General features: G+C 65.0%; 59 protein-coding genes (2 of these 59 cut by a window edge). 29 read left to right on the top strand and 30 right to left on the bottom strand.

Going from position 1 to position 56,398, the window contains the following annotated elements; translation table 11 throughout:
- Both ACZYZF_RS27400 and ACZYZF_RS27405 read left to right on the top strand, forming a co-directional pair.
- On the top strand, positions 1–432 hold the 3' portion of the coding sequence (locus ACZYZF_RS27400; protein WP_166905631.1) for an enoyl-CoA hydratase. 351 nt of this gene lie to the left of the window's left edge; only the last 432 of its 783 coding nucleotides appear in the window; its start codon lies off the left edge, out of view; its stop codon occupies positions 430–432.
- Between the two features lie 16 nt (positions 433–448).
- On the top strand, positions 449–1,933 hold the full coding sequence (locus ACZYZF_RS27405) for an adenylate/guanylate cyclase domain-containing protein (protein ID WP_463747393.1): 1,485 nt from the start codon (positions 449–451) through the stop codon (positions 1,931–1,933).
- A gap of 70 nt (positions 1,934–2,003) precedes the next feature.
- Here the strand turns inward: ACZYZF_RS27405 and ACZYZF_RS27410 are convergent, their stop codons facing one another.
- From ACZYZF_RS27410 to ACZYZF_RS27440, 7 genes are all read right to left on the bottom strand, one after another.
- Positions 2,004–2,753 carry an acyl-CoA dehydrogenase family protein gene (locus tag ACZYZF_RS27410; protein ID WP_463837460.1) on the bottom strand — a complete coding sequence of 250 codons (750 nt, stop codon included), beginning with the start codon at positions 2,751–2,753 and terminating at the stop codon, positions 2,004–2,006.
- 61 nt (positions 2,754–2,814) lie between these two features.
- Complete coding sequence (locus tag ACZYZF_RS27415) at positions 2,815–3,939, bottom strand: acyl-CoA dehydrogenase family protein (RefSeq protein ID WP_463837393.1); 1,125 nt, start codon at positions 3,937–3,939, stop codon at positions 2,815–2,817.
- A gap of 52 nt (positions 3,940–3,991) precedes the next feature.
- The gene (locus tag ACZYZF_RS27420; protein ID WP_463747391.1) at positions 3,992–4,438 is read right to left on the bottom strand and encodes a nuclear transport factor 2 family protein; all 447 of its coding nucleotides are present in this window, start codon (positions 4,436–4,438) and stop codon (positions 3,992–3,994) included.
- Positions 4,422–5,648, bottom strand: coding sequence for a metal-dependent hydrolase family protein (locus tag ACZYZF_RS27425; RefSeq protein ID WP_463837394.1), 1,227 nt, complete (start codon positions 5,646–5,648; stop codon positions 4,422–4,424). The genes ACZYZF_RS27420 and ACZYZF_RS27425 overlap by 17 nt, the downstream gene beginning before the upstream one ends.
- Before the next feature lie 2 nt (positions 5,649–5,650).
- Positions 5,651–5,995, bottom strand: a complete 345-nt coding sequence (locus tag ACZYZF_RS27430; protein ID WP_463747389.1) for a hypothetical protein — start codon at positions 5,993–5,995, stop codon at positions 5,651–5,653.
- On the bottom strand, positions 5,988–7,307 hold the full coding sequence (locus ACZYZF_RS27435; RefSeq protein ID WP_463747388.1) for an aromatic ring-hydroxylating oxygenase subunit alpha: 1,320 nt from the start codon (positions 7,305–7,307) through the stop codon (positions 5,988–5,990). Before ACZYZF_RS27435 ends, ACZYZF_RS27430 begins: the two co-directional genes overlap by 8 nt.
- A 20-nt stretch (positions 7,308–7,327) precedes the next feature.
- A complete protein-coding gene (locus ACZYZF_RS27440) occupies positions 7,328–7,858 on the bottom strand; it encodes a carboxymuconolactone decarboxylase family protein (protein ID WP_463837395.1) in 531 nt (176 codons plus the stop codon).
- A gap of 237 nt (positions 7,859–8,095) precedes the next feature.
- Here ACZYZF_RS27440 and ACZYZF_RS27445 point away from each other — a divergent pair, with 237 nt between their 5' ends.
- From ACZYZF_RS27445 to ACZYZF_RS27480, 8 genes are all read left to right on the top strand, one after another.
- Entirely contained in the window at positions 8,096–9,394 is a 1,299-nt protein-coding gene (locus ACZYZF_RS27445) for an amidohydrolase family protein (RefSeq protein WP_463747386.1), read from the top strand.
- A gap of 40 nt (positions 9,395–9,434) precedes the next feature.
- Positions 9,435–10,613: an acyl-CoA dehydrogenase family protein gene (locus ACZYZF_RS27450; protein ID WP_463747385.1), complete on the top strand. Its 1,179-nt coding sequence runs from the start codon at positions 9,435–9,437 to the stop codon at positions 10,611–10,613.
- A 16-nt stretch (positions 10,614–10,629) separates the two neighbouring features.
- The gene (locus ACZYZF_RS27455) at positions 10,630–11,388 is read left to right on the top strand and encodes an SDR family NAD(P)-dependent oxidoreductase (protein WP_463837397.1); all 759 of its coding nucleotides are present in this window, start codon (positions 10,630–10,632) and stop codon (positions 11,386–11,388) included.
- Between the two features lie 4 nt (positions 11,389–11,392).
- A complete protein-coding gene (locus ACZYZF_RS27460; RefSeq protein WP_463747383.1) occupies positions 11,393–12,643 on the top strand; it encodes a CaiB/BaiF CoA transferase family protein in 1,251 nt (416 codons plus the stop codon).
- A 21-nt stretch (positions 12,644–12,664) separates the two neighbouring features.
- Positions 12,665–13,822, top strand: a complete 1,158-nt coding sequence (locus tag ACZYZF_RS27465; RefSeq protein ID WP_463747382.1) for a thiolase family protein — start codon at positions 12,665–12,667, stop codon at positions 13,820–13,822.
- 15 nt (positions 13,823–13,837) lie between these two features.
- Positions 13,838–14,986, top strand: a complete 1,149-nt coding sequence (locus tag ACZYZF_RS27470) for an acyl-CoA dehydrogenase family protein (RefSeq protein WP_463747381.1) — start codon at positions 13,838–13,840, stop codon at positions 14,984–14,986.
- Between the two features lie 117 nt (positions 14,987–15,103).
- Positions 15,104–15,757, top strand: coding sequence for a TetR/AcrR family transcriptional regulator (locus ACZYZF_RS27475; protein WP_463837399.1), 654 nt, complete (start codon positions 15,104–15,106; stop codon positions 15,755–15,757).
- A 14-nt stretch (positions 15,758–15,771) separates the two neighbouring features.
- Positions 15,772–16,275: a hypothetical protein gene (locus tag ACZYZF_RS27480; protein WP_463747379.1), complete on the top strand. Its 504-nt coding sequence runs from the start codon at positions 15,772–15,774 to the stop codon at positions 16,273–16,275.
- A gap of 175 nt (positions 16,276–16,450) precedes the next feature.
- On the opposite strand, the gene ACZYZF_RS27485 is transcribed toward ACZYZF_RS27480, so the two are convergent.
- On the bottom strand, positions 16,451–17,173 hold the full coding sequence (locus tag ACZYZF_RS27485) for an IclR family transcriptional regulator (RefSeq protein WP_463747378.1): 723 nt from the start codon (positions 17,171–17,173) through the stop codon (positions 16,451–16,453).
- Between the two features lie 93 nt (positions 17,174–17,266).
- Between ACZYZF_RS27485 and ACZYZF_RS27490 the strand changes: the two genes are divergently transcribed.
- Positions 17,267–18,223, top strand: coding sequence for a TauD/TfdA dioxygenase family protein (locus ACZYZF_RS27490; RefSeq protein ID WP_463747377.1), 957 nt, complete (start codon positions 17,267–17,269; stop codon positions 18,221–18,223).
- Positions 18,224–18,274: 51 nt separating this feature from the next.
- Here the strand turns inward: ACZYZF_RS27490 and ACZYZF_RS27495 are convergent, their stop codons facing one another.
- Positions 18,275–19,102 (bottom strand): SDR family oxidoreductase, encoded by an 828-nt coding sequence (locus tag ACZYZF_RS27495; protein WP_463747376.1) that lies wholly within the window; start codon positions 19,100–19,102, stop codon positions 18,275–18,277.
- Positions 19,103–19,224: 122 nt separating this feature from the next.
- Here ACZYZF_RS27495 and ACZYZF_RS27500 point away from each other — a divergent pair, with 122 nt between their 5' ends.
- Positions 19,225–20,289, top strand: coding sequence for a phosphotransferase family protein (locus ACZYZF_RS27500; protein WP_463747375.1), 1,065 nt, complete (start codon positions 19,225–19,227; stop codon positions 20,287–20,289).
- Positions 20,286–21,272 (top strand): DUF7065 domain-containing protein, encoded by a 987-nt coding sequence (locus ACZYZF_RS27505; protein WP_463747374.1) that lies wholly within the window; start codon positions 20,286–20,288, stop codon positions 21,270–21,272. The genes ACZYZF_RS27500 and ACZYZF_RS27505 overlap by 4 nt, the downstream gene beginning before the upstream one ends.
- A gap of 34 nt (positions 21,273–21,306) precedes the next feature.
- Here ACZYZF_RS27505 and ACZYZF_RS27510 read toward each other — a convergent pair whose 3' ends face one another.
- Together ACZYZF_RS27510 and ACZYZF_RS27515 are read right to left on the bottom strand one after the other, a co-directional pair.
- Complete coding sequence (locus ACZYZF_RS27510) at positions 21,307–21,723, bottom strand: VOC family protein (RefSeq protein WP_463747373.1); 417 nt, start codon at positions 21,721–21,723, stop codon at positions 21,307–21,309.
- A gap of 10 nt (positions 21,724–21,733) precedes the next feature.
- The gene (locus ACZYZF_RS27515) at positions 21,734–22,918 is read right to left on the bottom strand and encodes a cytochrome P450 (RefSeq protein ID WP_463747372.1); all 1,185 of its coding nucleotides are present in this window, start codon (positions 22,916–22,918) and stop codon (positions 21,734–21,736) included.
- A gap of 380 nt (positions 22,919–23,298) precedes the next feature.
- Here ACZYZF_RS27515 and ACZYZF_RS27520 point away from each other — a divergent pair, with 380 nt between their 5' ends.
- From ACZYZF_RS27520 to ACZYZF_RS27560, 9 genes are read left to right on the top strand one after another with little or no spacing between them, the layout of a single operon-like run.
- Entirely contained in the window at positions 23,299–24,744 is a 1,446-nt protein-coding gene (locus ACZYZF_RS27520) for an amidohydrolase family protein (protein WP_463747371.1), read from the top strand.
- 53 nt (positions 24,745–24,797) lie between these two features.
- Positions 24,798–25,652 carry a phytanoyl-CoA dioxygenase family protein gene (locus ACZYZF_RS27525; RefSeq protein WP_463747370.1) on the top strand — a complete coding sequence of 285 codons (855 nt, stop codon included), beginning with the start codon at positions 24,798–24,800 and terminating at the stop codon, positions 25,650–25,652.
- An 11-nt stretch (positions 25,653–25,663) separates the two neighbouring features.
- Positions 25,664–26,197 carry a VOC family protein gene (locus ACZYZF_RS27530; RefSeq protein ID WP_463747369.1) on the top strand — a complete coding sequence of 178 codons (534 nt, stop codon included), beginning with the start codon at positions 25,664–25,666 and terminating at the stop codon, positions 26,195–26,197.
- A 14-nt stretch (positions 26,198–26,211) separates the two neighbouring features.
- Positions 26,212–27,900 (top strand): class I adenylate-forming enzyme family protein, encoded by a 1,689-nt coding sequence (locus ACZYZF_RS27535; protein ID WP_463747368.1) that lies wholly within the window; start codon positions 26,212–26,214, stop codon positions 27,898–27,900.
- A gap of 23 nt (positions 27,901–27,923) precedes the next feature.
- The gene (locus ACZYZF_RS27540) at positions 27,924–28,910 is read left to right on the top strand and encodes an enoyl-CoA hydratase/isomerase family protein (RefSeq protein ID WP_463837401.1); all 987 of its coding nucleotides are present in this window, start codon (positions 27,924–27,926) and stop codon (positions 28,908–28,910) included.
- Between the two features lie 11 nt (positions 28,911–28,921).
- A complete protein-coding gene (locus ACZYZF_RS27545; RefSeq protein WP_463747366.1) occupies positions 28,922–30,205 on the top strand; it encodes an amidohydrolase family protein in 1,284 nt (427 codons plus the stop codon).
- Positions 30,206–30,225: 20 nt separating this feature from the next.
- Positions 30,226–30,945, top strand: a complete 720-nt coding sequence (locus ACZYZF_RS27550; protein WP_463747365.1) for an SDR family oxidoreductase — start codon at positions 30,226–30,228, stop codon at positions 30,943–30,945.
- A gap of 41 nt (positions 30,946–30,986) precedes the next feature.
- Positions 30,987–32,207, top strand: coding sequence for a cytochrome P450 (locus ACZYZF_RS27555; protein ID WP_463747364.1), 1,221 nt, complete (start codon positions 30,987–30,989; stop codon positions 32,205–32,207).
- Between the two features lie 38 nt (positions 32,208–32,245).
- A complete protein-coding gene (locus tag ACZYZF_RS27560; RefSeq protein ID WP_463747363.1) occupies positions 32,246–32,632 on the top strand; it encodes a limonene-1,2-epoxide hydrolase family protein in 387 nt (128 codons plus the stop codon).
- On the opposite strand, the gene ACZYZF_RS27565 is transcribed toward ACZYZF_RS27560, so the two are convergent.
- The 4 genes from ACZYZF_RS27565 to ACZYZF_RS27580 are packed head-to-tail and all read right to left on the bottom strand — an operon-like array spanning position 32,589 to position 36,582.
- Positions 32,589–33,590, bottom strand: coding sequence for an NADPH:quinone oxidoreductase family protein (locus ACZYZF_RS27565; protein WP_463747362.1), 1,002 nt, complete (start codon positions 33,588–33,590; stop codon positions 32,589–32,591). The genes ACZYZF_RS27560 and ACZYZF_RS27565 overlap by 44 nt on opposite strands.
- Entirely contained in the window at positions 33,587–34,576 is a 990-nt protein-coding gene (locus tag ACZYZF_RS27570) for a phosphotransferase family protein (RefSeq protein ID WP_463747508.1), read from the bottom strand. The genes ACZYZF_RS27565 and ACZYZF_RS27570 overlap by 4 nt, the downstream gene beginning before the upstream one ends.
- A gap of 32 nt (positions 34,577–34,608) precedes the next feature.
- Positions 34,609–35,910, bottom strand: a complete 1,302-nt coding sequence (locus ACZYZF_RS27575) for an acyl-CoA dehydrogenase family protein (RefSeq protein WP_463747361.1) — start codon at positions 35,908–35,910, stop codon at positions 34,609–34,611.
- A gap of 15 nt (positions 35,911–35,925) precedes the next feature.
- Complete coding sequence (locus ACZYZF_RS27580) at positions 35,926–36,582, bottom strand: TetR/AcrR family transcriptional regulator (RefSeq protein ID WP_463747360.1); 657 nt, start codon at positions 36,580–36,582, stop codon at positions 35,926–35,928.
- 255 nt (positions 36,583–36,837) lie between these two features.
- Between ACZYZF_RS27580 and ACZYZF_RS27585 the strand changes: the two genes are divergently transcribed.
- The 4 genes from ACZYZF_RS27585 to ACZYZF_RS27600 are packed head-to-tail and all read left to right on the top strand — an operon-like array spanning position 36,838 to position 39,562.
- Entirely contained in the window at positions 36,838–38,118 is a 1,281-nt protein-coding gene (locus ACZYZF_RS27585; protein ID WP_463747507.1) for a cytochrome P450, read from the top strand.
- On the top strand, positions 38,118–38,312 hold the full coding sequence (locus ACZYZF_RS27590; RefSeq protein ID WP_463747359.1) for a ferredoxin: 195 nt from the start codon (positions 38,118–38,120) through the stop codon (positions 38,310–38,312). The genes ACZYZF_RS27585 and ACZYZF_RS27590 overlap by 1 nt, the downstream gene beginning before the upstream one ends.
- Before the next feature lie 15 nt (positions 38,313–38,327).
- Positions 38,328–38,630 (top strand): DUF1330 domain-containing protein, encoded by a 303-nt coding sequence (locus tag ACZYZF_RS27595; protein ID WP_463747358.1) that lies wholly within the window; start codon positions 38,328–38,330, stop codon positions 38,628–38,630.
- A 14-nt stretch (positions 38,631–38,644) separates the two neighbouring features.
- Entirely contained in the window at positions 38,645–39,562 is a 918-nt protein-coding gene (locus tag ACZYZF_RS27600) for an LLM class F420-dependent oxidoreductase (RefSeq protein ID WP_463747506.1), read from the top strand.
- A 39-nt stretch (positions 39,563–39,601) separates the two neighbouring features.
- Here the strand turns inward: ACZYZF_RS27600 and ACZYZF_RS27605 are convergent, their stop codons facing one another.
- The 9 genes from ACZYZF_RS27605 to ACZYZF_RS27645 form a co-directional block, all read right to left on the bottom strand.
- Entirely contained in the window at positions 39,602–40,369 is a 768-nt protein-coding gene (locus tag ACZYZF_RS27605; protein ID WP_463747357.1) for an alpha/beta fold hydrolase, read from the bottom strand.
- 3 nt (positions 40,370–40,372) lie between these two features.
- Positions 40,373–40,573, bottom strand: a complete 201-nt coding sequence (locus tag ACZYZF_RS27610) for a ferredoxin (protein ID WP_463747356.1) — start codon at positions 40,571–40,573, stop codon at positions 40,373–40,375.
- Entirely contained in the window at positions 40,573–41,775 is a 1,203-nt protein-coding gene (locus ACZYZF_RS27615; protein WP_463747355.1) for a cytochrome P450, read from the bottom strand. The genes ACZYZF_RS27610 and ACZYZF_RS27615 overlap by 1 nt, the downstream gene beginning before the upstream one ends.
- A gap of 148 nt (positions 41,776–41,923) precedes the next feature.
- Complete coding sequence (locus ACZYZF_RS27620; RefSeq protein WP_463747354.1) at positions 41,924–42,712, bottom strand: NAD(P)-dependent oxidoreductase; 789 nt, start codon at positions 42,710–42,712, stop codon at positions 41,924–41,926.
- Complete coding sequence (locus tag ACZYZF_RS27625; protein ID WP_463747353.1) at positions 42,712–43,530, bottom strand: NAD(P)-dependent oxidoreductase; 819 nt, start codon at positions 43,528–43,530, stop codon at positions 42,712–42,714. Before ACZYZF_RS27625 ends, ACZYZF_RS27620 begins: the two co-directional genes overlap by 1 nt.
- A complete protein-coding gene (locus ACZYZF_RS27630; protein ID WP_463747352.1) occupies positions 43,530–44,411 on the bottom strand; it encodes an alpha/beta fold hydrolase in 882 nt (293 codons plus the stop codon). Before ACZYZF_RS27630 ends, ACZYZF_RS27625 begins: the two co-directional genes overlap by 1 nt.
- A gap of 3 nt (positions 44,412–44,414) precedes the next feature.
- Entirely contained in the window at positions 44,415–46,070 is a 1,656-nt protein-coding gene (locus tag ACZYZF_RS27635) for a thiolase C-terminal domain-containing protein (RefSeq protein WP_463747351.1), read from the bottom strand.
- 82 nt (positions 46,071–46,152) lie between these two features.
- Positions 46,153–46,374 carry a ferredoxin gene (locus ACZYZF_RS27640; RefSeq protein WP_463747350.1) on the bottom strand — a complete coding sequence of 74 codons (222 nt, stop codon included), beginning with the start codon at positions 46,372–46,374 and terminating at the stop codon, positions 46,153–46,155.
- Positions 46,371–47,669, bottom strand: a complete 1,299-nt coding sequence (locus ACZYZF_RS27645) for an NADH-ubiquinone oxidoreductase-F iron-sulfur binding region domain-containing protein (RefSeq protein ID WP_463747349.1) — start codon at positions 47,667–47,669, stop codon at positions 46,371–46,373. Before ACZYZF_RS27645 ends, ACZYZF_RS27640 begins: the two co-directional genes overlap by 4 nt.
- A gap of 33 nt (positions 47,670–47,702) precedes the next feature.
- Between ACZYZF_RS27645 and ACZYZF_RS27650 the strand changes: the two genes are divergently transcribed.
- Positions 47,703–48,176 (top strand): hypothetical protein, encoded by a 474-nt coding sequence (locus tag ACZYZF_RS27650; RefSeq protein WP_463747348.1) that lies wholly within the window; start codon positions 47,703–47,705, stop codon positions 48,174–48,176.
- A gap of 23 nt (positions 48,177–48,199) precedes the next feature.
- Here ACZYZF_RS27650 and ACZYZF_RS27655 read toward each other — a convergent pair whose 3' ends face one another.
- Genes ACZYZF_RS27655 through ACZYZF_RS27670 form a run of 4 tightly spaced genes read right to left on the bottom strand, consistent with a single transcriptional unit; the run spans position 48,200 to position 51,810 of the window.
- Positions 48,200–49,111: an alpha/beta fold hydrolase gene (locus ACZYZF_RS27655; RefSeq protein WP_463747505.1), complete on the bottom strand. Its 912-nt coding sequence runs from the start codon at positions 49,109–49,111 to the stop codon at positions 48,200–48,202.
- Between the two features lie 26 nt (positions 49,112–49,137).
- Positions 49,138–49,530, bottom strand: a complete 393-nt coding sequence (locus ACZYZF_RS27660) for a Rieske (2Fe-2S) protein (RefSeq protein ID WP_463747347.1) — start codon at positions 49,528–49,530, stop codon at positions 49,138–49,140.
- Positions 49,530–50,672, bottom strand: coding sequence for an amidohydrolase family protein (locus ACZYZF_RS27665; RefSeq protein WP_463747346.1), 1,143 nt, complete (start codon positions 50,670–50,672; stop codon positions 49,530–49,532). The genes ACZYZF_RS27660 and ACZYZF_RS27665 overlap by 1 nt, the downstream gene beginning before the upstream one ends.
- 22 nt (positions 50,673–50,694) lie before the next feature.
- Entirely contained in the window at positions 50,695–51,810 is a 1,116-nt protein-coding gene (locus tag ACZYZF_RS27670) for an amidohydrolase family protein (RefSeq protein ID WP_463747345.1), read from the bottom strand.
- A 275-nt stretch (positions 51,811–52,085) separates the two neighbouring features.
- Here ACZYZF_RS27670 and ACZYZF_RS27675 point away from each other — a divergent pair, with 275 nt between their 5' ends.
- Positions 52,086–53,117, top strand: a complete 1,032-nt coding sequence (locus ACZYZF_RS27675) for an acyl-CoA dehydrogenase family protein (RefSeq protein WP_463747344.1) — start codon at positions 52,086–52,088, stop codon at positions 53,115–53,117.
- A 1-nt stretch (position 53,118) separates the two neighbouring features.
- A complete protein-coding gene (locus ACZYZF_RS27680; protein ID WP_463747343.1) occupies positions 53,119–54,306 on the top strand; it encodes an acyl-CoA dehydrogenase family protein in 1,188 nt (395 codons plus the stop codon).
- A 78-nt stretch (positions 54,307–54,384) separates the two neighbouring features.
- Here the strand turns inward: ACZYZF_RS27680 and ACZYZF_RS27685 are convergent, their stop codons facing one another.
- Together ACZYZF_RS27685 and ACZYZF_RS27690 are read right to left on the bottom strand one after the other, a co-directional pair.
- Positions 54,385–55,728 (bottom strand): TetR/AcrR family transcriptional regulator, encoded by a 1,344-nt coding sequence (locus ACZYZF_RS27685; protein WP_463747342.1) that lies wholly within the window; start codon positions 55,726–55,728, stop codon positions 54,385–54,387.
- Positions 55,729–55,769: 41 nt separating this feature from the next.
- Positions 55,770–56,398, bottom strand: the 3' portion of a protein-coding gene (locus tag ACZYZF_RS27690) for an SDR family NAD(P)-dependent oxidoreductase (RefSeq protein WP_463837403.1). 358 nt of this gene lie beyond the right edge of the window; 629 of the gene's 987 nt are visible here — the last part of the coding sequence; the start codon falls outside the window, past its right edge; it ends in the stop codon at positions 55,770–55,772.

Below are 56,398 nucleotides of genomic sequence, written 5' to 3' on the forward strand. Positions count from 1 at the left end.
TGGCCGTGCGATCTGATCCTGGCCGCCGATGACGCGCTGTTCTCCGACCCGGTGGCGCTGATGGGTATCGGCGGCGTCGAATACCACGGTCACACCTGGGAGCTCGGCGCCCGCAAGGCCAAGGAAATCCTGTTCACCGGCCGGGCGCTCACGGCGGAGGAGGCGGAGCGCACCGGCATGGTGAACCGGGTGGTGCCGCGCGCAGAACTCGACGCCCAGGCCGCGGAACTGGCCGCGCAGATCGCTCAGATGCCGGCATTTGCCTTGCGTCAGGCCAAGCGCGCAGTCAACCAGACCCTCGACGTACAGGGGTTCTACGCGGCCATCCAATCTGTGTTCGATATTCACCAGACTGGGCACGGCAATGCGCTTAGCGTCAGCGGATGGCCGGTACTGATGGATATCGACGGAATGAAGCAGAACATCAAGTAGGCCTGGGCCTCTGAAGATGGGGGCGATCCGGCTCAGCGTGAGTTACGCGGCCAGGCAGATCTACGCGCAGACCACCGCGGCGGCCGCCGTGACGCTCGTCGTGCTGGCTCTGAGCCGCAACACCGTGGGCGATGCGCGTGAGTTGCTGACCCAGGCGAATCTCGTCGCGCTGATCTCGCTGATGGTCGCGGCCGCGATCGTCGATACCGTCGTCGGTTGGGTCAACGTCCATCCGACGTTCAAATGGTTTGCAGCCGGGGAGGATCCGACTCCGCAGCAGCAGCGCGCCGCCATGCGCATCGCGCCGCGTCAGACCATCATCCAGTTCACCACGTGGGCGGTGAGCGCGCTTGTCTACACCCTGCTGAACCTCGACGCCGGGGGAGGCGTCGCCTACGTGATGGGCGGTGCGATCCTCTTCGGCGGCATCGCGGCCGCCTGCATGGGATTCCTGGTGACCCAACGCATGTTGCGGCCGATCGTCGCGGCTTCGCTGACCGCCTCTTCCTCCACGATGGTCCGCATGCCCGGCGTCCTGGCCCGGCTCATCACGATCTGGACCCTGTTCAGCGGGCTGCCCATGGTGGGGATCGCCTTGATCGTGTTGGCCCGTTCCAACGGTTGGTTCGTGCAGAAGACGGCGCCGGTCGAAGCCGCGGTGCTCGTGCTGGCCATCGTCTCGCTGGTCTTCGGCCTTCGATCGATGGTTCTGGTGGCGCGATCTGTCTCCGATCCGATCGGGGAGGTCGTGCTGGCCATGAAGGCCGTGGAACGAGGCTGGTCCGGTGTCTCGATCAAGGTGTACGAATCGTCGGAGATAGGCCGACTCCAGTACGGATTCAACCGGATGTTGGCCGGCTTGGCCGAGCGGAATCGGTTGCGTGATCTGTTCGGTCGGTACGTCGGAGTCGACGTGGCCCGTCATGCGCTGGAGCAGGGTGGTGCGGCGGTCAGCGGCGACGTCCGAGAGGCTGCCGTCCTCTACGTCGATCTGGTCGGCTCGACCGCGCTGGGTGCCTCGCGTCCGCCGCAGGAGGTGGCGCAGCTGCTCAACGGGTTCTTCAAGATCGTGGTGGACACAGTCGAGCGCCATCACGGCCTGATCAACAAGTTCGAGGGCGACGCCGTGCTTGCCGTGTTCGGTGCACCGCTGCGGCTGGACAATCCGGCGTCCTCGGCGCTGGCCACCGCGAGAGCGCTGGTGCCGAGGCTCCACGATCTACCGGATGTGGAGTTCGGCGTGGGCATTTCGTGCGGCTCGGTGTTCGCGGGGAACATCGGCGCCGAGAATCGCTACGAGTACACGGTGATCGGTGACGCGGTCAACGAAGCGGCGCGGCTGGCCGACCACGCCAAGGACCGCGAGTCGACGGTGTTGTGTTCGGGCAGTGCCCTGGCCCACGCCGACGCGGACGAGGGCGAACACTGGGTGGTGCGTGGCTCGACCGTGCTGCGTGGCCGCTCGACGGCCACGGTCTTCGCCGAACCGGTCACCCCTTAGGCGCGAGCAGACACAAACCTGCCCCTATTCGCGCGAAAAGGGCAGGTTTACGTCTGCTCGGCGAGGAGATCTAGAGCTGCGCCAGACGCGGCACGGTCCCGCGGGCGCGCAGCCCGGCGCCGGCTTTGCGGGTGAGTTCCCTTGAACTGCCCAGTAATCCGTCGAGCACCAGGACCCGCTTCACGTGGTTGTGCAGCTCGTGTTCCTCGGTGAAACCGATCCCGCTGAGCACCTGTTGGCAGTGCTTGGCCGCGGTCAGAGCGGCCTTGCCTGCGGCGGCCTTGGCCAGCAGCGAATTCAGGTCGACGTTGTCGGCGCCGGGCAGGCTCAGCGTCGCCTCGGCACCCTCGATGGCCACCAGCGTCTCGGCCAGTCGGTGCCGCACCGCCTGGAAAGATGCGATCGGCTTGCCGAACTGGACCCGGTCCAGTGCGTGCTGTCGGGCCAGCGCGAGCATTGCACGGGCGGAGCCCACCAGCCACCAGCCCAGCGCGCGGCGGGCCTCTGATATGCGGAGCAGCTGGCCGTCGGGTACAGGGCGCAGCGGCAGGCCGCCCATTGTCGAGGCGCTGCCGGCTTGGCCGTCCGCACGCTCCCATACCACCCAGGTGCCACCGGCATAGGGCATCGGCGGGGTACCGCCGGGCAGGCCGCCGATGGTCTCCAGCAGTACATCGTTGAGAATTGAGGCGTGCGAACCTGTTTCGCCCAGCAGCCGGAACACCAGCGGCATGGCGACCTCAGGCATGTCCGACAACATCTCGGCCCAACCGAGCTCGGCCAGGGCGGCGTCCAACTCGGCGCCCGAGACCGACAGCATGGTCTTGCGGAGGGCGTCTTCAAGCAGGCCCAGTGATTCGGTATCCAATTCGGTCACCAGATCACTCCTTCCCGAGGTCGAGCAGTCGGCGTGCGATGATGTTGCGCTGCACTTCGGCAGTGCCGCCATAGATCGTCGAGGCCCGCGAATACAGGTACTCCGTGCGCCATTCGGAATCTTCGAGCTCGATCACGCCGGGCAGCAGATTACGGGCGGCATCGTAGAGCAGTTGCTCGGCACCGGCCAACAAGATCTTGTCGATCGAGGTGTCCGGTCCGAGCTTGTGGCCCAGGGCCAGCCGGTGCTGGGTTGCCGCCGACCGGCAGCGCAGCGTGTGCAGGGCCAGATAGACCTCGCCGAGGTCCGGATCTACCACCTGCCCTTGCCGTTTCACCGCTTCCACCAACGCGTCGAACCGTGAGTACAGGTAGGCGATGCGCTGCCAGAAGCAGGTCGAACGTTCGTAGGGCAGTAGGTCCATCGCCAGCTGCCAGCCGTCGCCGGGCTTGCCCAGCATCCGGCTCGGGTCGACCTCGACATCGTCGAAGTACACCTCACAGAACTCATCGACATCGTGCATGGTGCGCAACGGTCGCACGGTGATGCCGGGGGCGTCCGTATCGACGAAGAAGGCCGTGATCGCACGGTGGTTGGGTGTGTCCGCGTCGCCGGTACGGGTCAGCAGGATGCAGCGGCGGGAGTACTGCGCGAAGCTGGTCCAGACCTTCTGGCCGTTGATGACCCACTTGCCGTCCTCGCGCTGGACGGCGCGGGTGGTCAGCGACGCCAGGTCACTGCCCGAGCCGGGTTCGGAGAACCCCTGGCACCACTGCTCTTCGCCGGACAGGAGTTTCGGCACCATCTCGGCCGCCAGTTCCTCGGGCGCATAGTCGATCATCGTCGGCGTCAGCACTTCGAGCATCGAGTAGGGACCGGGTTCGGCCAGTCGGCGCCCCACTACCTCCTCGCCGACGATCGCACGCAGCATCGCCGGTCCTCCCAGACCGCCGGCGTGTTCGGGCCAGCCGTAACGGCTCCAGCCGCCGTCGTACAGCGCCTTCTGCACCCGGGCGTACTGGCGCATGTGACTTTCCAGCGAATCGTCATCCGGCGGTGTCAGATCATTTTCGGCGAGCCAATCCTGCAGCGCCGTACGGAATCTCGCCGGTTCGAACAGGTCGGTCATGCGGTCGCCTCCCATGCTCGGATCCCGCATTTCAGATCTGCGCTACGCTCGCTCATCCCGCTTCCGGCCTGCCGATCGCGTGCGGGCGGCCGTGGTCGTGATCGCCGTTGCGCCGGATGAAGGTCATCGCACGCGTCTTCAGCCGCCAGCCCTCGGCGGTCCGGACGTAGGTGTCGCGGTAGTAGCCGATCCGCATGTCGTGCTTGGAGTGCTCGATGAAGCACAGCGGCTGGGTTCCCGAAGCTGTATCGGCACCTTCCACCAGGTCGATCAGCGCGGTACCGGTCATGAACAGGCCTTTGGGGGCGGCGTCGACCAGGACCGGGAAGCGATTCAGCGTGTAGGTCTCGCCGAATGCGCTGTAGGTGCCGTCGGGGGTGAAAACACTGATGAGTCCGTCGATGTCGCCCTGGGTGATGGTCACCGCGTATTTGGCGAGCACCTGCTGGATCTCGATCAGATCCTCGGTCCGCGTTGGGGAATCAGTTGATGTGCTCATTGCGGAAGACCTTACCGCCTTTCATTACAAAATCCACACGCTGTGTAACGGTGATGTCTTCGAGTGGATTGCCCGGTACGGCGATGATGTCGGCCAGTAGTCCCTCGGCCAGCCGGCCGCGGTCGGTGACGTTGATCAAGTCGGCGGCCACCACGGTCGCGGCGCGCAGTACCGCGGCAGGCGGCATGCCCCACTCGACCAGCGTGACGAGCTCGTCGGCGTTCTTGCCGTGCGGGATGGCGGGCGCATCGGTGCCGACGGCGATCTTCACCCCGGCCTCGTATGCCGCCTTGATGGAGGTTTTGGCTTTCGGGAACATCTCGGCAGCTTTGTCCTGCAGCACCTTCGGGGCTTTCGACACGTCCATGGCCTGGGCCAGTCGGCGGGTGGTGACCAGGAAGCGGTCGTTGTCGACCAGCATCTGGATCGCCTCGTCATCCATCAGGAATCCGTGTTCGATGCAGTCGATGCCGCAGTCCACGGCATGCTTGACGGCTTCGGCGCCGTGGGTGTGGGCGGCGACCCGCAACCCGCGACGGTGCGCCTCGTCGACGATGGCCCGGAGCTCTTCGTCGGAATAGTGCTGTGCGCCGGCCTCGCCGGTGAGGGACATGACCCCGCCGGACACGCACACCTTGATCAGCTGGGCGCCGTGCTTGATCTGGTAGCGCACCGCCTTACGGATTTCGTCGACGCCGTTGGCGATGCCTTCCTCGACCGTCAGCTCGAGGGCGCCCGGCATGAACGCCGCGAACATCGTCGGATCCAGGTGCCCGCCGGTGGGGGTGATGGCGTGGCCGGCGGGGATGATGCGCGGACCGTCGATCCAGCCGGCGTCAATAGCCTTGCCGAGGGCGACGTCGAGCAGGTATCCGCCGGTCTTGACGAACAATCCGAGGTTGCGCACCGTGGTGAATCCGGCGCGCAGGGTGCGGCGAGCGTTGCCCACCGCGCGCAGCACGCGCGTCGGAGGATCGTCCTGCACCTGGGAAAGGCCCGGGTTCTCGCCCCGGCCGCCCATCAGCAGATTGACTTCCATGTCCATCAGGCCGGGCAGCAGGATCGAGTCACCCAGATCGATCACCTCGGAGCCGGTCGGAATCTCGCCTCCGACACCAACGATTCGGTCACCGTCGACACGGACAATGCCGGGGCGGATGATCGCCCCGGCATCGACGTCGAGCAGACCCGCAGCCTTGAGGGTCAGCATCCTCAGACCACCGGCTCCCGGGTGATCTCGACCCAGGCCGCACCGCTGTCGAGCACGCGCGGTTGCTTCCAGGCCTCCACCGGGAAACTCACCATCACGACCGACTGCATCAGATGCATGAGCCGCTTGGCGTCATCGGGCATGTCGTGCAACGGGAAACGGGCGTCCAGGTAGACCATGACCTCCTCGAGTCGAGCCAGGCCGACGTCGTAGAGATCTTGCATCTCCTCCATGGTCGAGGCCAGCCGCTTGGCGTAGCGCTCCGGCTCGGTGGCCAGGATCCAATCGCTGAAGCGCTCGAGGTCGGCGAATTCGGCCGGCAGCAGGGCTTCTTTGGTCTCAGACATGGGCAACGCTCCCGTTGGTCTTGGCGGCGGCCTTCTCGGCTTGGGCTGCTTTGTACTCGTCAACGTACTTGTGCGCGGTGTGGTGCAGGTGGCGCAGCAGGACCTCCTGGTCACACAGCGGGAACTCGGTGACCGCCCGGGTCCCGATCTGGGTCTGGGTGGCCTCCAGAGTGTTGGCGTCCTGCAGCGCGTACTCCTTGAAGGTCACCGCGGCCAGCTCCTGGCTCAGGCGCTGACGGGTGTTCTTCGGCGGTACGAAGTACAGGTTGGCCTCGAAGACGTGGCTGTCCACGCCTGTCGGCCAGTAGTTGTAGGTGAGGTACCAGCCCGGAACCCACAGCAGCAGAGTGAAGTTGGGGAAGAACTCGAAGGAGTCCTGGCCCCAGGTGGGCTGGCGCGCCGGGTTGACGGCCGGCGGGAGCTCGTCGGGCAGGATGCCCTTGATATCGGGGCGGTCCCAAGGGCCGAACAGACCGCTGTGCAGGATCCGCTCGATGGGCTTGACCATGTTGAGGTCCTTGGGCGGGGACATGCCACCCCAGGAGGAGATCATCGAGTGATCGCCCTTGATGTCGTAGTGCAGCGCCTCGAAGCCGACCTTGGCGAGCTTCTCGGCTTCCTCCTTGGTCGCCTGCTTCATGTGCAGGATCGGCGCGTGATAGAACTCGATGAACGCGTCGATGAACAGCTTCCAGTTCGCCTTGATCTCGGACTTGTAGCTGTAGACCTCGGTCATCTCGTGGAACGGGTAGCCCTCGAGACCCTTCCCGAAATCGCCCATCGACTCGACCAGCGGCTTGGCGTCATCGTCGAAGTTGACGAAGATGAAGCCTTCCCACACCTCGCAGCGGACCGGCTTGAGCGGGTAGTCCGCCTTGTCGACGTCGAAGAACTCCTGCTCCTGCTGGATGAAGGTCAGATCACCCTTCAGGTCATAGCGCCACGCGTGGTACTTGCAGGTGAACTGACGGCAGCTGCCCGAGACTTCCTCGCCCGGGTAGTCGTTCCAGACCAGCTTGTTGCCGCGATGCCGGCACAGATTGTAGAAGGCATGGATCACGCCTTCCTTGTCCTTGTTGATGATGATGGACGTGCCCGTACCCACCGACGGCATTTCACGCGTGAAGTAGCTACCGGCCTTGGGCAGCCGTTCGACACGCCCTACGTGCAGCCAGGTCTTGCGGAAGATGGCTTGCTGCTCCAGTTTCCAGTGCTCGGGATCGATCGAATCGGTGTAATCGACCGGGGCGGTGCCCAATTCGGGCCAGTTCTCGGTCCAGCTACCGACAGCCGGCTTCGGGAAGTGCGCCATTGTCTCCTCTTTCTTTCAGGTTAGTGGCCGGATTCCGGCGCGATTCCAAAGGTGTTGTAGGCCATGGCCATCACGCCATAACCGCCGATTGTGAAAACCAGGTCCATGCGCTGACGTTCGGAGAGGTGCTCGCTCAGTGCGGTCCAGGTGACGTCCGATATCTCGGACTGGCCGTCGAGTTCGTCGACAGAGTCGAGCACGAGTTGATCCAGGGGAGTGGAGCCTTGGCCGCTCGTGGAGCTGGCGATCTGTTCATCGGTGAGCCCCTCGGCCTTACCGATGAAGGCGTGGTGCGTCCATTCGTACTCGCATTGCTTACGGTGGGCGATCCGCAGGATGGCCAATTCACGCATCTGCGGTTCCAGGGTCGAGCGGAACAGCAGGTGATTGCTGAACCGCAGGAAAGCCTTGGTCAGCGCCGGATGGCGGGCCAGTGTCGACAGTGCGGTGCCCGCTCCCTCAGGATTCAGCCGCTCTTCCGGAAGCATGACCGACAGTGCTCGTCGCACGTCGTCATCCCACTCCTCGGCGGGCAAGGGGGCCAAGCGCACGGGGTGGTTCTCCTCTCGATTGACCCGTCAGTGACTCTCGGTGACGAGAATCAGGTTCTCATTTCCGACTAACAGGTTTCCACCTTTTGTGCCGATGGTCAACAAGAACGCCTCAGGTTGTGCCGCGACCTGGCCAAATCTCCTTGTCAGCCCCGTCAGACATTGATTCTCTCCAGATGAGAAGCTAGTTTCCTCTCATAGAGAATCAATGTGACCGCGGGTGAACGGAGCGAGGCAGTGAACAAAGACGACATGATCCTGATCAGCGTCGATGACCACATCATCGAACCGCCCAACATGTTCAAGAACCATCTGCCGGCCAAGTACCGAGATGAGGCGCCTCGTCTGGTGCACAACCCGGACGGCAGCGACACCTGGCAGTTCCGTGACACCGTGATCCCGAATGTGGCGCTCAACGCCGTGGCGGGGCGGCCCAAGGAGGAGTACGGCCTTGAGCCTCAGGGGCTGGATGAGATCCGCAAGGGGTGTTATGACCCGAACGAGCGGGTCAAGGACATGAATGCCGGCGGCGTGCTGGCGACGATGAACTTCCCGTCATTCCCGGGTTTCGCCGCGCGGTTGTTCGCCACCGAGGATGCCGAGTTCTCGCTGGCGTTGGTCCAGGCCTACAACGACTGGCACATCGACGAGTGGTGCGGGTCCAACCCGGGGCGCTTCATTCCGATGGCGATTCCCGCGATCTGGGATCCACAGCTGTGTGCCGCCGAGATCCGGCGGGTATCGAAGAAGGGCGTGCACTCGCTGACCTTCACCGAGAACCCGTCGACGCTGGGCTACCCGTCCTTCCACGACCTGGAGTACTGGAAGCCGTTGTGGGAGGCCCTCGTCGACACCGACACCGTGATGAACGTGCATATCGGGTCGTCGGGCAAGCTCGCGATCACCGCCCCGGATGCGCCGATGGACGTGATGATCACGTTGCAGCCGATGAATATCGTGCAGGCCGCCGCGGACCTGTTGTGGTCGGCGCCGATCAAGGCCTACCCGGACCTCAAGATCGCGTTGTCCGAGGGTGGCACGGGCTGGATTCCGTACTTCTTGGACCGGGTGGACCGCACCTATGAAATGCACTCGACGTGGACGCACCAGGACTTCGGTGACAAGCTGCCCTCAGAGGTGTTCCGCGAGCACTTCATGACCTGCTTCATCTCCGACCCCGTCGGGGTGAAGAACCGCCACGAGATCGGCGTGGACAACATCTGCTGGGAGATGGACTACCCGCACAGTGACTCGATGTGGCCGGGCGCCCCCGAGGAATTGAGCGCGGTGTTCGACACCTACGACGTTCCCGACGACGAGATCAACAAGATGACTCACGAGAACGCCATGCGGCTGTACCACTTCGATCCGTTCGTGCACTTCCCCAAGGAGCAGGCGACCGTCGGTGCGCTGCGTAAGCAGGCCGAAGGTCATGATGTGGAGATCCGCGCCCTGAGCCATGAGCGAAGTGGTGACAAAGTCAGCTTCGCCGATTTTCAGGCCAACGCCAAAGTTGTTGCCGGCGCACAGGACTGATCCACCAGAACAGCTAGGAGAGCACACAGTGTCGGGCGGTATGAATTTCGAACTGACCGAGGACCAGCAGCTGATCCGCAAATCCGTTGCGGAGCTGGCGGGCAAGTTCGACGATCACTATTGGATGACCAAGGACCAGGCCCACGAGTTCCCTCAGGAGTTCTACGACGCCGTCGCCGGCGGGGGCTGGCTCGGGATGACGATCCCCGAGGAGTACGGCGGCCACGGGCTGGGAATCACCGAAGCCACCATCCTGGCCGAGGAGGTGGCCCGGTCCGGGGGCGCCATGAACGCGGCCAGCGCGATCCACATGTCCATATTCGGCATGCAGCCGGTGGTGGTGTACGGCTCTGAGGAAATGAAGAAGGAGACGCTGCCGCGCATCGTCAACGGTGATCTGCATGTGTGCTTCGGAGTCACCGAACCCGGTGCGGGCCTGGATACTTCGCGCATCACCACGTTCGCCAAGAAAGACGGCGACAGTTATGTGGTCAACGGCCGTAAGGTGTGGATCTCCAAAGCTCTCGAGTCCGAGAAGATTCTGCTGCTCACGCGCACCGAGTCCCGCGAGGACGTCGAGAAGCGCGGAGGAAAGCCGACCGACGGACTCTCGCTGTTCCTGACCGATCTCGACCGCGAACGCGTCGAGATTCGTCCCATCAACAAGATGGGACGAAACGCGGTGAGCTCCAACGAATTGTTCATCGACGATCTGCGGGTGCCGGCCGAGCACCTGATCGGCGAGGAGGGCAAGGGCTTCAAGTACATCCTGCACGGCCTCAACCCGGAGCGGATGCTGATCGCCGCCGAGGCGCTGGGCATCGGTCGGGTGGCGTTGGACCGTGCGGTCAAGTACGCCAACGAACGGGTGGTATTCGACCGGCCGATCGGCATGAACCAGGGCATCCAGTTCCCGCTGGCAGACTCGCTGGCCCGCCTCGATGCCGCCGAGCTCATCCTGCGCAAGGCCACCTGGCTCTACGACAGCGGCAAGCCGTGCGGTCGGGAGGCCAACATGGCCAAGTACTTGTGCGCCGATGCCGGATTCGGCGCGGCGGACCGCGCGCTGCAGACCCACGGCGGGATGGGTTACTCCGAGGAATACAACATCTCCCGATTCTTCCGGGAGTCCCGACTGATGAAGATCGCACCGGTGAGCCAGGAGATGATCCTGAACTTCCTTGCCGCCAACGTTCTCGGCCTGCCCAAGAGCTACTGAGGAGATATTCAATTCAATGAGGACCTATTTCGACCTGACCGGACGTTCGGCACTGGTCACCGGGGCCGGTGCCGGGATCGGCGCCGCAGTCTCGGAAGCGCTGGCCGCTGCCGGTGCGTCCGTACTGGTGACCGATATCAGCGGTGAGGCGGCCGCCAAGGTCGCGGAGCGCATCAATGGCGCGGGTGGCAAGGCCGATAGTGCCGCGCTGGACGTCAGTGACCGCGACGCCGCGGTGGCTGCCGCCGCCCAGGCTGCCGCACTCACCGAGGGCAACCTGCACATCGTCGTCAACAATGCCGGCGTGACCGCGCCGGCGATGTTCCCCAAACTGACCGACGAGACGTTTCGGCTCACATTCGACATCCACGTGATGGGCACCTTCCATGTCACGCAGGCCGCGTTGCCGCACATCCCGACCGACGGCACCGGGCGCATCATCAACGTCACCTCGGCCGCCGGGATCACCGGCACCTTGGGTCAGGTGAACTACTCGGCGGCCAAGGCCGGCCTGATCGGCATCACCAAATCCCTGGCACGTGAGCTGGCGACCAAGAACATCATGGTCAACGCCCTGGCGCCACTGGCCGCCACACCGATGACGGAAACCATCCGTACCAACGAGAAGTTCGCGGCCAACATGATGAACCGCATCCCGCTCAAACGGTGGGCCGAGGCCGACGAGATCGCCGGCGCGTTCGTCTTCATGGCCTCCGATGCCGCGTCGTACATCACCGGGCAGGTATTGCCCGTCGATGGCGGCATGGTTATGTGACGTTGTGAGCGAGTTTACGAGCGAACCCTCGACGACGGACGGTTCCCACCTTCCGCTGACCGGTATCACCGTCATCGCCATGGAACAGGCGGTCTCGGCGCCCATGTGCACCCGGGTGCTCGCCGACTTCGGCGCCCGGGTGATCAAGATCGAGAACCCCAAGGGGGGCGACTTCGCCCGGGACTACGACGATGTCGTGCTGGGTCAGGCGGCCCACTTCGTCTGGGCGAACCGAGGTAAGGAATCGGTCACGCTCAACCTGAAGTCCCCGGAGGGGATGGAAATGCTGCACCGGTTGCTCGATGGTGCCGACGCGTTCGTGTCCAATCTCGCGCCCGGTGCCACCGCGCGCCTGGGACTCGGGCCCGAGGACCTCAAGGTGCGGCACCCACAGGTGATCCCGGTCGAGATCGACGGCTACGGCCCAGGCGGGCCACTGTCGCACAAGCGCGCCTACGACTTGCTGGTGCAGGCCGAGTCCGGATCATGCGCGTCGACGGGATATGCCGGGATGCCTGCCAAACCCGGTGCGGCGGTTGCTGATATCACCACCGGCCTGTATTCGGCGCTGTCCATCATGGCGCTGCTGCTCGGCCGGGCCCGTAACGGCGACACCGGTGCGGCGCCGGCCGTCGCGGTCAGCCTGTTCGACACGATGACCGACATCATGGGTTACCAGCTGGCCTACACCCAGCACTCGGGGATCGACCAGATTCCGCTGGGGATGAGTTCGCCGGCGGTGGCGCCCTACGGGGCCTTCGATACCCGCGACGGGCAGACGGTGGTGCTGGGGACCACCAACGACCGGGAATGGCAGCGGTTGGCCCGCGAGATCATCGAACGCCCCGATCTCGCCGACGACCCGCGTTTCGCCACGAATTCCGATCGCTGTGCTCACCGGGACGAGCTGAACAAGGCGATCGAATCATGGTGTGCCCAGCATGATCTCGTTGATATTCAACAGACTGCGGACGAGGCCGGGATCGGCAACTCGCGCTACAACCTGCCCAGTGAGGTCATCGACCATCCACACCTGAAGGCGCGGGACCGGTGGCGTCAGGTCGGCACTCCCAACGGGGAGATCTCCGCGCTGCTGCCGCCACCGGTGATCAGCGGCATGGAAATGGGTATGGGCGCGGTGCCGGGCCTCGGCGAGCACACCGATGCCATCCTGGGCGGGATCGGCGTGAGCGCCGAGCAGATCGCCGCGCTGCGTGAGCAGGGCGCGATCGGTCCCGCCTACCGGCAGTCCTAATCAACAGAAGCGGAGAAACCTATGCGCGAAACTGTCATCGTCGAAGCAGTCCGCACTCCGGTCGGCAAGCGCAACGGCGGCCTTTCCGGGTTCCACGCCGCCGACCTGTCAGCGCTGGTGCTCAACGCACTGGTGGAGCGGGCGGGTATCAGCCCCGACATCATCGACGACGTGGTCTGGGGTTGCGTCTCGCAGGTCGGCGATCAGTCCAGCAACATCGGCCGGTACTCGGTGCTGGCCGCGGGATGGCCCGAACACATCCCGGGCACCACGGTCAACCGTGCCTGCGGGTCCAGCCAGCAGGCACTGGATTTCGCGGTCCAGGCCGTGATGTCGGGCCAGCAGGATGTCGTCGTCGCCGGTGGGGTGGAGGTGATGAGCAAGGTCCCACTGGGGGCGGCCCGCTCGACCGGCATGCCGTACGGACCGAAAGCGCTTGACCGGTATAAGGGTTTTGCGTTCAACCAGGGCATCTCCGCCGAAATGATCGCGCAGAAGTGGGGTTTCAGCCGAACCCAGCTGGACGAGTACTCGGTGGCCTCCCACGAGCGGGCCGCGGCCGCCCAGGACCGCGGTGCCTTCGAGAACCAGATGATCACGGTTTTCCCGGATCCGGCCGACCAGGTGGACCCGGTGGTCGCCGACGAGGGCGTGCGTCGCGGCACAACGGTGGAGAAACTGGCCGGCCTCAAGCCTGCCTTCGCCGAGGACGGGGTGATTCACGCCGGCAACTCGTCGCAGATCTCCGACGGCGCCGCCGCGCTGCTGGTGATGACGGCTGAAGCGGCTGTGGCCATGGGCCTTTCGCCCATTGCGCGGTACCGCGCGGGCGCGGTGACCGGAGCGGATCCGGTGTTGATGCTGACCGGGCCCATCCCGGCCACCGAGAAGGTGTTGCACAAGGCCGGCGTGCGTCTCGACGAGGTGGGCGTGTTCGAGGTGAACGAGGCCTTCGCTCCGGTGCCGCTGGCCTGGTTGGCCGACACGGGAGCCGACGAAGCCAAGTTGAACCCGCTCGGCGGCGCCATCGCGCTGGGGCACCCGCTCGGCGCGTCCGGGGCAGTGTTGATGACCCGGATGATCAATCACATGCGCGACAACGGGATTCGTTACGGGTTGCAGACCATGTGTGAGGGCGGCGGTACCGCCAACGCCACGCTGGTCGAGCTCATCGACTGATATCAGGGAGAAGTAGTGCAACGCAATCTGTTCACCGAGGACCACGAGGCATTCCGTGCGCTCGCCCGCGATTTCATCGAAAAGGAAGTCGTCCCCGCCTATCCCGAGTGGGAGAAGGGCGGACGCATGCCCCGTGACGTGTTCAAGCACATGGGTGAACTCGGCATGCTCGGTATGGCGATCCCCGAGGAGTACGGCGGCGCGGGTATCGACGACTACCGGTACAACGTCGTTCTCCAGGAGGAGGCGGCCCGGGCGCTGGTGACGCTGTCCACGGTACGCACGCAGCTCGAGGTCATCCTGCCGTACTTCCTGCACTATGCGAACGACGAGCAGCGGCAGCGCTGGTTCCCCGGGCTGGCCGCGGGAACGCTGCTGACCGCGGTCGCGATGACCGAGCCCGGGACCGGTTCGGACCTGGCCGGCATGCGCACCACAGCGGTTCGTGACGGTGACGAGTACGTGCTCAACGGCGCCAAGACGTTCATCACCGGCGGCATCCAGGCCGACCTGGTGGTCGTGGTGGCGCGGACGTCCACCGACCCGGAGAACCGCCGCAAGGGGCTGACACTGCTGGTCGTCGAAGACGGCATGGCGGGGTTTGAGCGGGGCCGTGAGCTGGAGAAGATGGGCTGCAAGGTGCAGGACACCGCGGAGCTGTCGTTCACCGACGTCCGGGTGCCCGTGGCCAACGTGCTGGGGGAGGAGGGTGAGGCCTTCAGCTACCTCGGCCACAACCTGGCACAGGAGCGCCTGACCGTGGCGGTGGGTTCGGTGGCTCAGGCCCGCTCGGCGATTGCGGCGGCGATCGGCTACACCAAGGATCGCAAGGCGTTCGGCCAGCCGGTGGCCTCATTTCAGAACACCAAATTCGAGCTGGCGGCGTGTTCGACCGAGGTGGAAGCCGCCCAGGCGATGCTGGACCGCGCGGTGGCCCTGCATGTCGACGGAGAGTTGTCCGGTGCCGATGCAGCCCGGGTGAAATTGTTCTGCACCGAGATGCAGGCGCGAGTCATCGATCGTTGCCTGCAGCTCTTCGGTGGGTACGGCTACATGATGGAGTACCCCATCGCCCGGCTCTACACGGACGCCCGGGTGGCCCGTATCTACGCCGGGACCAGCGAGGTCATGAAGGTGATCATCGCGAAGTCGTTGGGACTCTGAGGGGGCAGACCCGGCGGTTGTGACGGCCGCCGGGAAGTTCTTTCTCTGAGACCCTTGTCACAGACCGTCGAACCAACCTACTGTGTGTTCACTAGGTTGGATCGACGAAGGAGTCCGGTGGCGTCAGTGGCAGGGGCAGAGGCGTCTTCTGGGGGCGCACGGCCCTATGAGACGCTCCTGGCCAAGGGGGAAGACCGCAGGCAGCGGATACTTTCCGTGGCTGAGAAGCTGCTGGCCCGCAATGGGTGGCGCAACACGTCGCTGGCACAGATCGCCCGGGAAGCCGGCGTCACACCGGCTGGTCTGCTGCACCATTTCGAGTCCAAGGAGCAACTGCTCAACGCCGTACTCGATGCGCGCGATCACGACGACGACACGCACGCGGACCGTTCCGGGGACCTTGCTCAGGAGATCAAGCGGGTGGCCGAGCGGTTCGTCCGGGCGCCCGAGTTGGTCGGCACCTTCACCGTGCTGCTGGTGGAGAACATTCAGCCCGACGCCCCACTGCACGACCGTTTGCTGAAACGGCAGCAGGCTGCGCGCGACATCGTCACGGACATCATCACCCGCGGCCAGCTCAACGGCCGTTACCGCTCTGACTTCGACGCGGCCACCAAGGCCGTGGAAATCCTGGCATTCATCAATGGAATGGAGACCTCATGGCTACTCGATCCCTCGCTCCCGTTGACGGACGTGTTCAAGGACTACGCAGAGATGCTGGGGCGGGAGATCGAGCAGCCGGGCGGCCGCAACGGGGCGGCCGGCCAGTGAGATTGGAGGACGACATGCGGTATCGGCTTGATGTGGTCGCCCCCTGCGTGGTGGACGCGGTCCGGTTCGCCGGTGGCTGGCTGGTCGATCGGGTGATGGCAGGGTGGGATGTCACGGTGCTGATCGGTGCCGACGAGGATGTCCGTCCGCTGGCGATTCTCGGGGTGGAGACCATTTCCCTGGAGTCGGTCCTGGAGTCCTGGGAGGACCGCCCGCACCCGCAGACCGTTGCAGTGGCCGCCGATCTGTTCAACGCCGATGAGCGTGTGCGCCGCGGCGTCCTCGGCGCGTTGGAGCAGGGACACACTGAAGTGACGTTGTGGGGCGACGAGTGTCCGGCCGACCTGCACGTTGACCCCGTACGTCACGAACTGTCTGCTGCCGCACGCGCTTTCAAGGCGCAGGCGCTGGCGGCGGTCAACGATCCCGAGGCCGCTCTGGTCGGAAGTACCGAGGCATTCCGATGCGGCACGATGGTCAGCCGCTCGGTGCCTGCCGATCTGATTCCGGCCAGCTGACAGCGGTCCATACCGACCACCCCGTGTACCGGTGACTCGGGGCCACGAACGGACCCGGCCCGACCTCACCGGCGACAGGGTTCGGTGACCGACTGGCCGAACTCTACGATCGTGGCGGCCGTCGCGACGCCCTTCTCGCGCGCGTATTGCGCACCGAGTTCAGGAACGGAATCGATTACGCGCGAACGTTGCGCGACACCAAATCTGCTGTCTGGCAGACCAATTCCGCCAAGTGGGGGTGGCTCGCGGGCGGCATGCGCTCGGCCGGCCCGCTGATTGCGATCGCGCCGATCGGACGACCGCCAACGTCGAACACCGGTGCCGCGATGGTCATGGAGGGCCCGTTCACTTCGTTGCTGGCGGCGTAGCCTCGGTCCCGGCACGCGTCGAGCAGGGCCAGAAATTCGGCGTCAGGTGGTTCGCCGAGCAGTTCGACCTGCCGTTCAAAGGTGAGGAATGGCAAAAGAATACGGCCGGTAGCGCTGTCGCGGGTGGGGACATTGGCGCCGATGCGCGGCGCCATCCGCAGTGGCTGTCGACTCTCCGCCACCTGAGACACCACCAGCTGCGGACCGTCCGGTTCGTTGAACATCGCAGTTTCGCCGGTTTGCGCGGCCAGTTGTTCAAGCGCCAGCTGAATCGTCTGGCGCAGGTCGGCCTTCGCGCGGGAGCTGTGGGCGATGCTGAGAATCCGCGGGGTGGTCTCCCATCGGGTCAGCTGCTCTCCGTGCGTCTGGATCCAGCCCTGCTCCGCCAGCGTCACCAGCGCACGCTGCACGGCACTCTTGTCGATCTGCAGCATCCGGGAGAGGTCGGCGACGCCGACCGGTTCATGGGCTGCCACCGCCTCGAACACGGTCAGCACACGCGCAGCGGTGGAACTGCCCTTGACGGCCATCGGCGCACCTCACTAATGTTGGATAGTGATCCACTATATCAAATAATGATACGTCGCATGTGGGTCGAGTGTCCGATGCGGGAGGAATGAGCCATGTCATCCATCCAGGTCCAGCCCCTTCGGGATGATCTGTCGTTCGGTGCGAGGGTCACCGGCATCACGCTCACGGTTCTCGAAGAACACCAAGTACGCGAGCGGCTGCGACAGGTCTTTCAGGAGCGGGGGATGATCCTTTTCGAGGAGGTCGAACCCGACGCACGGTTGCAGGTGGAGATCAGCAAGGTGTTTGGCCCGTTGAAGGACCATCCGGTTCCGACGGTGCCGCGGGCCGGGGGAGCCTTGTACCCGGGGGTCATCGAAATCGGCCAGGAGCCGCGTGAGGGCAATATCGTCGAGATCGATGGCAAGGAAGTGACCTCTTGGCTGCCTTGGCATTTCGATCACTGCTACAACAATGAACTGAACCTGGCCGGGGTGCTCCGCTGCGTGACCGGCGTCAGTGAGGGCGGCGAGACCGGATTCGCCGACGGTATCGGCCTCTACAAGCGGATGTCGCCGGCGTTGCGTCGCCAGATTGAAGAACGCAACATCGTGTACACGCTCAATCTGCGCTTCTCGGAGATGCGGTTCGGCCTGGCCGACGGATTCCGCGAGATCCAGGCGCACGCCGCCCTGCAGCGGACGATCGACTACGGCAAGCAGCTTCCCCGTGCCGTCCATCCCGCGGTATGGACGCGCACTACCGGAGAAAAGGTGCTGCACATCTCGCCGTGGATGGCCGAGGGCATCGAAGGTGATGAGACACCCGAGGGCGACGCGCTCCTCGAATCGGTATGCAAGGAGATGCTCGCCGACATCGCCCCGTACTTCCACAAATGGCGTCCCACCGACATGGTGATCTGGGACAACCTGCGCATGCTGCACGCTGTCAGTGGCCACGACCCAGACGAGCCACGCATCATGCACCGCACCACGATCCGCGGAGACTACGGTCTGGGCTACTTCGAGGGCAACGCCCAGGGCGACAAGATCCTCGAGATGACCGTCTGATCCCGCCGCGAGCGTATTTCGGCGGTGTGAGCCCGTCGCTGATCGGTGGGGTCAGGTTTGCTCGAACTGGTAATTGTCCCGCCCCGGGTCCGACACGGCGGTGACCTCCCGCAGCCATGCCGGGCTCGTCAGCACCGCCAGAACGGCCGCCGCTGCCTGCTCGACCGTCATTGCTCCGCCGGGTCCGTTCGACGGTAAGTACCCGCCGGTGGCCCACTCCTGCGCGAGCTCGGCGAGCAGTTCATGGCTCCAGCTGTCGGTGACGCCGGTCCCCAACACCGACCCGATCCGCACCGTCGTAAAGGCCAGTTCCGGGTGTTCGTGCTGCCAGGCGGTGACCATCGTCTCGAGTGCCGCCTTGCTGGCGGCATACACACCCATGCCGGGCAGCGGGCGCGGCACCGAGGAGGCGCTGAGGTAGACCGCCCGCCCTTTGGATGCCAACAGATGCGGCAGAGCCGCACGGGTCACCGCCGCTGCGCCGTACACGTTGGTGCCGAAAGTGTTGTTCCAGGTGTCATGCGAGGCATCATCGAGCCTCGTGAGCACGTCGATCGCGGTGGCGTACACGAGGTGGTCCAGCCCGCCCCATGCTTTCACGACCGCCTCGACGGCGCGGATGCATTGGGCTTCGTCCCTCACGTCGCATTCGATGGCGAGGTGGCTGTCACCCGGCGCCTCGGCCACCGCCTCCCTGAGTTGATCTACCCGGCGGGCCGCGAATGCCACCGTGGCACCGGCGGCGACCGCCTGCAAACCGACTTGCCGTCCGATGCCGGAGGATGCGCCGACCACGAGGATCCGGGACCCCGCCAGTGGTTTCACAGTCGTCCTTCCCTCGTGTCGGGACGACACGCTCGACAGCACCTTCCGTGCCATCAAACCTGATGTATCGATGACCTGTAGACACATTGCAAAATTTGTATACGCTGACGCTGCGTGTCAGTGGGGACACGTCGGCGCCGGGTTGTCCTCGGTGCCGTCGCCGGACGGGATGGCAGATGGACGACGAGCAACTGGTGCCTCGACTCGAGGCTTGGCTGGAGCAACGACTCGGCGGCCCGGTCACGGTGAGCATGCACGACCGGCCGGGGAGCGGATTTTCCGCCGACAATCTCGTCTTCTCCGCCACCGTCATGGGCCGCGCCAGCAAGCAGGTCCTGCGGCGCGAAAGCGCCGAGGACTCACCGTATCCCGAGCAGGCACCCGGTATCGGCACCGGTGTCGCCCTGCAGTCAACGGTCATGCGCGCGCTTGCGGATGTGCTGCCGGTGGCAGCCGGTGTCGAATTCGAGCCCGACCCAAGCATTCTGGGTGTGCCATTTCTGGTGATGGACTTCGTCGACGGCGTCGTCCCGGTCGAGGTCCCGCCGTGCACGGCGGAGGGTTTCTACGCCGTGGCCGCGCCGGAGTTTCGCCGCACCGTGGTCCGGTCCGGCCTCGACGCGCTGGCCCGGTTGCACACCGCGCCCTGGCGGGAGTCGGGCCTGTCGATGCTCGACGACGGATCGGCTCGGCCGGGGGCGCAGCGGCAGCTGGCCCTGTGGGAGGCGCAGTTGCGGCAGGGCCTGCGAGGGCGCCGCGCCGATGTCTTCGACCGGGCGTCGGAGGTGTTGCACTCGACTCTGCCGTCGGCCCCCGAAGACGTCGTACTGCTCTGGGGTGACGCCAGACCGGGCAACATCATCTGGGACCGCACTGCGGGTACACCGTTGTGCCTCACCGACTTCGAAGGTGTGGCGGTAGGGGAGCGCGAACTGGACCTGGGCTGGTGGTTGATGGCCGACCGGTGGATGCACGAAGGCTCCGATATGACGCGCCTGGACGGCGAGCCCACCCGCGCCGAGCAGGTGGCTCATTACGAGCGTAGAGCCGGGACTTCGGTGCGACAGTTGTCCTGGTACGAGCTGTTCGCGGCCTATCGTTTCGCATCGACGGTGGTTTCTGTGATGAACCGCTGGGAGCAATCCGGCGCTGTGCCGTCCGACCACACCATTTGGCGGGACAATCCGGCGACGGCACTCGTCGCGGCAATACTCGACGAACATGCGCAGGCGCGGGCATGACGACTGGACCGTACGCGGCGACCGACGACGAGTTCCATCCGCCGACGGACCCCGCTGACCCGGAATGGAGCGAAACCTGCTGGTTCACCTTCACTGTGCCGGAGCGCAGGCTGTCCGGACAGCTCTACCCGTTCTTCAAACCCACGCTCGGAGCGATGTCGGCCGGGGCGTACTTCTGGGACGATACCGGAGACCAGGTCTGGAACTGCCTGTACGCGAAGAACTTCTGGCACCTTCCGATGCCTGCAGAACCACTGTCCAACCTGAACGTGGCCAACGGATCGCGCTACGAGGTGCTGGAGCTGGGAAGCCGCTACCGCATCGGCTACGACGATCCCGACGGCGGCGACGAGATCCACGTCGACCTCACCTTCACCGGCACGAGTAGACCGCATCTGCTCGGTGAGAGTCACCTGGACCAGCCCGGGCGCTTCCAAGGCGAGATCGTGTTGCAGGGGGAACGAATCCCCGTGGACGCGTATGGATTCCGCGACCGGTCGTGGGGACCTCGTAGTCAGCACGGTGTGGGCATTCACGCCACACCGAGCAAGCGTGGTGGATACAGCTATGCCACGGCCTCAGAGGATGCCGGTTTCCACGCCATCACCATGGATTTCGGTGACGGCACTGCGTATGTCATCCACGGTTACCTGCTGCGCGAGGGCGTCTGGGGCAAGCTGGTCAGCGGCCGGCGCGAGGTCGTCGAGCGCGACCACGTCTCGGGTGCGCCCACGCGCGTCGCCATCAGCGCGGTCGACGAGCACGGGCGCAACGTCGAGGCCTCGGGACAGGCCCTCAACCGTCTCGGTTTCGTCATCAATCCGAACCTGTGGACATGGAACTGCCTGACCGAATGGACATGGGACGGGATCACCGCGTTCGGCGAGGACCATGACAACTGGAGCGTTGCGGGTCAACGAGAATTCAGCAGGCAGTTCTTCGCCGGCCGCCGATCGAGTGGGCTTGCGACGCGGCCGAGATGACGCGGCCGAGCGGACATTGTGCGCCGTGACCCGGTCAGCTGACCTGTTTTGCCTTTCGCTCGAACGCGTCGCGGTCCGCCTGGGGTCGCAGCGGATTCAGCGCGTAGACCACGCAGAATTCCTTGCCGGCAGGATCGGCCATGATGACCCACTTCCCGGGATGATCGACGAAGGAATCGTCGATCACCTTGGCGCCCAGAGCTTTGAGGCGTTTCACTTCGGCATCCAGATCGTCGGTGTGGATGTCGAGATGGACTCCGGCTTGGCCGGAGTGCACATTCTGGACCACGACGCGGAAATCCTCCGACGCACCTTGGAGGATGCAGTAGTCGGGGGCTTGCCGTGGACGGTATTGCTCGGCGTCGAGAGCTCCGGCCCAGAAATCGGCCGTTGCGCCTTGGGCGTCGGACGGAGCGTCGATGATGAGGGTGCTCAGAAGGATGCGATGCATCTGAGCGTCCCTACCCGGAAATGAAGGTCGGCATCGCGGCCCAGCCTCGGACCGCTGCGGTTTCCGACGGCACCGTGTTCTCCCAGTCGACCTCCCACTCGGGGAAGCGCTTGAGGATCTCCTCCAACGCGATGCGGCCTTCGAGTCGGGCCAGGGCGTTACCCATGCAGAAGTGCGTTCCTGCGCCAAAGGTCATGTGCGCGTGCTGTTCCCGGTGGATGTCAAAGACATCACCATCAGGCGCAAACCGGCGGTGGTCGCGATTGGCCGCGCCGACCAGCATCAGCATCGCCGACCCCTCCGGCACGGTCCGGCCGTAGTACTCCACGTCGCGGGTGACGTAGCGCGCGATCTGCAGGGCCGGTGGCTCCCACCGCAGGATCTCTTCGATCGCCTGGGGGATGAGCCCTGGGTTCGCCACCAGGTCGCGGCGTTGATCCGGGTATTCGGCCAGCGTCTTGCCGGCCCAGCCGATCAGTCGGGTGGTGGTTTCTGAGCCGGCGGTGGCGATGACGGTCAGGTAGAGCAGCAGCTCGTCGCGGCGCAACTTGCGCACCGTGCCGGTCTCGTCTTCGAACTCGGCGTTGAGCAGGTCGGTCATGATGTCGTCGTAGGGGTGCTCAGCGCGCCAGTCGATGAACTCGGCGAACACCTCACCGGTCGCCAGTGCGTCGACCGTCTGGCCCTGCAGGATCTCCTCACCGTGGTCGGTGATCTGTCGCTGCCGTTCCTCGGGGATGCCCAACAGCATGCCGATGACACGCATGGGCATCTGCTCGCCGAGATCGTTGACGAAGTCGAAGCGGTCCCCTCCGACGAGCGGATCAAGGCAGCGGGCAGTGAACTCGCGGATCTGAGGTTCCAGGGCCAGCACCTTGCGCGGGGTGAACATCCGCGACAGCAGATTGCGATGGATGTTGTGGATCGGCGGGTCCTCGAAAATCAATGTCCCCGGGGGGATTTCCATCCCGGACTTGATGATCTCCAGTACGGCTCCCCGGCCGGAGATGAACGTCTCGTGGTCGATGACCGCCTTGTTGACGTCGTCGTAGCGGCTCAGTGCATAGAAGTCGTGCTGCTCGTTGTAGTACAGCGGGGCTTCTTCCCTCATCCGGGCGAACACCGAATACGGGTTCATGTTGAGGTCGACGCTGTAAGGGTCGTAGTACAGATCGGCAGCGGCCGGTGCGGTCATGACTGCTTCACCGGTACGAGCGTTTGCCGACGGTGTTGTGATGTGGGCACGGGTGATCTCCTGGAGGGATTGAAAGTGCTGAGCACCTGCCTAGCAGACGAGCGGTCGCCCGGTCAAGGAATCGGGCGGATTGGGGCCCAGATCAGTCTGGTGCGCAACGTATTCCACCGCGGGTTGGGGCGACGCGAGCGGTAAGCCAAGCTCCATACCGGGGCACACTGGTTCCGTCAATGCTTGCCACGCTGGTGCAAAAACGCAACACCGTTGCAAAAATCGCACGATGGTGCTTAACATCTCCCCAACGAACCGCCCGAAACGCGAGCTCTCTGGCTCCGCGTCGGATCACATCTGCCCACCCGCGTGATGACCAAGGGGAAGATATGTCGCAAGATCAGTCCGGTTCCGTCGCCACCGATTCCGATGGGCGGCCTTACGTCACGGTGTCGATCGACAGCCATGTCGGCCCGTCGGTCAAAGACCAGCTGCGCCCGTACTGCGACGCGAAGTACCTCGACGAGTTCGACCGCTTCGTAAACGAGATGGAGAGCCAGGGCCTCTTGTCGTGGCGGTCGTCGGAGGCGAACTCCGGCGGGAAGCAGAGCTGGTCACTGGGGAAGTCGCAGGCTGAACGAGGTAAGGCCCAAGCCGAAAAGGCGCCGGCCACTCAGGGCAGGGCCGCGGCCGAGAAGTTGGACGACGCCCAAGCCGAGAAGTTCGGGAAACAGGCCGGTATCCGCAACGCAGACCAGGTCGGTGCGCGGTTCCTGCAACGCAGCTACGAGCACAGTCTGGCGCCCGGACTGCAGGACCATGATGCGCGGATCGCCGACATGGACGAACAGGGTGTTGCCGCAGATGTCATCTTCCACGGTGGCCTCAACGGTCAATCGATCCCGTTCTCGACCACCGGGCTCATCAGCTGGGGGGATTCCGCCTACAACGATCTCGAGCGGGTCGGGGTCCGAATCTACAACCGGTGGTTGGCCGACTTCGTGTCATTGGCGCCGGAACGGCACGCCGGCATCGCGCATATCCCGATCTCCGATCTGGGCGCGTGCCCGCAGGAGATCGAGTGGGCCGCCGAGGCAGGACTGAAGGGTATCAATCTGCCCGCCCCCCGAGGCGATTTCCCGATGCTCAATGACCCTGCGTGGGAGCCTATTTGGGCCGCCTGTAACGAGACCGGAATGTCGGTGAACACGCACGGCGGCGGCGGTGAGCACTACCCGTACGAGGGTCAGGGCGCGCAGATGATGTACATGATGGAGACGCCGTTCCGGACCCGCCGAGGTCTTTGGGTGATGATCTTCAGCGGTGTGTTCGAGCGCTACCCGAACCTCAAGCTGGTGCTCACCGAGCAGTGGGTGGACTGGGCGCCGGAGGCCATGGCGAACATGGATGGTCTCTACCACGGCCCGACGGGCGCCGCGATCCGGGCCAAGCTGCCCAAGCCGCCATCGGAGTACTTCCGCCGGAACTGCTTCATCGGTGCGAGTTTCATGTCCAACGGTGAAGCCAAACTGGCGGTAGAGCACGACCTCGTCGACAACGTCATGTGGGGCGACGACTATCCGCATGCCGAGGGAACCTTCCCGGACACCCGCGAGGCCATGCGCTTCACCTTCTCCGATGTCGATCCCGATCACACGCGAAAGTTCCTGGGCGAGACCGCTCTTGATCTGTACGGCCTGGATCGCGAGAAGTTGACGAAGGTGGCCGACCGGATCGGTCCGACGGTCGATCAGGTCGCGACGCCGTACACGCTTCCCGAGGACGCCGTGGTTGGTCTCTACGCATTCCGGACCGGGCCGGGAATCTTCGTCTGATCGAAACCAGCCTGATTCAGAGCCAATTTCCCTGTCGGAGGAGGATTCCCACAATGGACGACACCACTGGTCTCAAGGCGCCGTGCCGGCTGGTCACGCCCGAGGAGGTCGCGCATCTCAATGAGCACGGGTGGGTGAAGCTCAAGCGGTTCGTCGATCCCGATGTGCTCGCCAGGATGCTCGAGCTCGCCCGGGAAAAGATGGGTGAGGACGCGGACAGCAATCCGTTGAAGGCGGGCATGGCACCGCCCACGGACGGTGAGGCCCAAGGTGTATTGGCCTACTTCAACGCCGAGCGCAGTGGTGGCCTGGGCAACCCGGTACTGCGACCGCTGATCGACGAGATCGGCAAGAGCGCAACACTGCTGTTGGGCCGACGCACCAACAGCGGCTCAGCTGTCGGGATCAGGTACTACAACGACTTCTTCGTGCCCAAGCTGCCTTCCACGAAGTCGTCCCGGCACGGCGGTAACGGAGCGACGGCGTTCCATCAGGACTACATCACCTTCGCAGTCGACCGGACCGGTGGCATGACGTTCTGGATTCCGTTGGAGCCCTACGGGCCAGAGGCCGGAACCATGTCGTTCGTCAACGGATCACACCGCGTCGGTGTGCTCGGTGACTACACCACCTATGGCGGCGCGGACGCCCTTGAGGTGTTCCCGGAGCTGCGTGACCTCGACATGAGTGAGCAGATGACGTACGAGCTGGGCGACATCACCGTGCACACCCACCTCACCATCCACGGCGCAGGAGCGAACGTGATGGACCGTCCGCGATGGGGCTATCTGCTGATAGTCCAGCCCGAAGATGTCTGCTGGAACGGATCGCCGTGCCCCAACTTCGACACCACGGACATGGCGCAGTGGACCGCCTTGAACGACGAGCGATTCCCGCTGATCGGCTGAAGGGTACGTTGTTGAACACTGTTTCACGCTTTCCCAACCGGAACTTCATGCAGGTGTGCTGGGTGGTTCCGGACCTTCGTCTCGCCATCGAATCCTGGTCCCGCAGTGCGGGAGTAGGCCCGTTCTTCTGGTTCGACGGTGTGGGTTGCGTCGAGGGTCGCCATCGGGGTGTGCCCGCCGATTTTCCGGCTGTGACCGCGGCCATCGCCTACGCGGGAGACCTGCAGATCGAGCTCGTCTGCCAGGACAACGACGAACCAGGGGTGTTCCGCGACGTCTTCGCGCGGGGACAGTCCGGCCTGCACCACATGGCATTGGTCTGTACCGACTACGAGTCCGAGCGTGACGCCTACATCGACGGGGGAGCGGCACTCGCGTTCGAGGGGCAGATCGGCAACAGCCGCACGTGTTGGGTCGACACCACTCCCGCGCTCGGGTTCATGGTGGAACTACTCGAGCCCAGCCCGGCACGTGAAGCCGGATTCGCCGCGATGCGTGCCGCCGCGCAGTCTTGGGACGGCGCCGATCCCATCACCAGGTTCTGAAGCGGACAAGGCTGATGGACGACACAGACGACATGGACGACTCTGACGACGTGGAAGACGCACCGGCTTCGACGTTCCCGCAACTGTTCGCCGAGATCGTCGCTGCGCGCGCGGACCACGACGCACTGATCTTCGCCGGGCGGACGTTCACCTACCGGGAACTCGATCAGCGTTCGGCACGAATGGCGCGCGCTCTCTTGGCGATCGGTGCTGCGAAAGGCACCCGGATCGCGCTGTTGGCGCCCGACAGCGCACTGCTGATCACCACGTTCTACGCGGCGTTGCGCATCGGTGCACTCGTCACCCCGATCAGCACGTTGACCACACCCAACGAGCTCTCCCACATCGTTCGGACCAGCGATGCACAGATTCTGATCGGGGTCCGCCGGTTCCTGACTCGTGATTACGGACATAACCTCGAAGCGGCCCTGGCGGGTCTCAGCGAGGCCAGGCCTGAGGGGCTTCGCCTGCCTGCCGCCCCGTATCTGCGGTCCGTGTGGCTGGACGACGTCGCCGGATTGCCTTGGGCCCGTTCCATCGAGGATCTGCTGGAACGAGCCGACACTCCCGACTCGCCGGACGCCGCGTTGCTGGCCGCCGTCGAGACCGAGGTAGTGCCAGGGGACGACGCATTCGTCGTCTACACGTCGGGCAGCACTGCCACACCGAAGGCCGTGGTCCACGGCCAGTGGGCAGTCGCCCGCCAGCCTCCGGTCCTGGCCACCTATTTCGACGTCCGACCCACCGATCGGACCTTGTGCCTACTGCCCGCCTTCTGGATGGGTGGCATCTCGGCGGCGCTGCAAGTGCTCAGTACCGGAAGTACATTGGTGTATTCCACCAGTCCGGACATCGATGTCGTGCTCGACACCATCGAACACCATCAGGTCACCAACATCGTGGTCTGGCACATGCTGGCCAAACTTCAGGCGGCCGCACGCGATCGTGGTATCGATCTCGACGCCGTCAAGATCACCACCGGGCCGACGTGGGACGAGAACGGTGACCCCATCCCGCGCCACCTGCAGACCCGGATGCTCGGGATGTCGGAGAGCTTCGCGCCGCACAGCGCGGAGCCGGTGAACAGGCGCCTGCCCGAGTCGAAGGCCGGTGCCGCCGGCCGTGCGGTCAACGGCATCGAACGCCGGGTGGTCGATCCGCACACCGGCGTCGAGGTGGCGCCCGGCGAGGTCGGCGAACTGCAACTGCGTGGTGGCGCGCTGATGACGGGTTTCTACAAGCTACCGCGGCACGAGGTGTTCACCGCAGACGGTTTCTTCCCGACCAGAGACCTGGTCCGGATCGATGCCGATGGTTACGCCTTCTTCGTCGGCCGGATCAGCGACATGATCAAGACCAACTCCGCCAACGTGTCTCGCCTCGAGGTGGAGGCGGCGCTGAACTCCCTGGCCGAGGTGGAGTTGTCTCTCGTCGCGGGTCTGCCTGATCCGGAACTCGGCGAAATCGTCGCGGCCGCAGTTGTTCCCGCAGCCGGCCACGAACCGGATGAGGGAGGCCTGCGGGCGGCGTTGCGCGAAACACTGTCGAGCTTCAAGATCCCGCGTCGGATCGTCTTCATCACCCACGACGACGTGCCCAGAACGCCGACCGGGAAAGTGCGGCTCTCCGAACTGACCGAACTCATCACAGCCCACCTCGCGGCGCAGGCACGGATCCATCACGTGACTGCGGCCGGCGGGTGAACACCGACAAGGAGACGCGGCACATGTCAGAGCAGGTAGAGCAAGCACAGCACAAGCATCGGCCTTCGGCGGAAGAGATTGTGCTGTATGAGAAGAACCCGGACACCAAGATCGCCACGATCACCCTCGACCGCGCCGACGAACTCAACGCGATGACGATCGATGCCCAGCATCGCTACGCGGACCTCGTCCACAACGCCAGCATCGATGACGACGTGAAGGTGCTGGTGATCCGCGCGAACGGACCAAACCTGGGTAGCGGCGCCGATCTCACCGAACTGTTGGACACCATGGCCGGCCGCGGCGACGGCAGCATGAACCATGCGGTTCGGGTTCCCGAGGATGCGGACGTGGTCTATCCGCCGGTGGGGACCTACCGCCGCCGGGCGTCGACCGTGCAGTTCTACACCGATCCGAGCGCCGGCATGCGCAGCCTTCAGGACTTCAAGAAGATCAGCATCCTGGAGGTGCGTGGGTACTGCTACGGCTGGCACTTCTACCAGGCGGCCGACGCCGACATCGTGGTCGCGTCCGAAGATTCACTGTTCGGTCATGCCGCCTGGCGCTACGCGGGATTCGCCGCGCGGCAATGGCAGTGGTGCAACACGATGGGCGCGCGCAAGTTCATGGAGATGGTGTTCACCGGCCGGCCGTTCACCGCCAAGGAGATGTACGAGTGCAATTTCATCAACGCCGTGGTGCCTTTCGACGAGCTCGAGGCGATGACCGACAAGTACGCGCTGGCCTGTTCTCGCAGTCGTCCCACCGACACGGTGTTCGCCCAGAAGACCTTCTTCGAGATCTACAAGCAGCATCAGGGTGAATACATGGGCAGTATCGTCGCCGGCCTCCTGGAGTCCACCCTCGATCAGCTCCGGCCCGACCCCGACACCAGGGGCATGGAACTGGATTCGGAGACGCTGGAAAACCTGACCGACACGGTGAAGGACAACGACAGTCAGTTTCCCCCGGACTGGCGCCTGAGCCGGCGGGGCCGGGCTGCCCGCTAGGAGATCCAGACATGTTGGTGATCACCAATGCCAAGGTCTTCGACGGCCGCACACTGCTTTCCGGCCTGCGTAGTGTCACGCTCGACGGCAACACCATCGCCGCGATCGATGCCCCGCCCGCCGCGGCCGACGAGGTGATCGACGCTGCGGGCATGACCCTGATGCCGGGCCTCATCAGCAGCCATCTGCACCCGGACTTCTACAAGTTCGACATCGCCGACAGCGACCGGCTCGGCAAGGAACGCCCGCCGGGGGTTCTGATGGCGATCGGCGTCCGCACCTGCCGGGTGCTGTTGGAGAGCGGGTTCACCGGATACTCGGGCGCCTCCTGCTCCAACGACATCGACGCGCAACTCAAGATGGCCATCGACGAAGACATCATCCCGGGCCCACGGATCCGCGCGTGCGGGCACCATCTCGGTACCACGGGTGACATGAATAACGGCGGCCGATGGTGGAAGCCCTACCAGACACCGGGAACCGATGTCTGTGCCGACGGTCCCGATGCGCTGCGCAGGCTGGTGCGCCAGGAGATCAACCGCGGTGCCGAAACCATCAAGATCTTCGCCAGTGCCGGCCACGGCCAGCCGAACCGGACCACCCGCAACATGTCGCGTGACGAGATCGCCGCGATCATCGACACCGCCCACGAACGCGGCGCCAAGGTTCGTGCGCACGTCGCCGACAAGGCGATGATCATGGAGTGCATCGAACTCGGCCTCGACGTCGTCGACCACGGCGACGAGGTCGATGCGGAAGTCATCGCGGCCATGGTGGAGGCGGGAACCTTCTGGGTGCCGAGCCTGATCTTTCTCCGCAGTGTGCTCGAGCTCGGCCTCGGCGAGAACCTCGGTGTGCGCCGCGAGCAGTACGACCATGTCCGCGCCACGCTGCCGGCGGCCCAGGAAGCCGGCGTGCGCATCCTCATCGGAGACGATTACAGCGGGGTCTTCCGCGACATGATGGACGACGATCCGCTGGACCATCAGGTCGGAAACTACGGTCGCGAGTTCGCGTACTACGGCCAGATCGACGGCCTTTCGCCGGAAGTTGTGCTCAGCTGGGGCACCCTCAACGCCGGTCAGCTGCTGGTGGATTCGCCGGCGCGGGTGGGAGTGATCGAGCCCGGCGCCCTGGCGGACTTGATCATCGTCGACGGCGATCCCGTCGCCGACCTCTCGTTGCTCGCCCGTCCCGCCGAAGCCCTGCGCGCCGTCATCCGCGACGGCGCGGTGGTGATCGACCGGATGAGCGAGCGCGTGCACTCCAGAAACGAGGAACTGTGTCCACAGTGACAGATCAAAAGGTTGTTTTCGTGACCGGTGCGGGTTCCGGGATCGGACGGGCCGCAGCAGAGGCGTTCGCCCGCCGCGGCTACGCGGTGGCGCTCGGAGACGTCGACGAGGAGGCCGGCGCCAAGGTCGAGGCGGAGCTGAACCATTGGGGGACAGCGACGTTCATCCCATGCGATGTGACCGACGACGCACTCGTCGCCGATGCCGTGGCCCGAACCGTCGCGACGTACGGTCGCCTCGATGCGGCGTTCAACTCCGCGGGTGTCGACGGCGAGCACGGCAAGCTGACCGCCGAAGGCACCATGGAGAACTGGAACCGGGTGATCGCCGTCGATCTGACCGGGACGTGGTCGTGCATGCGCTACCAGATTCCGGCGATCATCGAGACGGGCGGCGGCGCCATCGTCAATTGCGCTTCGGTGGCCGGGTTACGTGCCGCGCCGACCGTGTCGGCCTACACCGCGGCCAAACACGGTGTCGTCGGGTTGACCAAAGTGGCCGCGCGGGAGTACGCGAGCCAGGGCCTTCGCATCAACGCCATCTGCCCCGGCACGGTCGACACCCCGATGTTTCGCGCATCGATGTCGCCCGAGGTGATCGAAAACCTGCTCACCGCAACCCCTGTCGGCCGCCTGGCCGAGGCCGCGGAGATCGCCGACACGGCAGTGTGGCTGTGCGATGACGCCCCGGGCTACCTCACCGGCCAGGCGATCGCGGTCGATGGCGGTATGGGGGCGTGAACCGCGTCAAATCCTGCAGGCCCACCGAAGGGAACGACCAAGTGTCCAGCCAAGTGTCCACTGAGCAGTCAGTGCCCGCCGGAGATGTGTACTACGACCCGTATGACCTGGAGATCAACCGGGACCCGTACCCGACCTTCCGCAGGCTGCGGGACGAGGCACCGCTCTACCACAACGAGCGGCACGACTTCTATGCGGTGAGCCGTCATGCGGATGTGGCGAAGGGACTGTCGGACCGCAACACGTTCACGTCGGGCCGCGGCAACATTCTCGAGCTGATCAAGTCGGGGATCGAGATGCCGCCGGGGCTGGTCATCTACGAGGACGCTCCCACGCACACCATCCACCGCAAGCTGGTCTCGAAGATGTTCACGCCGAAGACCGTGGCATCACTTGAGCCGAAGATCCGGGCCTTCTCCGCGGCCTGTCTCGACCCGCTGGTGGGATCGAATCGATTCGACCTCGTCGCCGAGTTCGCCGCCAAGATGCCGATGCGGGTCATCGGCATGCTGCTCGGCATCCCCGAGGAGGACCAGGAGCAGATTCGCGACCGCAGCGATGCGAACCTGCGAGTTGCCCCCGGCAAGGCCATGAAGTTCAAGCAGGACACTCTGGTTCGGGGCGGGGTGTTCGCCGAGTATCTCGATTGGCGAGTGGACAACCCGTCCGACGACATCATGAGCGAACTTCTGCACCTTGAGTTCGTCGACGAGACCGGTACGCAGCGACGACTGACCCGGGACGAGATTCTTGCCTATGTCCAGGTCGTCGCCGGTGCGGGCAATGAGACCACCACGCGGTTGATCGGCTGGACGGCCAAGGTGCTTGCCGCACAACCGGATCAGCGTCGTGAACTCGTCGAGGACCATTCGTTGATCCCCAACGCCATCGAGGAGATCCTGCGCTACGAGACGCCCGCACCGCACATCGGTCGATATGTCGCGAGCGACGCAGAATTTCACGGTCAGACGGTTCCGGCCGGCAGCGCGATCCTTTTCGTGGCCGGTGCGGCGAATCGTGACGACCGGGTCTATGCCGACCCGGACCGCTTCGACATCCACCGCAAGGTTTCGTCGCCACTCACCTTCGGGATGGGGGCGCATTTCTGCCTGGGCGCGGCGCTGACCCGGCTCGAGGGGCGGATCGCGCTCGAGGAGATGCTGACCCGCTTCCCGGAATGGGACGTCGATCTCGAGGCCGCAAACCTCTCGCCCACCTCCACGGTCCGCGGCTGGGAGCAGTTGCCCATGGTGGTGGCGTGAACCACAACCTCGTTACAATTTCGGAGAAAGATGTAAATATGCTGTCACAACAAGCCGACGGGAAGACGATGACCGCTGAAGAGATCGTGCGTGCCGAGATCGCCGCATGGGGGACCAACGATGTCGACGAAATCATGAGTCACTTCGCCGAAGACGCCACCTTCGACATCGGTCCCGACTGGCCGAAACTTGCCGGCCGCGAGGCCATCCACGAGATGATGAAGGTGTTCTTCGCGGGTGGTAAGTGTGTCGACCTCAAAGTTCTGCACCTGGCCGTCGACGGCGATGTGGTGCTGATGGAGCGCACCGACTATTGGGTCGTGGATGGCAAGCAGATGAGCTGGCCGGTGATGGGCGCCTACGAAGTGAAAGACGGCAAGATCACGGCCTGGCGGGAGTACTTCTACCCGCCGAAGGAGGCCTGAGCTCGATCACGACCTTGCCGACCGCACGCCCGTCGGCGACACATCGCAGTGCGGCGGCAGTGGCATCCAGCGGATAGACCGCACCGATGTGTGGCCGCACGGCGCCGGTGACCAACAGCTCGCGTAGTTCGGCCTCATTGCGGGTGTACTCGGCGGGATCGATGTCCTGAAACTGAAATCCGAGGACGTGAATCCCTTTGACCAGGACCAGGTTCAGCGGGATGCGGGGGATGACACCCGAGGCGTAGCCGATCGTCACGAACCGGCCGCCACGGCGCAGTGACCGCAGGGCCGGCTCCGACAGGTCGCCACCGACGGGGTCGAGTACCGCGTGCGCACCGTCGGGCGACGCTTCCCGCAGCACGGCACGTAGATCACCCTTTGTGTGGTTGACGAGCTCGGCGGCGCCGTATCGTGCGGCGGTCGAGAGCTTCTCGTCTGAGGACGCCACCGCGGTCACCCGCGCGCCCAACGCCGCCGCGAGCTGCACCGCGGCCAAACCGACGCCGCCACCGGCACCGAGCACGATCACCTCGTCCCCCGAGGAGACCCGGGCCACCGACCGCAGTGCGTGATAGGCGGTGCGGTGGGCCACACCGAACGCGGCCGCGGTGCGGTCGTCCACACCGTCGGGAATCCGGGCCAGCCCGGTCGTCGGGACGCACACCTGCTCGGCAAACGCACCGAACAGTCCGGTGCCGGTAACTCGATCGCCCGCGGCGAAATCCCCAGTGTCCCCGGCCACTTCGGTGATGAGGCCGGCGAACTCGCTGCCCGGGATGAACGGCACCGGCACCGTGATCTGGTATCGGTCGGCGACCAGCAGCACGTCCGGGAAGTTCACCGCGGCCACACCGACCTGGACCCGAACCAGGCCCGGCGAGATCGGGGGAGTGGGAAGTTCCTGGACGCCAACCACTTCCGGTGGCCCGTACTCCGGGCAGACCGCGGCCTTCACCGGTAGGTGCTGGACTCGGCGAGTTCGGCGGCCGAGGCCATCAGGTCGGTCACCACCGGTCCGAAGGCCAGCAGCTTCTCGTCGTCGCCGGCTCGCTGAAAACCCTGTTCCAGCACGATCGCCAGCTTCCACTTGGCGAGCACCAGGTAGTAGTCCAGGTCGTCCACCTGGCGTCCCGATACCTCCGCATAGTGGGCCACCACGTCATCGCGCGACGGCATTCCACGCATGTCGACATAGCCCATCTCGGACGGCTCCGGGTTGTTCACGTCGGCCGGCCACGACTGCACCATCCAGGCCAGGTCGAGCTTCGGGTCGCCTACCGTACCCATCTCCCAATCCACGATCGCGGCCATCGTGGCCGGGGCGCCGTGGCGGTACATGACATTGGCGAACTGGTAGTCGCCGTGCATCAGGCCCGGTATGAAATCGAGCGGCTTGTGGGCCCGCAGCCAGGCGGTGGCGACTTCAAGGCCCGGCAGATCGCGGTTCTTGATCCGGTCGAGGAACCCGATCCAGCGGGCAACCTGACGTTCGTGAAAGCCGTCGGGCCGGCCGAGATCGCTCAGGCCCTTGGCCTGCCAATCCACCTTGGACAACAGCGCAATGCCCTCGGCCAGTTGATAGCTGAGTCCGGGGCGGAGGCTCTGGTCGGTGTCGAACGGTTCGGGCCAACGGCCATGGGTGTCCATCGGGGACCAGCCGTCGACGAAGCCCATCAGATAGAACGGCCGGCCGAGCACCTCGGGATCGGCGCACACCCCTACCGCGGCGGTGTGCGGGACCTCTGTCCCGTCGAGCGCCTCGATGATGCGCCACTCCCGCAGGATGCCCTTGTCCCGGTCCGGCGGTGCCCCGGGTGGGGGCATGCGGAGGACACAGTTGTGTTCGCCGCGGCGGATCTCGTAGATCACGTTCTGCGTTCCGCCGGAGAGGAACCGGGCTTCCAGCGGGTCCCCCTTGCCGGGCAGGCCCGCGTTGTCCATCCAATCGGCGAGGCGCGCAGTATCTATCTCGCTCACAGGTTGCCCACCTCGGCCTCAAGATATTCGGCGAACTTCGCCTTCGCCGCCTCGCGCTTGCGCGGTATCCATTCGGTGGGCCAGGTGTCGGTGGTCGGCTGGTAGTCGCGCAACACCTGCCGGGCCACGGTGGTCTTGTGCACCTCGGTCGGACCGTCGGCCAATCCCATCACCGCGGCGCCGGTGACCATGCCCAGGAAAGGCATTTCGTTGGTGACGCCGAGCGCGCCGTGGACCTGCATTGCCCGCCAGGCGATGTCGTGCAGCACGGTGGGCATGGCCACCTTGACCGCGGCGATGTCCTTGCGGACTTTCTTGTAGTCGTTGTACTTGTCGATCTCCCACGCGGTGTACAGCACCATCAGCCGGAATTGCAGTAACTGGGCGTAGGAATCGGCGATGTAGCCCTGGACGAACTGCTTGTCGGACAGGCGGCTGCCCTGAGTTTCTCGGCTGAGCGCGCGTTCGCACATCATGTCCAGCGCCTTCTGCGCCAGGCCGATTGTCCGCATGGCGTGATGGATCCGGCCGCCGCCCAGCCGGGTCTGGGCGATCACGAAGGCTTGGCCCTCACCGCCCAGCAGTGCCTCGGCAGGCACTCGGACGTTGTCGTAGTGGATGAGAGCATGCGAGCCCTCGTTGTCCCGTTCGCCGTAGAGGCCGACGTTGCGCACGATCTTGACGCCAGGAGTGTCGGTCGGCACCAGGAACATCGACATGCCCTGGTAGGCGCTGACCTCTGGATTTGTCACCACCATGACGATCAGGAACGACGAGGTTGCGGCGTTGGAGGAGAAGAATTTCCATCCGTTTATCACCCAGTCGTCCCCGTCGCGTACCGCGCTGGTGGTGAACAGCGTCGGGTCTGCGCCGGCGTGCGGTTCGGTCATCGAATAACAGGAGAACAATTCACCCTCGAGCAGCGGATGCAGGTACCGCTTCTTCTGGTCCTCGGTCCCGTAATGCGCGATGATCTCGGCGTTTCCGGTATCGGGGGCCTGGCAGCCGAACACGATCGGTGCCCATTGCGAGCGACCGAGAATCTCGTTGAGCAGGGCTAGTTTCAGCTGTCCGTAGCCCTGTCCACCGAGTTCTGGTCCGAGATGCGTTGCCCACAGACCCTTTTCGCGCACCTGCGCCTTGAGCGGATCGATCGCCTCCCGACGCTTGCCCTCCAGCTGGGTGAACTGCAGGTGCGGCCAGGCCAGGTCGAGCGGCTCGACCTGCTCGGTCACGAAGTTGTCGGCCCAGTCCAGTAATTCCTGATACTCGGGGTCGGTCTCGAAATCCCACGCCATCGGGGGTCCTCCGATCTAGTTGTTGGGTGTGTTGGAGCCGGTGATCAGTGCGCCGATGTCACGTGCGACGACGTCGGTGAAGGAGCGGGCGCCGAAGCTGCCCCCGGCCCAGTGCCGGACGCCCTCGCTGACGAGGATCTGCGCCAGCCGAGACAGGTGCGTCACGTCGACGTGGGCGCCCAGCTTGCCGTCGGCCTGGGCGCGCGCGAACAACTCGCCGAACATGTCGGCATCCTGTGTGTCCGGGTCGACGTCGCCGGCCAGGATCCGGTGTTCGTGCCGGTAGCCCTCCAGGATGGTCTCGACGATCAGCTCGGGAGGGTTGCGCGCCATCGACCGTTCGAGGCTGCGCAGTGCCTCGGCGATGACGGCCATGACGTCGTAATCGCCGACCAGCATCGACTTGACCCGCTTCTGTGCCAGTCGGGTGGAGGTCAGGCCAACCTCGAACAGCACATCCTCTTTGGCTGGGAAATAGAAGTAGAACAGGGCCCTCGATACACCTGCGGCACGGCAGATGTCAGCGACCGTGGTCTTGGCGTATCCGTTGGTCCGCCAGAGCGCCATCGCCGCCTGCACCAGGTCGCGCTTGGTCTGGTGTGAGCGGGCCCGTTGGAACGAAGCGCGGCGTTGACTGCTGTCAGCAGTGTCGGCAGCCGCTGTTCTGGGCATATCGGCACTGTAGCAGCGGGTTGAGCCGTTGGAAATAGTTGACGTATGTCTAACTATCGCCGCTGAGGCGAGGGTGACCGACGGCGGCGTGTTGCGCCAGGGACCGACGCTCGGCGAAGCGGGTGAGAATCCGATTCTTGTCGCTCGCCGCAGTTCGGTCGGGGCCGACGTTGACGGCCAACCGACGCTATGGAAATCTGCTATTCATAGATGAGAGCCGCATTCTCATATGTGTGGCTGGAACGGGAGCAGCAGATGGCGATCGACCCAACCGGTATCGATTTTTTCCGCGATGAACGATTGGTCGATGATCCGTACCCCTTCTTCGAGGCCCTGCGGAACAAGTGCCCGGTCACTCGCGAGGATCTCTACAACGTCACCATGGTGACCGGCTGGGACGAGGCCGTTCAGGTCTACAACGACGAGGAGACCTTTTCGTCCTGCCTTTCGGTCACCGGGCCCTTCCCGGGTTTCCCGGTCCCGTTGGAAGGGCGTAGCGCCGAAGAAGTCACCGAGCTCATCGACAAGCATCGCGACGAGTTGCCGTTCAGCGATCAGCTGCCGACACTGGATCCGCCCACCCATACCGATCATCGCTCGCTGCTCATGCGGCTGATCACGCCCAAGCGCCTCAAGGAGAACGAGGACGCCATGTGGCAGTTGGCCGACGAAGTGCTCGACAGCTACCTCGCGCCCGGTGGGGGAGAGTTCATCAAGGGCTTCGCCGGCCCGTTCACGTTGTTGGTGATCGCCGACCTGCTCGGTATCCCGGAGGATGACCGTGAAGCCTTCGTAAACGGCATCAAGCAGAATTCCGGCGGCGGCGTCGGCAGCACCAGCAAGGAATCGCTGTCCCACAGCCCGCTGGAGTTCCTTTACGGTCAGTTCTCCGACTACGTATCCGACCGTCGCGCCAACCCACGCGACGACGTCCTGACCGGGTTGGCCGAGGCCACCTTCCCCGACGGCAGCATCCCCGATGTCGGCGACGTCGCACGGGTGGCGACCAACGTCTTCTCGGCCGGGCAGGAGACGACGGTGCGCCTGCTCAGCACCGCATTGAAGATCATGTGCGAACAACCGGAGATCCAGCAGCGGCTCCGAGCCGACCGCAGCCTGATCCCGAATTTCATCGAAGAGGCGTTGCGGATCGAAAGCCCGGTGAAGGGCGACTTCCGGCTGTCGCGCTGCCCCGTGACCATCGGTGACACCGAATTGAGTGCCGGGACCACGTTGATGGTGCTCAACGGTGCGGCCAACCGCGATCCGCGGCGCTTCTCCGATCCCGACACCTTCGACCCGGCGCGCAAGAACGCCCGCCAGCACCTGGCTTTCGGACGTGGCATCCACAGCTGCCCCGGTGCTCCGCTGGCGCGTGCCGAAACCCGGGTCGGTATCGAGCGGTTGTTGGACCGGACCACCGATATCCGGATCTCCGAGGCCAATCACGGTTCGGACGGCGACCGGCGCTACAACTACATCCCAACCTTCATCCTGCGCGGCCTGACCGAGCTGCACCTGGAGTTCGACAGCTGATGCGGGTCAAGGTCGACGAGGATCGTTGTGCCGGCCACGGCATGTGTCTGACGCTGTGCCCCGACGTCTTCGAGATGTCGGACGATGGTTGGGCGGTCGCAGATCCCGAGGATGTCCCAGACGGACTCGAAGGTGCGGCACGCGAGGCGATAGAGAACTGCCCGGAACGGGCGATCAGCGAAATCGACAACTAGAGAAAGAGATTCGTAATGGCATCTGGAGCTTCTAAGGGCTACGTCGTCATCACCGAGGACATCAAGGATCCGGCCGGCATGGGTGAGTACGCCAAGCTGGCGTCGAAGGCGATGGGCGGCGCCAAGATCGTGGCCGTCGACCAGAAGCCGGAAGTGATCGAGGGTTCCTGGCACGGCACCCAGACCGTCGTGCTGGAGTTCGAGTCCGTCGACGCCGCGCGCGAGTGGTACTACTCCGACGCCTACCAAGCGGCAGCCAAGGTCCGCCAAGGTGCCGCGGAGTGCAACGGCGTCATCCTCTCCGGCTTCCCCTCCTGACCGGGTCGGTCGCAGTGCGCTACAGCATCACCCATCCGATGCACACTCACCCATATCATCCGGATCTGGTGAGTGGCAGCGGGATTGCCGCAGTAGCGGCTGCGGCCGAGAAGGCGGGCTTCGACGGATTCGGCTTCACCGACCATCCGGCGCCGTCACAACGTTGGCTGGATGCCGGCGGACACGACGCGGTCGATCCGTTCGTGGCCATGTCATTCGCGGCGGCACACACCACGACGTTGCGCCTGGTGCCCAACATCGTGGTGCTGCCCTACCGAAACCCCTTCGTGGTCGCCAAATCCGGGGCCACCCTGGACGTCCTGTCGGGCGGACGGTTCACCCTGGCCGTCGGAGTGGGTTATCTCAAGCGGGAATTCGCCGCGCTCGGGGTGTCCTACGACGACCGTGCCGTGCTGTTCGACGAGGCACTCGAAGTCATCCGCGGGATCTGGACCACGGACGACTACAGCTATGAGGGTAAGAACTTCAGCGCCCGCGGTATCACCGCGCACCCCCGGCCGGCGGCAAGCCCTCATCCGCCGATCTGGGTCGGCGGCAACACCTCTGCCGCACGGGCGCGGGTGGCCAAGCACGGCGACGGCTGGTGCCCGTTCGCCGCGCCGCCAGGCCTGGCCAAGACTGCGGGCACTGCGGCGATCGACTCGCTGGATGCCTTGGCCTCCGGTATCGAGGACCTGCGGGCCCGGCTGGCCGCGGCCGGTCGCGATCCGGACGGAATCGACATCGTGTTCAACAACTTCGAGGGCGGCAGCCCCGGCGACGACGACTTCGATGCCGACGCGTACCTGGCCGGCGTGGACAAGCTCGCGGCGCTGGGCGTGACCTGGCTGCACGTGACGCTTCCTGGCGACAGCCTGGCCCATGCGCTGGAGGCCACCGAGAAGTTCGGCAAGACAGTCATCGCGGCTTAGCCCGCTCTACCGGTGTCGAAAGCGGCGCAGCGGTGTGGCTTATGCCGGCGTCAGCGCGGCGACCGGTGTGGTCGTCGTCGCGTGCACCAATAGCTCGGCCAGTTCGCGCGGTCGGCTCAAAAACGGTGAATGCGACGCGTCGATGCTCAGTTGCTCGACACCGAGCCGTTGTGTCACGGTGTCGGCCAGCCACTGCGGCATCGAGCGGTCCTGCAGACAACGGATGAAACTGCGAGGCAGATCGGCCGACCAGAACTGCGGCACCGACACCGGTGTGACCGTGGTATCACCGAACCGCTCCGGCCCCAGACGCTCGAAAGCCCAACGGGCAGTTGCCTCGTCGCAGTCATGGTAGAAGTAGCGCCACGCGCCGTCGAAGTCCGCGAAATGCATCGCGCCTTCGTCGTCGAAATGCAGATAGCTCAGCATCTCACCGACATCCGCATCGAAGTCACCGTCGAGCGAATCGTCGGCCGAGCGCATGGCCATCGCCTCGGGATATGTCCTGCCCTCCCGTGGCAACGCTGCAGCTAGATAGACGATGTGGCCCACCAGTTCCGGGGCGGCATCGGCAGCGAGGGTGGCGTCGAATCCACCGCCCGAATGTCCCACCAGCACATCGCCCGGCTGCATGATCTCGAGAATCGCGGCACGCCGGTTGGCCAGCGTTGATTCCTCGGCCAGCCGCGCACCATGTCCGGGCAGGTCCACGGCGACGCCGTCGTGACCCAGGCTCTGCACCTCGGCAATGGTGCGCTCCCAGCACCAGGCCGCATGAAAACCGCCGTGTACGAAGACGAATCGCACGGGCTACTCGTCGGTGATCGAAATGGCCTGCCGGGGGCACTGACGCACCGCTTCGCGGATCAGCGCCTCATTCTCGGGCGTCACATCCTCTTGCAGGATGTGTAGATAATCCTGATCGTCGAGGTCGAACACCTCGGGGGCGAGACCCATGCAGACTGCGTTGCTCTCGCAGATCTCGAAGTCGACTTGAACCTTCTTTGCCATTAGCGCAGAACCCTCACCGGCACATTGGAATAGCCCGCGACGTTCTGCATCTGAACGCGCTTCAGCTGATCCCATTTCACTTCGTAACGCGGCATGAAGTCGAGCAGCTTCTCAATGGCGACAACGCTCTCCATCCTGGCGAGCGCCGCCCCGAGACAACTGTGGATTCCGTAGCCCAGCCCCAGGTTCTGGGCCTCGGTGCGATCACGGTCGATGTCGAACGAGTCGGCATCGGTGAACGCGTCGGGATCGCGGTTGGCCGCCGCGCTGATCAGAAACACCGCCTTGCCTGCCGGAATGGTGCCGCTGGGCACGTGGGCTTCCTTGAGGGTGTACCGCACGTTGTACTGCACCGGCCCCTCGTAGCGCAGCAATTCCTCGACAGCGGCCGGGACCTTGTCCCGGTCATCGAGCAGCTTCTGCCACTGCTCGGGATTACGCGCGAACAGCACCATCGCGGTGCCGACGAGTTTGGTGACGGTCTCGGCCCCGGCTCCACCGAGAAGCGTGGCGAATCCGGTGATCTCGATGTCATCGAGGCGACGCATCTGGCCGTCCTCGCCGGGTATCTCCGCGGCGATCAGCCGGCTGATCATGTCGTCCTGCGGGTTTTCGCGACGCTTCTGCACCAGCCCGTAGTAGTAGATACCGGTGTCGATGTTGGCCTGCATTCCGGCCTCGGAGGTGACCATCTGTCCGGGCTCACGGGACAGGCTGGTGTCGATCCAGTGCCGGACCTGCTGGCGGTACTCGGGCTCGACCCCGGCCATGCGGGTGATGACCTCGACCGGGAACGGGCCCGAAAAGTCCTGGACGACATCGAACTCGTCGGAGTCGATCAACCGGAGGTGATGGTCGATCTGTTCGACGACGGTGTCGCGCTGGGACTGGATCATGCGGGGAGTGAACGCCTTGTTCAGCAGGCTGCGCATGTGCCGGTGATCCGGCGGGTCCATGAAGATGATCGACTTCTGCGGCGGCTCGTCGCTCTGCACCATGGCCAGATCGCAGCCGCGCGACGAGGAGAAGGCCTCGTGGTCCTTCAACGCAGCCGCCACGTCCTCATGCCGAGTCAGGGCGTAGAAGTCGGAGTCTTCGTTGTAGTACAGGGGCGCGTCTTCGCGCATCTGCCGGTACATGTCGAACGGGTTGTTGAAGAACTCCTCGGAGAACGGATCGAAAACCACCTGGGCCTTGGTCATTGGCGGGCTCCTCCTTCGCGGCGGGCTGGGCCGGAAGTGTTGTGACACGTTACGGGAAACTATGGAACTGTAACGCTAACAGTAGTCCGTTTGAGATAGTTTGAAAAGCACGAAATGCGTGCTGATCAGGTCGGGATGTCCAGCGGGATCACTGGAGCGCGGCGTCGAGCAGACCTTCGAGTCGGCCGAGGTCACTGTCCAGTTCAGAGGCTGTTCTGCGGACCACCGCCACGTCCTTGCCGATGAACTCACCGACCCGGGCGATGAATGCGTCGGCCGAGCCGGTGGCGGCGATACCGCCCAGCGCGCGGCTCGCCGCGCTGCCATGAGTCAGTGCGGTCAGCAGTGTCGCCTCGTCGATACCCAGTCGATCGCCCAGGCGTACGCCCTCGGCCACGGCGCCGATCTGCGCGGCGAACAACGCGTTGTTCACGAGCTTCACCCGCTGCCCGGCTCCGACCGGACCGACGTGCAACACCGGATCGGCGTAGGAGGCGATCACCTCGCGGGCGCGGACCACCGCATCGTCGTCGCCGCCGGCGAACACCGTGATGGTCCCGGCCGCGATGTCGTGCGGTCCACCGCTGACCGGAGCGTCGACGACAGCGATGCCGCGTGCGGCTGCGCGTTCGGCGAGAGCCTCGGCGGTGCGGGGGCTGCCCGTGGTGTGCAGCACAAGCACCGAACCCTCCGGCATCTCGTCGATCAGGTTCGGGCAGAGATCGCGCACCTGCTCGTCGGTGAACACGCACACGATCGTCACGTCGGCGCGGGCGACAGCCGCGCGCGAGGAGTCCACCGGCTCCGCACCGAGTTCGGCCACCGCAGTGCGTTTTTCGTCGTCGCGCCCGAGGGCCTGCACCTGGTGCCCGGCCTCGGCCAGGCGGCGCACCATCGGAGCGCCCATCCGGCCTGCGCCGATGAAACCTACGCGCATCAGCGGGGGTGGTTCATGATGGCCAGGGCGTTGTCGGCGGCATCAAACACTGCCCCCTGTGGGGCCGAGGCATCATCGGCCAGGCTCGCCGCGTGCCGGCAGTCTTTCTGTAGCAGCGCACCGGCGATCGGCGCCAGGTTGTCCAGGGTGCCGCCGAACATCGCGATGCTGTTGAGTGCCTTGCTGGTGGCCGAACCGCGGGAGATCACCTCGCACAGCGCTTGACGTGGAACCCCCAGTGCCTCACCGAGTTCCAGGGCGCTCATGGCGGCGCCGAGGTTGGCGCTGAACAGCAGGTTGTTCAGGATCTTGGCGACCTGCCCGGCGCCGACCCCACCCAGGTGCACGATCGGGTCGGCGTACGTGGCGAACACCGGGCGCACCCGCTCGACGACCTCTTCGTCGCCGCCGACCATCACCAGCAAGGTGCCGGCGTCGGCGGCGGGCTGGCCACCGCTCACCGGGGCATCGATGACGGAAATGCCCTGTTCGGCAGCCTTTTCGGCGATCTCGCGACAGGTGTCGGGGTGCACTGTCGAGTGGATGGCGACGACGCCACCCGGTGCCAGTCCGGCCAGCACACCGTTTTCGCCGTCGAGCACCTGCCGGACGTCGTCGTCACCGACCACACACAGGCAGACCAGATCACTGGCGGCAGCCAGTTCGGCGGGGGAGCCTGCGGACTTCGCCGCGGTGTCGGCGAACGGTTCCAGGGATGCCGGGCGCCGTGCCCACAGTGTGGTCTCGAAGCCGCCTTCGGCGATTCGCCGGGCCATCGGCGCTCCCTGGCTGCCCAGCCCGATAAATCCGACTCGCATCAACCTGCCTCCACTTCCACATTGGTTTTCTCAAGCGCTGCGGGCGCCTTGGTTACGCACTCATCGGCAAACGACAACACCTTGCGGTGATAGTCGGGGGCGGTCAGCCCCACACTGAGGTTGTGACCGCTGTCGGCGAGTTCCCCGGTCTCCACCCGCGGCGAGACGGTGAACATCGCACCGATGGCGTCCAGCGCCTCGGGATCGGATTCCCAGACGTTCTCGTACTCGCCGGCGAGGAACTGCACCGGAACTGTCGTCTTCCCGGCCAGCGCCGGGAATTCCTGCCGCGCCCAGGTTTTGATGACGTCGCCTTCGTAGGCGGTGCCGCCCGCGGACAATCCGGCGCCGATGACATCAGGCGGGTACAGCCGCGCCGGCTCCCACAGCAGCTCGCGCAGGCCGCGCGGCCGTTGTTGGGGCGAAGCATCTTTGAGCAGTTCCTGCGCGGCCGGGTGATACCGGCGACCGGTGCCGGCCAGTGAAACGCCGAGTACCTCTGGCCGCTGCACAGCCAGGTGCAACGCCAGCTCGCACCCCATCGAATGACCCAGCAGGAACACATCCGTTTCTCCGGCGATGCGCTGGATTGCGCCGAACGCCAGGGCGGCCCGCTGCTCGGGGCGTGCCATGGCATCCGGGTAGGCCGCCGAGGCGCCGTAGCCGGGGCGATCCAGTGCGATCACGGTGTAGCCATGGGCGACAGCGCTGCGCAGCAGTGACAGTTCCGGATGGCCGGGGCAATCGAAGTAGGCCGATGTGGTGGCACCGCCGTGCAACGCGACGACGACGGCCCTCGGGTCAGTGGACTCGGCGACCAAGGCCGACATCGGGACGCCGTCGACCATCACCACCCTGGGGTGCGGATCGGCCTTGTTCATGACCTAGTCGCCCCGGCGCATCAGCAGCACGCCGCTCGGTGTCAGACCTCCACTGCTGGCCACCGCCACGCGTGCATCCTTGACCTGGCGTTCGCCGGCCTCGCCGCGCAGCTGGGTGACGGCCTCGTGGATCAGACCCATCCCGTGCGTGCGGCCGTGCGAGAGCTGTCCACCGTGGGTGTTGAGCGGAATGACGCCGTCGCGGGCGATGTTGTGACCGCCCTCGAGGAAGTCCTTGGATTCTCCGATGCCGCAGAAGCCCAGGCCTTCCAGCCAGGACAGACAGTTGAAACTGAACCCGTCATACAGCTCGGCGACGTCGACATCGCTGGGGCGCAAAGAGGTTCGTGTCCACATATGTGCGCTCTGGCCCAGCACCTGTGGTTCGTGGGTCAGGGTGGTCTGATCCCAGTCGAGCCGTTCGACGATCTGGGTGCCCACCGCTTCGAACAGGATCGGCGGTTTCGGGCGGTCGGCGACAGTGTCTATCGCCGAGACGATGACGGCCACCGCGCCGTCGCACGGCACGTCACAGTCGTAGAGGCCGAACGGCGTGGTGATCATGCGGGCCGACAGATAGTCGTCCATTGTCAGCGGATCACGGTAGATGGCCGTCGGGTTCAGCGCCGCATTGGCGCGCTGGTTGAGCGCGATCCAGCCGAGCGTCTCCCGGGTCGTGCCGTACCGGTCGAAGTGGCGACCGGCGTTCTGCGCCAATGTGTGTGCCGCGGAGGTCGAGCCGAACGGCTGCTGCCAGCTGTTGGTCCGGCCGCCCATCGGGGGTGAGGCCTTGCCCTCCTTGACCAGCTGCCCGAATGTGGCCTCCCACAGCGTGCGGAAGCACAGCACATGCCGGGCCATCCCGGTGGCCACGGCCATCATTGCCGCGATCACCGAGCCGCCGGGACCGAAGGTGTCCATACCGCCGTTGATCCAGGTCGGCCGCAGTCCGAGCGCACCTTCCAGCGCGCTCACCCCGCCTTCGCCCATGCCGGCGATATCGAGTCCCGGGTAGGTGGACAGACCGTCGATGTCATCGAACGTCAAACCGGCGTCGGCGACCGCCTTTTCGGCGGCCTCGATGGTCAACGACAGCGGCGGGACCATCAGCCGGCGGCCGATCGTGGACATGCCGATGCCGGTGATGGCCGAGTGGTCCTCGAACTTCTCCTTGGTCAGCATCGGCCGGACGTACTTGGCCACATCCTGGGGCGCGATCGGCTCGGCGACCATCGGGGTGGACGTGGTGTCAGCCGACGGCTTGAACACCGGCAGCCAGACATCCTCGATGTGCTGGAAGTCGACTTCCATCGACATGCCGAGTTTGAGGTCCTCGGAATCACAGTCGACGACGTTGGTGGTCAACCGCACCCGGGGATCCTCGGCGATGGCGACCTCGGCCACCACATACGGCGGCGGCAGATCGGGGAAGCCGAACCGGTGGTTGACCGTGAACCCGGCCAGCGAGCCACGTCCGGACACGTCGCGTACACCCATGTTGTGGCTGCGGCAGTATCGGCAGACCGGCTGCGGCGGATGGATGAGGGCGCTGCAGTCCCGGCACTCCTGGATCCGCAGTACGCCGTCGGCGCCGGCAGTCCAGAAGTACTCGTTGAGCGTGGTAACCGTCGGGAGTGGACGTCCCGGTATCTGTGACAATTCGACTCCGGTGGTAAGCAGGTTATTCCAACTGGAGAATCACGTTACCAGTTTGCGTGATAGGTGATCCAGCGTTCCGGGCTCAGCCCGCCTCGTGCGCGACGCGCGTGTCTTTCAACTCGATGATCGCGTGGACCGGGCAGTCGAGGAGGGCACGCCGAACCGCGGCCTCGTCGGCGTCCGGGATGTTGCCGTCGCCCTGCAGTGCGGCGTAGCCCCAGTCGTCGAGCGGGAAATACTCCGGTGCGTGCTTGGCGCACAATCCGAAGCCATCACACATGGTGCGATCTAGCTTGACCTTCATACCGAGACCACCGCCTCCAGGGACTCCACTTCGTACGGCCGCGTGGCGCTGAATGCGCCGGATCGGCAGGCCTGACAGCCATTTTCGAGGTGACGCTGCACGTCATCGGGGAACTGGGCCAGCAGGCTGGCCGCCACGTTGGCCGCGCCGTCGAGCGTCGCGCAGGCGCCGCGGCCGCGTAGGACCACCGACCATCGCTTGAGCCGGTCCAGATCTTCCTGACCGGCCAGCCCGTCACGCAGGCCGGCGGCCACCGCTGCCATCGCGGCGGTCCCGTTGAAGCACGAACCGCACTGGCCCGCGTTCTCCCGGTCGAAGTAGGCCAGCACCGAGGCTGCGACCGCCACCGGGCAGTCGTCGGTGAGGATGCCGATCGCGCCGCAGCCCAAACCACTGCCGAGTGCGCATACGGACTCGTGATCCAGCGTGGCGCCGACGATGTCCCGGTTGACCAGCCCGGCGAAATACCCGCCCATCAGCGCACCGCGAACGCTGTCGGTGGACACCCCGTGCAGGGTCAGGAGATCGGCGAACGCGATACCGTGCGGCAGTTCGTAGAGCGCGGGCACGCGTCCGGCGCCGGTGATCGTGGCCAGGAAGGTGCCGGGGGAGGCCTCTGTGCCCAGTTCCCGGAACGTCTGCGCCCCGTGCTGGTTCAGGTAGGCCAGGTGGGCCAGTGTCTCGACGTTGCTGATCAGCGTCGGTTTGCCGGCGACTCCCTCCTCGAAGGGGCGCGGAGGTTTGTCGGTCGGCTTGGCCGGCCCACCGTTGACCACATGCACGGCGGCGGTCTCCTCGCCCGCGACATAACCCGGTGCGACGGTGAGTAATTCGATCGCCACACCAGGCAGCGCACCGACGAGTTCATCGAGCGCGCACTCGACACTTTCGGCGGCAGCCGGATCCGATACGTAAACCACGGCGCGGTCGGCCCCGACGATCCCGGCGGCCAGCCGCAGTCCATCGAGCACGGCGTGCGGGCGATTGCGCAGCAACCAGCGGTCCTTGATCGAAGCCGGCTCGCCCTCCTCGCCATTGGCGATAACCACGGTGCCGGCATCTCCGGCGGCTCGGCGCCCGTTGTCGCGCACCGTCCGCAGCTTCACCGCCAACGGAAAGGCTGCACCGCCCCGGCCGAGTAATCCACTGGCCTGCACTTCGGCCAGTAGATGATCCGAATCGGCAAGTGCGCCATAGCCCCCGGCCCGCTGATACTCATCGAGGCTTTCCGGCCCGTCGCGGAGCAGGCGCGGGGTGATCCCCGGCCATACCGCGACTGTGAGTTCGGCTGTCATGGTCACTTCCCGTCCCCGGTTAGGCTTACCGGCATGAGAACTGCGGTGGTGCGCGTCGGAGTCGACCCGGCCGGCGAGCTCGGTGCGGAGCAGCTATCCGACGGCATGGCAACGCTCCGTGAGTTGCTGGGTGAACGTGGGGCCGAGGTGCTGGACAATCAGCTCGCCGAACTGCCCGCGCATCGCCGCGAGGTCGAGGTGCTGATCGCCGGCGACCACGCAGCGGAGCTGCAGTCCGTCGCGATGGAACTGTGCGCCAAGGCGTTTGGCACCACGCCCGCGGCGGGCGTGGTCACCTTCGTCAGCCGCGGCACCGATGAGGACGTTCGCGGTGTGCTGGCCGGGTTCGGCCTCTCGGGCGACATCAGCCGGACGGTCGACTCCGAAGGTTGGGACGTGGTGACGGTGACCCTGGACAAGGCCGACCTTTCCCGCATCCCGGAAAGCCGCATCCACACCGCCCTGGAGGCTTCGCTGAACTGCGAGGTGCACATCCGGACGGTTTGAGACGTCCACAGCCGGCACCACGTTCACGCCGACCTCAGAAAATCGATGATGGCGGGGGCGGCCTGCACCCAGGTGTCGAACAGGCAGAACGTCTTGCCTCCGCTCTGCGCGAACCTCTCACCCGCCCGTTCCCAGGCATCCTCGGGCCAGGGCGGATCGATCAGCTCGGAACCCTTGATCAGACAACTGACTTCGAGCGAAGTGCGCTTGGGGTGATCCCAGTCGTTCTCGCCGCCACGGATGATCAGGGTGGGAGCGGTGATGTTGTCGAACATCTCGTCGGGCACGCCGGGGATGGTCTGGCCGGGCTTCGACACGAACGCGTTGAGCCACCGCAGCATGACTTTGAGGAACTCGTCGGCATCGAGATCGAGCAGGCGCTGCCGGTTCGCCGGGTTCTCCGCGATCCGTTCGCGCCATTCCGGCACGCTGAGCAACCCCTCGATGCCGAGTCCGCGTACCGCGAGGATGCTCGGGGTGATGTAATGACCGCCGAGCACGAATGACCCGTACACGCCGCCGACGATGTTCCACACCACCAGCTTTCGCACGATCTCGGGATAGAGCATGGTGGTCAGCATCGAGTCCCGGGCGCCGCCGGAGCCGCCGAGGATGAAGCACGGACCGATCTCGAGGGCGGTGATCAGCTTGTAGAGCGTCTCGGCACGCATATGCGATTCACTCTGACCGTAGAACTGCACATCGGAGCGACCACAGTTGGGCCGGTCCCACAGCAGCACCCGGTAGCCGCCCTCGACCAGCGCTTCCGCCAAAGGTCGTAGCCCCGGAATGTCCTTACTGAACCTGCCGCCGGGGGTAAGGGCGATGAAATCGCCTTTGTCGCCGAGGATTTCGTAGACGACGCTGCCGCCGTTGATCTCCATGCTCTTCTCGCCCGGCTTGAGTTCGGGCCCATCCAAAACCAGGTCAGTCATGGTCGACGAATCCTTTGTAAGCTCAGTCATGCCATCACCAGTACTTCTTCTCCAACCACACGGACCGGGTATGTGCGGATACTCCATTCCGGCTTCACCGCGGTGGTGCCGGTCGCCAGCTCGAAACCCCATTGGTGCCAGGGGCAGTAGATGAACTCCTTGTCGCGCACCATCACCGCGTCGCCCGGTACCAACTCATCGACCACCGTGCGGCCACGGGCGCGGCCCGAGCACAGCGGACCGCCTTCGTGCGGGCAGTAGTTGGCGATGGCGTAGAAGGTGCCGTTGACGTTGTACACACCGACGCCGTGACGGCCGATCGGTACGAGCTTGTGTGTGCCAGGCGGGATTTCATCGACGTTGGCGACGACGTGCTCGCGTCCCTGCGCGAGTCGGGGGCGCTTCTCGGGCTCGCTCATCAGAACACCCGCACCTGTCCCTCGAGGGCCGGAACGGTCTCTGGCAGCTTGTAGGTTTCGATACCGTTGCGGAACATGATGGCCTCCCGCGCGTGCTCGGGCAGGTGCTTGACCAGCCAGCGGGGATCGTCGAACGTCCAGTGCGGATAGTCGCTGGAATACAGCAGGATCTTGTCGCACTCCATCCACTCGAAGGCCCGTGACAGCTCGGTCTTGTCCTCGGGGTAGTCCAGCGGCTGGGTGGTGAACTTGATGTGGTCCTTGACGTATTCACTCGGCTTGCGCTTGATGTCCATCCAGCCCTTGCGTGCCGCGTAGATGGCGTCCATGCGCCACATCAACGGCAGGATCCAGGTGAACGCGTGCTCGACGAACACCACCCGCAGCGTCGGGAACCGGTCGAAAACTCCGTCGAAGATCAGGCTCATCACCTGGTTGGCCGCCAGCAGCGAGTAGCTCACCATGAAGTCGTGGTTGTAGCTGGGCAACCCGACCGGGGGAGTGGGAAGCGTCTCGTACTCGCCACGGGACAAGTGACAGCTCACCGTGATGTCGTGCTTGGTGGCCGCGGCCCAGATCGGGTCGTACTTCGGATCGCCCCATGACGGTCGGGGCTCGGCCTTCATCAGAACCTGTGCCATGTACGGGTGTTCAGCCCACTGCTCGATTTCGGCAACCGCGGTCTGGGGCTCTTCGATGGCTACACAGATGGACCCCCGCCACCGTTCATGCCAGTTGTTGTTGGAGTCCAACCATTTGTCGGCCAGCCAATGGTTGACCGCCGTGCAGTAGGCGGCAGTGGCTTCGCCGAGGCGGCTCTCGGTGTGGGTCGGCTCCAGGATGGCGATATCGGAGCCGGCCTCCATGACGAGCTGACGCAGCGCCATGTCGGGGTCGCTGCAGGCGAATTCGCCATCCGGCGGGAACGCGTCCACGCGCATGGCGTAGGCATGTGCGTAATCCGGTGCGTCGTAGTAGATCTGCTCGCCTACCTTGTGGCTCAGAAAGTACTTGCTGCGCCACGGTTCAGGGATGTACTCGATCAGCTCGCCGCGCCGCGGCATGGGGTGGACGTCGGAGTCGACGCATCGAACCGCGATCCGCTCGGCCGCGGGCACCCGGGGGTGAGTTGTGACGGACATCTACTGTGCCTCCCTCGAATGCCTACTGCGCCGCGACTGCGGACGATGGGACCAGCCCGGTGAGGTCGCGCTCCAGCCGGTAAAGCTCTGCGGCGTTGCGCCACAACAACTTGTCGCGCTGTTCGGTGCTGAACGCGCTGGGGACCTCCGGCTCGTTGAGCTGCCAATGTGGATAGCTGGAGCCGAACATCAACATGTCTTCCTTGCCGGTGAAGGTCAACCACTCGCCGGCGAACTCGGTGTCACCCGGACCGTCGAGGGCGCCCTGGACGAAGTAGACGTGCCCGGGCAAGTAATCGCTGGGCATCTTGGGTGCCCACGGGGTCTGCTCGAGGTGAGGGCGACCGAAGCAATCCATCCTCCACATGAACGGGGTCAACATATCCGCGGCGCCGTCCGCCCAGACGAATTTCAGTGTGGGCGTTCGCTCGAACACACCCTCGGCGATCATGTTCATGAGGTGATAGATGTAGTTGAGCGCCATGAATCCGAGGTACTGCTCGTAGGTTCGGGTCTTGCCCGAGGGTGTCGGCGCGAACTGGATGCCCGACCCGCCCTCGATGTGTACGGCAACCGGCAGGCCCGCCGCGGCGGCTGCGTCCCACAGGGGCCAGAACTGCGGCTTCCCATAGAGTTCACGGGACTGCATCGGAATGCCGATCTGCACCACGCGCGGGTGGTCCTTGTATTTGTCGATCTCACGCAGTGCACCGGCGATGTCGTCCGGATTGACCCGGATGGTGCCGCGGAACCGCTCGCCGTGTTCGTCGTGCTCGAGCCAACGGGTCACCATCATTTCGTTGTGTGCGGCGGCCAGCGCGGAACCGAGGTGACGGTCGGGCATGATGCCCCGGGTCATCGGGTGCAGGATCGCGATGTCGACGCCTCGGTCGGCGAACAGATGCCGGGCGGCGATGTCCGGATCGGAGCCGGGGTACTGGCGGTCGGGCCCCTTGGTGTCCTTGGCGTACTCGCCGCCCGGTGCGCCGTACCAGTTCATCTCGTAATCGGGAAAGCCACGGCTGGCGAACGGTTCCTTCAGGAAGTTCTGCCGCAGGTCCTTGTTCGACCGGACGAATATGTGCACGCTCGCATCGATGACCGGTACTCGTGTGCCGTCGGTTTGCTCTATGGCCAAGACTGTCCTCCGATGTTCGTCCGGAACGAGCTGTGCACGGGCCTATGGCGGCGTGCTGTTGCGCCGGACCTCACAGCCAGTCTAGATCCATATTCTTCTATGGCAAGAACATAGTTCTCGGACCGTCGCGCCTCTTTGTCGCAGGTAAGCGCCAGTGCTGATCACCCGCACAGCGCGCTGTTGTGGAGAATAGATACTTGCTGGAGGAGAAGGGTTCGCCATAGAAAGAGAATGCTATTCTCCTCTCGACGCGACAGTGCAGCAGGAGGCGGCGGGTGCTACTCGAATTCGATGCCGATCAGCGGCTATGGCAGGAAACCGTGCGTGACGCGGTGACCAAGCAATGCCCGGCCACGCTGGTCCGTGAAGTGGCCGAACAGGGTGTCGACCCGACACCGTTGTGGCAGAGCTATATCGACCAGGGCTGGACGGAGCTCACCGACCCCGAGAATGCGGTGGAATTGGCCATCGTGCTCGAAGAACTCGGCCGGGCCACCGATCTGACGCCCTATCTGGCGACCATGACCCAGTACGCGCCGCTGGCGGGGGACCGGTTCGACGCGGCCAAGGCCGGCGCCGCGGTGTACAGCGGTGTGACGGCCAACCGGGATGCCACCGGTTGGGTGCTGTCCGGAACGGCGCATCACGTTCTCGACGGTGACCGGGCGCAGAACCTGGCCGTGGTGACCGACGGTGGAGTGTTCCTGGTCGACGCGGCCAAAGCGTCCGTCGTTCGCAGCTCGATCTTCGATCCGGTGTTGCACGTGGCCGACGTGTCCTTCGACAACGTGCACGTCGACGACGCGGACCGTGTGACCGCGCACGCGAGGAGCGAAAAGGCTCCAGTGGATACCGAGAAGGCGCACCATCTAGCCCTGACCGGTTTGGCCATCACCATGGTTGGTGCCTGCCAGCGGACGCTGGATCTCGTCCTCGAACATGTGAAGCAGCGCCAGCAGTTCGGCGTGGCGATCGGGACGTTCCAAGCGGTGCAGCACAAGGCCGTCGACATGCACGTGGCCATCGAAAGAGCCCGTGCGCTGGCCTATTTCGCCGCGCTGACGATCGCCGCCGACGATCCGCGGCGCCGACTGGCGGCGAGGATGGCCAAGGCGGCGGCGGGGGAGTGCCAGACCGTGGTGTTCCGCCACGGCGTGCAGTTGTTCGGTGGGATGGGGTTCACCTGGGAGAACGACGTGCAGTTCGCGCTGAAGCGAGCGAAGGCCGGCGAGCTGCTCCTGGGCGGCGCCGCCGAGCACCGAGCCGTGATCGCCGCCGAGTACCGCACGACCTACAGGGGACTGTGACATGCAGCTGACATACGACGCCGATGTCGAGGAGTTCCGCGCAGAGTTCTCCGCATTCCTTGACGCCAATCTGCCTTCTGAAGCCGACACCCTGGAGCGACCCCGTTCGGTGTCGCACATGCCGCAGTGGGCCCGCGACTGGCAGCGGTTGCTGTTCGACAACGGTTGGCTGCTTCCCGCCCAGCCGCCCGAGTTCGGCGGACGCAACGCCACCGTGGTGCAGACCTTCGTCCACCTCGACGAGCTGTGCCGCCGCCGGATCTACCACAGCTTCAACCCGCAGGGCGTCAACATCATTGCGGCATCACTGCTCACGTTCGGTACCGAGGAGCAGAAGCACCGCTGGGCCGTGCCGGTGCTGCGCGGTGAGAAGACCGCCTCACTGGGCATGAGCGAGCCGAGCGCCGGTTCGGACTTGGCATCGTTGCGTACGCGCGCTGAGTTTGTTTCGGATACAGATGAGCCCTACTTCGTCGTCAACGGCCAGAAGGTGTGGACCTCGGGCGCGCACGACGCCGACTTCCTGCTGACCTTCGTGCGGACCGATCCGGATGCGCCCAAGCACAAGGGAATCAGCGTACTGATCATCCCGACCGACACCCCTGGTGTCGTGTGCCGGCCGTTCGCCGACATGACCGGCGAGGAGAACCTGGACTTCAACGAGGTCTTCTTCACCGATGCCCGCGTACCGGCCGAGAACCTGGTCGGCCCGCTGAATGGCGGGTGGGGAGTGGCCAACGGATCGCTCGGCCATGAGCGCACCATGATGTGGCTCGGTTTCGCCGACCGGATCGACAACATGCTGGCCGATTTTCATCCGCGCACCGAGTTGGAGCGCGACCAGTACGCCACCACCATCATGGACTACCAGGCCTTGCGCGCCATGGGATCTGCGGCGCTGGCCAAGGCCTCACGCGGCGAAGCGGACACCGCATCGGTGTCGGTGCTCAAGCTGTTCGGCTCCGAGGCCGAGCGCAACGCGTTCGAGAACGCGCTCACCGCGGCCGGCCCGGACGGGTTGATCCATCCGACCACGTCGGGTCCGTACGCACACATGAACCTCGACCACTACTTCTCCAGCTGGTTCGAGCGCTACGCGCGCAGCTTCGGCGGAACCATCGCCGGTGGTACTTCGGAGATCCAGCGCAACATCATCGCCACCCAGGTGCTGGGGTTGCCTCGCCGCTGACTTTCTCCCGCCGAGCAGACACAAACCTGCCTATTTTCAAGGCGAAATGGGCAGTTTTGTGTCTGGTCGCGGTGGGCGTCAGGAGCGACGGACGGCGACGCCCCGCAATATGGTGTCCCGAGCGAGAACCAATGCGTAGCGTGTGCCGATCTTCTGAAGGATGTTCTCCGGAATCCACTGCTCGCCGATGATGCACCGGGTCAGCATGTCCGCGCCTGCCCGGTCGATGTGTATCTCGCCGGCTCGCACCCCCTCGGACAGAAGCGCTTTCATCTGGCGAATGCGGGTGGCAAATGACCATGCGGGATTGGCCGAGTCCGGAGGCGATTGGCGCAGCCACGCCAACTGAATGCGGAACTCGTCGGGGAACTGGTCGAGTGCGTTGATGTTGAGCCAGCTCAGCGCATCGAGCTTCTCCACGGTCGTGGAGTCCGTGTGGACGATGTCGGTCCATGCGCCGCCGACTTTGCGGCCGAATTCGAGCATGATCGACATCAGCAGCTCGTCCTTCGAGCCGATGATCCGGTAGACGGTCCCGGTACCCAATCCCGCGGCGGATGCGATGTCGCGGATGGTCGTCATCTCATAGCCGCGGCGGCCGAATTCCGTGCGGGCCACCGCGCGCAAATGGGCGGCCTTGAGGTCGGTGTCGTCCTCGGTGTCGTCCCAACTCTCGATGACTGCTTCCGCCGCGGCGAAGGCATTGGACCGATCCAGATCTCGATCGGAGGGGGGATCGGCGGCGAGGCCTTCCAGCGCTATCCGGCACTTCAGTTTCGCCACTGCGTCGGTCGAGGAGTTGTGCCGGATCACGTCGAGGCCGACGTGCAGCATGCTCTGGCAGAGTCGATCGGCGAGGGTTGGAAGGTCGATGTCGGAACGGATGTCGCCGCTCCTGCGGCCCTCGCGAAGCGCCTGCAACATGGCGGCCTGGATCTTCGACGGTTCGCGGGCAGTCAACTCGATGAGTTGGGGGTCACTACTCGGCCCCTCGAAAAACGACATCTGCAGGGCGGCCCGATGTTCGACCGCACACCGGGCGATGGCGCATCCGAGTGCAGTGATCTGCTCGGCGGCGGGGCGGGCGTCGGGTTCGTCGAGGCTTTCCAGCGCGGCCTCGCCGATGCGATCCAGATCAGCGTGATAAAGCCTGATCAGCTCGACGAGGATGGCTTCCTTCGATTCGAAATGGTGATAGAGACTGCCCGCGAGGATGCCCGCCGCATCGGCGATCTGCTGCAGCGAGCTGCGTAAGCCGGTGGTGGCGATGACGGCGTTTGCGGTCTTGAGGATCTCGGTGCGCCGCGTGGGATCGACCGAGGCCGAGTCGGAGACGGCTTTGAGCTTGGCACCACCCGGACTCGTCTTACCCACGGGACGGCCGCGTTTGGAGTTCCGTCCCACGGCGTCGGCGCCAGCCATCGCTGCTCCTTTCATCGCCGGTACGGAACCGGGAACCGATCCTACCGATCGGCACCCGCACTGCGGGGTTCCGGGAAGGCGACATCGGCGTTGTCGGGCATGGCACTGATTCCTCGTCGGTCGCACACCTGCAAAACCTCGTCGACGATGGAGTCCGGCACGATGAACGTGTCGGTGGAGGATATTTCCTCCAGGTGCTGCTCGATGTCCTCTGCTGCGGGCTCACCCTCCGCGCCGGCCAACCAGCCTTCGCTCAACCCCACGAAGACCCGTGCGTATCGGCCGGCGCAAGCCGAGTAATTGCGGTGGGTGAACGTGCAGCTTCTGCTCGCGAGGAAGGTCACCAGAGGCACGACGAGTTCGGGTCGAATGGCTCGCATGAAGCCGGACTCGGCCAGGAACTTCTCGTCGCCGACGGTCTCGGTGACCATCCGTGAAAAGCCAGTGGGCAAAACGGTGTTGGAGTTGATCCCGTGCGCGGCACCTTCGATGGCGATGACGTTGGAGAGGCCGACAAGTCCGGTTTTGGCCGCCGCGTAGTGTGCCTCCATCGGCTGGCCGAAATTGCCTGCCGACGAGGAGATGAAAACGAATCGGCCGTAAGACTGTTGCTTCATCACCTTGTACGCGGGCTGGCTCAGATAGAAGCCGCCGTCGAGATGGACTCGAA

The sequence above is a fragment of the Mycobacterium sp. IDUB_24 genome (genome assembly GCF_055419385.1).

Coding starts and splice junctions, on each gene's coding strand:
- ACZYZF_RS27405 (WP_463747393.1), top strand. CDS start 449: ATGGGGGCGATCCGGCTCAGCGTGAGTTACGCGGCCAGGCAGATCTAC.
- ACZYZF_RS27410 (WP_463837460.1), bottom strand. CDS start 2,753: ATGCTGTCGGTCTCGGGCGCCGAGTTGGACGCCGCCCTGGCCGAGCTC.
- ACZYZF_RS27415 (WP_463837393.1), bottom strand. CDS start 3,939: ATGACCGACCTGTTCGAACCGGCGAGATTCCGTACGGCGCTGCAGGAT.
- ACZYZF_RS27420 (WP_463747391.1), bottom strand. CDS start 4,438: ATGAGCACATCAACTGATTCCCCAACGCGGACCGAGGATCTGATCGAG.
- ACZYZF_RS27425 (WP_463837394.1), bottom strand. CDS start 5,648: ATGCTGACCCTCAAGGCTGCGGGTCTGCTCGACGTCGATGCCGGGGCG.
- ACZYZF_RS27430 (WP_463747389.1), bottom strand. CDS start 5,995: ATGTCTGAGACCAAAGAAGCCCTGCTGCCGGCCGAATTCGCCGACCTC.
- ACZYZF_RS27435 (WP_463747388.1), bottom strand. CDS start 7,307: ATGGCGCACTTCCCGAAGCCGGCTGTCGGTAGCTGGACCGAGAACTGG.
- ACZYZF_RS27450 (WP_463747385.1), top strand. CDS start 9,435: ATGAATTTCGAACTGACCGAGGACCAGCAGCTGATCCGCAAATCCGTT.
- ACZYZF_RS27455 (WP_463837397.1), top strand. CDS start 10,630: ATGAGGACCTATTTCGACCTGACCGGACGTTCGGCACTGGTCACCGGG.
- ACZYZF_RS27465 (WP_463747382.1), top strand. CDS start 12,665: ATGCGCGAAACTGTCATCGTCGAAGCAGTCCGCACTCCGGTCGGCAAG.
- ACZYZF_RS27480 (WP_463747379.1), top strand. CDS start 15,772: ATGCGGTATCGGCTTGATGTGGTCGCCCCCTGCGTGGTGGACGCGGTC.
- ACZYZF_RS27485 (WP_463747378.1), bottom strand. CDS start 17,173: ATGGCCGTCAAGGGCAGTTCCACCGCTGCGCGTGTGCTGACCGTGTTC.
- ACZYZF_RS27490 (WP_463747377.1), top strand. CDS start 17,267: ATGTCATCCATCCAGGTCCAGCCCCTTCGGGATGATCTGTCGTTCGGT.
- ACZYZF_RS27495 (WP_463747376.1), bottom strand. CDS start 19,102: ATGGCACGGAAGGTGCTGTCGAGCGTGTCGTCCCGACACGAGGGAAGG.
- ACZYZF_RS27500 (WP_463747375.1), top strand. CDS start 19,225: ATGGACGACGAGCAACTGGTGCCTCGACTCGAGGCTTGGCTGGAGCAA.
- ACZYZF_RS27505 (WP_463747374.1), top strand. CDS start 20,286: ATGACGACTGGACCGTACGCGGCGACCGACGACGAGTTCCATCCGCCG.
- ACZYZF_RS27510 (WP_463747373.1), bottom strand. CDS start 21,723: ATGCATCGCATCCTTCTGAGCACCCTCATCATCGACGCTCCGTCCGAC.
- ACZYZF_RS27515 (WP_463747372.1), bottom strand. CDS start 22,918: ATGACCGCACCGGCCGCTGCCGATCTGTACTACGACCCTTACAGCGTC.
- ACZYZF_RS27520 (WP_463747371.1), top strand. CDS start 23,299: ATGTCGCAAGATCAGTCCGGTTCCGTCGCCACCGATTCCGATGGGCGG.
- ACZYZF_RS27525 (WP_463747370.1), top strand. CDS start 24,798: ATGGACGACACCACTGGTCTCAAGGCGCCGTGCCGGCTGGTCACGCCC.
- ACZYZF_RS27535 (WP_463747368.1), top strand. CDS start 26,212: ATGGACGACACAGACGACATGGACGACTCTGACGACGTGGAAGACGCA.
- ACZYZF_RS27540 (WP_463837401.1), top strand. CDS start 27,924: ATGTCAGAGCAGGTAGAGCAAGCACAGCACAAGCATCGGCCTTCGGCG.
- ACZYZF_RS27545 (WP_463747366.1), top strand. CDS start 28,922: ATGTTGGTGATCACCAATGCCAAGGTCTTCGACGGCCGCACACTGCTT.
- ACZYZF_RS27560 (WP_463747363.1), top strand. CDS start 32,246: ATGCTGTCACAACAAGCCGACGGGAAGACGATGACCGCTGAAGAGATC.
- ACZYZF_RS27570 (WP_463747508.1), bottom strand. CDS start 34,576: ATGGACAACGCGGGCCTGCCCGGCAAGGGGGACCCGCTGGAAGCCCGG.
- ACZYZF_RS27575 (WP_463747361.1), bottom strand. CDS start 35,910: ATGGCGTGGGATTTCGAGACCGACCCCGAGTATCAGGAATTACTGGAC.
- ACZYZF_RS27580 (WP_463747360.1), bottom strand. CDS start 36,582: ATGCCCAGAACAGCGGCTGCCGACACTGCTGACAGCAGTCAACGCCGC.
- ACZYZF_RS27585 (WP_463747507.1), top strand. CDS start 36,838: ATGGCGATCGACCCAACCGGTATCGATTTTTTCCGCGATGAACGATTG.
- ACZYZF_RS27590 (WP_463747359.1), top strand. CDS start 38,118: ATGCGGGTCAAGGTCGACGAGGATCGTTGTGCCGGCCACGGCATGTGT.
- ACZYZF_RS27595 (WP_463747358.1), top strand. CDS start 38,328: ATGGCATCTGGAGCTTCTAAGGGCTACGTCGTCATCACCGAGGACATC.
- ACZYZF_RS27610 (WP_463747356.1), bottom strand. CDS start 40,573: ATGGCAAAGAAGGTTCAAGTCGACTTCGAGATCTGCGAGAGCAACGCA.
- ACZYZF_RS27615 (WP_463747355.1), bottom strand. CDS start 41,775: ATGACCAAGGCCCAGGTGGTTTTCGATCCGTTCTCCGAGGAGTTCTTC.
- ACZYZF_RS27620 (WP_463747354.1), bottom strand. CDS start 42,712: ATGCGCGTAGGTTTCATCGGCGCAGGCCGGATGGGCGCTCCGATGGTG.
- ACZYZF_RS27625 (WP_463747353.1), bottom strand. CDS start 43,530: ATGCGAGTCGGATTTATCGGGCTGGGCAGCCAGGGAGCGCCGATGGCC.
- ACZYZF_RS27630 (WP_463747352.1), bottom strand. CDS start 44,411: ATGAACAAGGCCGATCCGCACCCCAGGGTGGTGATGGTCGACGGCGTC.
- ACZYZF_RS27640 (WP_463747350.1), bottom strand. CDS start 46,374: ATGAAGGTCAAGCTAGATCGCACCATGTGTGATGGCTTCGGATTGTGC.
- ACZYZF_RS27645 (WP_463747349.1), bottom strand. CDS start 47,669: ATGACAGCCGAACTCACAGTCGCGGTATGGCCGGGGATCACCCCGCGC.
- ACZYZF_RS27650 (WP_463747348.1), top strand. CDS start 47,703: ATGAGAACTGCGGTGGTGCGCGTCGGAGTCGACCCGGCCGGCGAGCTC.
- ACZYZF_RS27655 (WP_463747505.1), bottom strand. CDS start 49,111: ATGACTGACCTGGTTTTGGATGGGCCCGAACTCAAGCCGGGCGAGAAG.
- ACZYZF_RS27660 (WP_463747347.1), bottom strand. CDS start 49,530: ATGAGCGAGCCCGAGAAGCGCCCCCGACTCGCGCAGGGACGCGAGCAC.
- ACZYZF_RS27665 (WP_463747346.1), bottom strand. CDS start 50,672: ATGTCCGTCACAACTCACCCCCGGGTGCCCGCGGCCGAGCGGATCGCG.
- ACZYZF_RS27680 (WP_463747343.1), top strand. CDS start 53,119: ATGCAGCTGACATACGACGCCGATGTCGAGGAGTTCCGCGCAGAGTTC.
- ACZYZF_RS27685 (WP_463747342.1), bottom strand. CDS start 55,728: ATGGCTGGCGCCGACGCCGTGGGACGGAACTCCAAACGCGGCCGTCCC.